Here is a 56,211-nt window from a genome sequence, read left to right as displayed (position 1 = left end):
CAGGCGCTGGCCGGCGACGGCGGTCAGCAGCCCGGCGACCGCCGCGGCCAGGGTGCTCCAGGGCGTCGCGAGCCGCCACGCGTCCGCGAGGCCGCCGCCGAGCAGGACCGCGTCGGGGTCGCCGAACGGCAGCGTGCCGGAACCGGCTGCCAGCGCGGTCGCCCCGCCGGCCACCAGCAGCAGCGCGACGATCGTCCACAGCAGGCGGTGCGCGGCATCGGTCATGCCGGCCGCCGGCGGGGCAGCAGCCGGACGTCGACGCGGTCGGCGCGTGGCGAGGCGAGCTGACGCAGCTCCTGGCGCACGGCGAACTCGACCTCGGCACGGGCCGCCGGGTCGCCGGTGGCGCGCAACCGGGGTCGCCACCGGTCGCCGTGACGCCGGACCCGCACCCGGGTTCCGCGTACGCCCGGCACGGTGTCCGCGGCGTCGGTCAGCCGGCGTTCCACGCACCGTCGGTGCAGGTGCCAACCGTCGCGCGGGTCGACCCGCAGTCGGACCGGCGTCCACCGGCGTAGCTGGGCGACCAGGACGAGCAGACCCAGCAGTACGGCGGCCACGGCCGCTGCCCGTACGCCGGGATCGTGCCACCGGGTGGTGGTCAGCGCGTCGTACCAGCCGGGGCGGATGAGCAGCGGCGCCGGGCGACCCAGCGTGGCCAGCAGCGCCTGCGCGGCCAGCAGGACGCCGCCAGCGAGCAGGGCGACGGCCAGCAGCGCGGACGCCGCCCGGTTGGCGGTCGCCGTGGTCAGCTCGGGGCGTGCGACCGGTGGGCGCGGCTCGGCGTCGTCGTCCGAGCCGGTCACCACCAGGTCCCGCACCGTGATCGTCACCGCGGCCACCGCGCGGCCGGTGCCGGTGAGCACCTGTTCGGCGACCGCCCGGCGGACCGCGTCGGCGACGGCGGGCACGCTGTGGCCGTACTCGATGGTGAGGTTCAGGTCGAGGCCCACGGACCGGTCGCCTCCGCGGACGGTGGCCGGGCGGACGTCGGACACGCCCGGCACCCGTCCGGCCGCGTCGGCCGCGATCCGCCCGACCGCCGCCGCGCCGGTCTCGCCGGCGGGGCGCGGGTCGGCGCTCGGGGCGAAACGGGTGGGGGTGGGGCGCGGGGGAAGTCGGTGGTGTCGTCCCGCCCGATCGACGTTCGGTCGGCGGCGGATGGTCGGATCACTCGCGGGGCGGGGTTGGCGAGGCCGACGCGGGCGCTCCCCGCGGGGTCGGCGAGGCCCCGGCCCGCGCGCGGCGAGGGTGCCGAACTGCTGACGCGACATGCTCTGACCTCCCAGCCGGTCCGCTGCGGGCGACCTCGCTGGATACACCCCGCCGGGTGTCCTGGAACGCGACGGTCATGTGATCCAGGTCACAGGTGTCGGTCGAGCGCTGGCGTCGCCCGCCGACCCTTGACAGGCTTCTACAACGTTGTAAGACATGCGTCGTCCGCCCGAGGAGGCCCCCGATGCGCGTACCCCCGGCTCAGTCAGCGGCACCCGCCACCCACCCCGCGGCCGACGACGACGTCCCGGTCGAGGCGCTCGGCGACCTCTACCGCGACGGCATCACGGCCTGCCGGGGCGCCTTCGACCCGGCCTGGGTGGAGCAGGTCGGCAGGGACGTCGCCGCCGCGTTCGAGGAGGCGCGGTCGCGTCCCGACGGTGCTGTCGGACGCGGCCCGCAGCGGTGGTACGTGGAGATCCATCCGGAGCAGCTGAGCGGTTTCGTGGAGCTGGTCACCCATCCGTGGGTGATGTCGGTCTGCCGGGCGGTCCTCGGCGACGAGTACGAGATCGTCGAGTTGGGCTTCGACATCCCCTTCCCCGGGGCGGCGATGCAGCCCTGGCACCGGGACTTCCCGATGCCCGCCGAGACCCGGCGGCAGCGGCGGCTCACCTCGCTGGCGTTCAACCTGACCACCGTCGACACGGTGGAGGAGATGGGGCCGTTCGAGATCGCCCCGGGCACCCAGTGGGACGACGGGGCCGACTTCGACCACGAGATGTTCCCCCCGAGGGAGCGCTACGCCCGCTACCAGCAGCGGGCGGTGCGCAAGTACCCGCAGCGCGGTGACATCTCGGCCCGGTCGGCACTGACCATCCACCGCGGCACCCCGAACGTCTCGGACTCGGCCCGCCCGGTCCTGGTGCTCGGCGTCGACGCCCCCGGCGCGGGCAACGCCGCCCACCATGACATGGCCGTCACCCGGGGGTACTGGGAGCAGCTGCCCCCGGCGGTTCGGGAGCATCTGCCCTGCCCGGTGGTCGAACGGCTGGAGCCGATCCGGCAGAAGCACACCATCGAGGGCCTGGTCATGGGCGCCGCGGAGTAGCTCCACGGGGAACGCCCGCCCGGCCCGGCCGTCCGGGCCGCACCGCCGAGGCGCACACCATGATCGACCGCCTAGACTCGGCGCGGTTCGACCGACCGGCGGATGGATCAGGCAGATGACGAGCAGCGAGGATCGCGGCTGGCTGCGGGCGATGCCCGCCGATGGTGGACGTGACGCGCTGTTCGACCGCGCCGGCCACCGGGTGTACGGGACGTGCCGGCTCAGCGAGCTGGTGCAGGGGCGTCCGCCCGGCGTCACCGGCAGCCAGTGGGGTTCGGCCAGCCGGGTGGCGTTCGACCTCGTGGTCAGCGCCGCCGACACCGGGCGGCCGGTCGTCGCCGTGACGATCGGTCCGGTCCCGCCTGCCGGGTCGGCCGAGCAGCGCGTCGAGCGCCTCACCGACGCCGTGAGCGCGGCCGTCGGACTGCCCGTGCTGCGCATCGGGTCACCGACGCTGCGGGCCGCCGAGCACGGCCGCCGCCTCGTCGAGTACGTGGTCGACGCGCGCGCGTACGCGGCGGGCACCGCCGGGGCTGGCGCCGAGGACGAGCCCGCTCCGGTGGGCTTCCGTGACATCCTCGGGCGGCTTCCGGATGGCCGGACCGGCCCGGTGAACGACCTCGGCGCGTTGACCCGCGCGGCGGCGGTCGAGGCGTACGTGGCCGGGCGCCTGGCCGACCCGATCGTGCGCGGGCTGCACGTGCACTGGGCCGACGGCCCGGCGCAGGGCTGGAGCTGGGTCCAGGTGCGCCCGGACGCGTGCCTGGTCGAGCGGGTCTCGGTGACCGCACAGCGCTTCTCGTGTGGCGTCGACGCGGCCCGGCTGGCCGAGGACCTGGCGACCGTCGCGGTCGGCGAACGGCTGCGCGCCGCGCGGCCGGACGGCCCGGACCTGCTGGCGCGCGCGGACCTCACCACGGAGATCGTCGCGCTGAGCCGGCGGCGGGACGAGCTGGTGGGCGGTTTCGCGTTCGACCACCTCTGCGCGGACTGACCGGCCACTTTCCCTGCTGAAACCCTGCTCCGCGGCCGATCCGCTCGGCGGCGGAGCAATTTTTCTGTGCGCCGGTTGAACCTTCCCCGTCGCCGTCCCGTACTCCTGCGCGAATGAAGAGGATCTCCCGAACCGCGTCGACCGGACGCGGGAGACGGTGCGGAAAGGGCATCGTCGGCCATCGACACGTTACCGGGTAGGTCGCGGTGGTCGCCGCCGTGGCGTGCCATCTCACATCCGTCGGTCCGCCGAGGGCAGGAATCCACTACCGGATCGAGAAGGAGAGCAATTCGATGCGCAGGTCCACTCGGGCGCGCCGGTCACCCGGCATCGCGCGGAGCAAGCGTCTGCTGGCCGTTGTCGGCACGCTCGTGGTCTTCGGCGGAGTAGTCGCCGTCACCCAGATCTCGTCGGCCCAGGACCGGCGGACGAACAAGCCCCGGCCAGCCGCCGGGCAGTGCGTGGAGCCGAGCCCGGGCTCGACCGCGCCGAGCGGCGCCTCGACCAGCCGCACTTGGCAGAACGGTCGGTGGGTGCGTAACCACTGGGGTGACGGTCAGGAGTCGGTGGCGGAGTGCGAGGACGGCAAGGACGGCACGGTGGGCACCGGCTCGGCCGTCGCCTGTCCCGATGTGGCGGCCAAGCTGCCGCAGGTGCCGGATCGGGCGCGAGCCGAGGTCGACCGTAATCTCGCACAGTTGCAGACCCAGATCGCCGAGGCCGATCGCCGGCTGGCCGCCGAGGGCAACAAGGGCGCCGATTTCATCCGCACTGCGATCCTGCAGCCGCTGGCCGGAAAGCGTAAGGCGGTGCTGGACCGGATCACGACCGCCATCGACCGGGTCGGACCGCGTCCGCAGGGTTTGGCGCAGCTCGCCGAGTGCCAGGTGCAGCCGACCGGTAACAACAACGGCGGCAGCACCGGGGGCGGCAACAACAACGGTGGGAACACCGGCGGTGGCAACAACAACGGCGGAAACACCGGCGGCGGAAACACCGGCGGCGGCAACACCGGCGGCGGCAACACCGGCGGCGGCAACACCGGCGGTGGCAACAACAACGGCGGGAACAATGGCGGCAACGCCCCCGGCGCGGGGCTCGGCGTGCTGGCCAACAACTGCGACGAGAGCCAGTTGCAGCCGCACAACGGTTTCCAGAACGGCAACCGGTGCGTGAGCACCGAGTTCGGTGAGGTCGGCGCCGCCGCCAACAACCCGTCGCTGCTGATCACCCAGTTCCCGCAGCAGGTCGGCCGCAACCAGCCCTTCACCCTGCGGGTCAGCACCAAGAACCTGGTCCGTGACCGCTTCCTCGCGGCCGGTCAGGGTGGGTACTACGTGGAGAGCTCGCTGCTCAACGCCCAGGGCCTGGTCCGGGGTCACTTCCACACCGCCTGCCGGATGCTGGACAGCCTGACCGCGCCGCCGGAGCCGCAGGAGGTGCCGGCGTTCTTCGTCGCCACCGAGGACGGTCGCGGTGGCGCCCAGCCGGACGACGTGACCATCCAGATTCCGGGCCTGCCCGAGTCGGGTACGGCGCAGTGCTCGGTCTGGGCCGGTGACGGTTCGCACCGTCTGCCGATGATGGAGCGGGCGAACCAGACCCCCGCCTTCGATTCGATCCGCATCAACGTGAACTGATTCGACAGTCGGCCGGCCAGTCAGGGCGAGAGCCCTGGGTGGCCGGCCGCGCACGCAGCGAAGGGGTCCCACCGTTTCCGGCGGGACCCCTTCGCTGTGTGCGTCTGTCAGCGGCTCTTGTACGCCTCGACGACCTCGACCGGGATCCGGCCCCGCTCGGAAATCTTGTAGCCGTTCTTGACGGCCCATTCCCGGATCGCCCGGTTCTGCTCGCGGTCCATTCCGGCGCCGCTGGGTCGCCCCGGCCGCCGAACTGTCCGCGCGTTCTCCGCCGGGCCCCGACCGATCCGCCGACCCGCATTGATGTACGGGTCCAGCGCCTTACGCAGGACGCCGGCATTCTCGTCCGAGACATCGATCGTGTAGGCCACGCCGTCGAGACTGAACTCGACCGTCCGGTCGGCCTTCCCGCCGTCGAGGTCGTCGGTCAGGACCGTGATTACTTTTCTCGCCATTGCCGATTACTCCCTGTGTGTGGCGGGATGTGTCCAAAGTCTGACCTATCACCCGGGGAATCCGCAACAATATGCGTCCCATTCATTTCGGCGCGTCGCGATTGAGTGGCGCACAAAACCGCGAACCGACGCGGAATCGCCGGCGTTGCCGCCGCGTCAATCGGTAAGCAGACCGGCGTGGCCGGCGATGGCCGCCGCCTCCGCGCGGTTGGAGACCCGCAGCTTGCGCAGCAGCGCGGCGGTCATCCGTTTCACCGTCCGTTCCGAGACGTGCAGTTCCTCGGCGACATCCACGGTGCTGCGGCCGGCGGCGATCGCCCGCAGCAGGCGGCGCTCCTCGGCATCCAGGTCGACCGACGCGCTTCGGGAGGGCCCGAGCAGTGCGCGCAGCAGCTCGGCCGGCAGCACCGCCCAGCCGTCGAGGATGGCCAGCAACGGGGGCAGCAGCTCCTCCGGTTCGCTGGTCTTGGGCAGGAACCCGTCGGCACCGGCCCGCAACGCCTCCAGCGCGGGTGTCGGATCAGCGGAACCGGACATGGCCACCACCCGTACCCGTGGCGTGGTCCGCCGGATGGCGGCCACCGCCCGGACGCCGCCGGGCGGTGGCATGTGCAGGTCGACCAGCGCCAGGTCGGGGTGGCAGCGGCTGACCAGGGTGGCCGCCGCGGCGGCGTCGCCGGTCGAGCCGACCACCTCGGCGCGTCCGTTGGTGGTCGCCGGAAGCAGCAGCTCAAGCCCGCGGACGAAGAGGGGGTGGTCGTCCACCACAGCGAGTCTGAGGGCGGGGGCGTCCGGCATGTCTGCGCCGTTCCCCAGCGGGTACCGATCATGCGGGTACGCACCGAACGGGGGGAGTCGGATGCATGCGGGCACGTCATGGCTGGCAGGGGTTGTTGCGAGGGTTGCGTCGGACCGGGCCGGGATCGGGCGCCGAGCTGGCAGCGGGTGTCGACGCGGACCTGCTGCTGCGCGTGTTGTGCCACGAGTTCCGTACCCCGGTCAGCGCGCTGACCTCGTTGACCCGGGCGTTGGCCGATGAGCGCCGGACGCTGACCGGCGCGGACCAGCGGGCGATCATCGAGCTGGCTCGTGATCAGGCCGTCCACCTGCAGGGCCTGCTGCGGGACGCGACGGCCGGCGCCGGAGCGTTGACGCCGTCGGCCCCACCGGAGGCCACCGTGCCGCTGGCGGGGATCCTGCGGGAGGCCGCCGCGCTGGTGCCGGCGGGCCGGCGACGGGCCCGCGTCACCCGGCGGGCGGGTTCCTGGCCGGTCCCGGCGGGCCGGACCCGGCAGGTGCTGGTGAACCTCGTGCAGAACGCGCTGCGCCACGGGCCGGCCGGGGGGCACGTCGGGATCTACGCGGCGCTGCGCGGGCCCGGCCTGAGCATCGTGGTCACCGACGAGGGGCGGGTGGACGAGTCGCTGCTGGTCGCGCTGCGTCGCCCGGCGCCGGTGGCCGGGATGTCCGGGCTGGGGCTGTGGATCGTGCGACACGTGGTGGCCGTCGATGGGGGAGTGCTGCGAGCGCACCGGCTGCGGCCCCGGGGCGTGGCGCTGGAGGTCCTGCTGCCGGTGGTCCGTCCGCTGCGCTGACCCCGGCGGGACACGGGTTGGCCCGGTCGGGTCAGCGGGACGGGAATCGTCCTTGGTGCCAGCAATCCGGCACCGAGGAGGGTCGAATGTTCAGCCACGTCAAGGACCTGCAGTTCGAGGCCAGGCCGGACGCCCCGGACGCCGCGTTCGCCCGCCGCCTGCAGGAGGTGCTGGGCGGCAAGTGGGGCGAGATGACCGTCGCCAACCAGTACCTGTTCCAGGGGTGGAACTGCCGGCTGCCCGGCAAGTACAAGGACCTGCTGCTCGACGTCGGCACCGAGGAGGTCGGCCACGTCGAGATGATCGTCACGATGATCACCCGGTTGCTGGACAACGCCCCGCTGTCGCTGTCGGAGGCTATCGCGGACAACCCGGGAGGTGCAGCGGTCTACGCCGGGTCGAACCCGGCGCATCTCATCCACAGCGGCGGCGGTGCGCTGCCCGCCGACAGCAATGGGGTGCCCTGGAACGGGGCGTTCATCACCGCCAGCGGCAACCTGCTGGCCGACTTCCAGCTCAACGTCACCGCCGAGGCGCAGGGCCGCCTGCAGGTCTCCCGGCTGTTCAACATGACCGACGACCCCGGCGTCAAGCAGATGCTGCGCTTCCTGCTGGCCCGCGACACCATGCACCAGAACATGTGGCTGGCCGCCATCGAGCAGCTCAGGGAGGACGGCCTGGAGGACATGCCGGTGCCGGACGCCTTCCCGGATACCGGGGAGTTCACCGACGAGTTCGGCTACACCTACCTGGGCTTCTCCTCGGGCACCGACGCCGCCCAGGGGCGCTGGGCGTCCGGGCCCGCGCCGGACGGCAGGGGCGAGTTCCGCTACGACGACAATCCGCGCGCGAACGCCCCCGAGCCGGTGCTGCCGCCGGGTGACCCGCGGCTGTACGGCACGAACCCGGGCGTGGCCGGCAGCGTCGTGGACACCGGTACGAGCACGCTCACCTGAGGTCGTCTCGTCGGGCCGCCCGTCCCGCACGGAACGGGACCGGCCCACCCAGGAAACGAGGAGGAGAAGCCCATGGCCGTCGTCGCGCCCGTCCGGGACACCGCCGTCGTTCCGCTGTCGCGTACCCGGGTGAAGCTGGTGGTCTGCACGGTGTTGACCGCGCTCGCCGTCGGCGTCGGGCTGCCCGCCCGAGTGGTGCTCGCCCTGTCGTTGACCAGCCTGGCCATTCCCGTCGCCGTGGCGCTGGCCGGCGGCGTCCGGGCGGTGCGCGAGCTGCTGCTGCCGGTGCGCCCGCCGGCGCCCGGCAGTGGTCTGGGTCACACCCCGGAACAAGGGGAACGCTTTGTTACTTGAGTGAGACACGCTCAACTCAACGCGATAGCAGGTGTTCGATGGCAACTCTTCCGGTACTTCCCCTGACCGACGCCGTGCTGCTGCCCGGCATGGTCATCCCGGTGACCCTCGACCCGACCACCCAGGCCGCCATCGACGCGGCCCGGACGACCGGCGACCGCAAGCTGCTGGCCGTGCCGCGTATCGACGGCGAGTACGGCCCGGTCGGCGTGGTCGCCACCATCGAGAAGGTCGGCCGCCTGCCCGACGGGGAGCCCGCCGCCGTGGTCCGTGGCCTGTCCCGGGCCCGGATCGGCTCCGGCGTGCCCGGCCCCGGCGCGGCCCTCTGGGTCGAGGCGACCGAACTCGACGAACCCGCTCCCGCCGGCCGTGCCCGGGAACTCGCCCGCGAGTACCGCGCCCTGGTGACCTCCGTGCTCCAGCAGCGAGGCGCCTGGCAGGTCATCGACGCGGTGGAGCGGATGACCGACCTGTCCGAGCTGGCCGACTCGGCCGGCTACGCGCCCTGGTTGACCCTGGACCAGAAGACCGAGCTGCTCGCCGCGCCGGACGTCACCGCCCGGCTGGAGCTGCTGGTCGGCTGGGTCAAGGCGTACCTGGCCGAGCAGGAGGTCACCGAGCAGATCAACAGCGACGTCCGCGAGGGCCTGGAGAAGTCGCAGCGGGAGTTCCTGCTGCGCCAGCAGCTCGCCGCGATCCGCAAGGAGCTGGGCGAGGACGAGCCGGACGGCTCAGCCGACTACCGCTCCCGGGTGGAGAGCGCCGACCTGCCGGACAAGGTCCGCGAGGCGGCGATGCGCGAGGTCGGCAAGCTGGAGCGGGCCAGTGACGCCTCCCCGGAGGCCGGCTGGATCCGTACCTGGCTGGACACCGTGCTGGAAATGCCGTGGGGTACGCGTACCCAGGACAACACCGACCTGGGCGCGGCCCGGGCGGTGCTCGACGCCGACCACGCCGGCCTGGCCGACGTCAAGGACCGCATCCTGGAGTACCTCGCGGTGCGTAACCGCCGGGCCGAGCGCAACCTCGGCGTGGTCGGCGGTCGCGGCTCCGGTGCGGTGCTCGCCCTCGCCGGCCCTCCCGGGGTCGGCAAGACCAGCCTCGGCGAGTCCGTGGCCCGGGCGCTCGGGCGCAACTTCGTCCGGGTGTCGCTCGGCGGCGTCCGCGACGAGGCGGAGATCCGCGGTCACCGGCGCACCTACGTGGGGGCGCTGCCCGGCCGGATCGTGCGCGCGCTGCGCGAGGCCGGCTCGATGAACCCGGTCGTGCTCCTCGACGAGGTGGACAAGCTGGCCGCCGGCTACGCCGGTGACCCGGCCGCCGCCCTGCTGGAGGTGCTCGACCCGGCGCAGAACCACACCTTCCGGGATCACTACCTGGAGGTCGACCTGGACCTGTCCGACGTGCTGTTCCTGGCCACCGCCAACGTGGTGGAGTCCATCCCCGGTCCGCTGCTGGACCGGATGGAGCTGGTCACCCTGGACGGCTACACCGAGGACGAGAAGGTCGCCATCGCCCGCGACCACCTGCTGCCCCGGCAGCGGGAGCGGGCCGGTCTGACCGTCGACGAGGTAAGCGTCGCCGACGAGGCGTTGGCGCTGATCGCGGGGGAGTACACCCGGGAGGCGGGCGTCCGGCAGCTCGAACGGGCGCTGGCCAAGATCCTGCGCAAGGTGGCGGTGACGCTGGCGACCGACCCGTCGCCGGTACGCGTCGACACCGACAACCTCACCGGCTACCTGGGGCGGCCGAAGTTCACCCCGGAGTCGGCCGAGCGCACCGCGGTGCCCGGCGTGGCCACCGGCCTCGCCGTCACGGGCGCCGGCGGGGACGTGCTCTTCATCGAGGCGACGAGCATGGAGGGCGAGCCGGGGCTGACCCTGACCGGCCAGCTCGGCGACGTCATGAAGGAGTCGGCGCACATCGCGCTGTCGTACCTGCGCTCCAACGGGCGTCGGCTCGGCATCGACCCGAACGCCCTGGCGGGACGCCGGATCCACGTCCACTTCCCGGCGGGCGCGGTGCCCAAGGACGGTCCGAGCGCCGGCATCACCATGGTCACGGCCCTGGCGTCGTTGGTCACCGGTCGCCCGGTCCGCCCCGAGTTCGGGATGACCGGCGAGGTGACGCTCTCCGGTCGGGTGCTGCCGATCGGCGGGGTGAAGCAGAAGCTGCTCGCCGCGCACCGGGCCGGCCTCACCGAGGTGATCATCCCGGCCCGCAACGAGCCGGACCTGGACGACCTGCCGACCGAGGTGCGCGAGGCGCTGACCGTGCACACCCTGGCCGACGTGGCCGACGTGCTCGCCCTGGCGCTGCGTCCGGCCGACGTCGAGGCGTTGGACGGTCCGGCGCTCTTCAAGGTCTGACGCTCCGAACCAATGGCCCCCGCCGTCTTCTGACGGCGGGGGCCATTGATGTACGCGCATAGGGGTCTACTGTCTCGCCTGAACGCTCAACTACCTCTCCGCCGCGAGGCGGTGCCCCCGGAGGAAACCCCGTGAACCTGGTGCTCTGGATCATCCAGATCCTGCTCGCCGTCGTCTTCGCCGGCGCCGGCCTGGCCAAGCTGACCCAACCCAAGGACAAGCTGCGCGACGTGATGCGGTGGGTGGACCCGGTCCCGCCGACGCAGGTGAAGGCCCTCGGCGCGGTCGAGGTGCTGGCCGCCGTCGGGCTGGTGCTGCCCGCCCTCACCGGCATCGCCACCGTACTCACCCCGCTGGCCGCCGTCGGGCTGGTCATCGTCATGGTCGGCGCCATCCTGGTACACCTGCGCGACCGGAAGAAGCGCGACACGGCGGCCGAGCGTCGCACGGAGATCCAGGGCGCGATCACCTGCGCGGTGCTGCTCGTCCTCGCCGCCGTGGTCGCCTGGGGCCGCTTCGGGCCGTACTCCTTCTGAGCCTGGCACGCCGGCGACCGTCGAATTCCGGCGGTCGCCGGCGGCTCGCTCAGCGCCCCTCGCCGCCGCGGTCGCGACGAACCGTGGCCTTGCGGCCCTTGATGGTGCTGGAGCGCAACCCGGAGATCACCTCGTCGGCCACGCCCTGCGGCACCTCCACCAGGGAAAAACGGTCGGCGATCTCGATCGAGCCGATGTCCCGGCCACGGATTCCGGTCTCGCCGGTGATCGCGCCAACCAGATCCTGCGGGCGCACCCCCGCGCGTCGGCCCAGCCCGACGAAGACCTGGACGGTGTTGCCGCCGCCCGCGCGCGGCCGCCCGCCGCCGCGCCGGTCGCCGCCCCGGCCACCGGCCTCCGGCCGACCCTCGCGCGGGCCGCGCACCGCCGCCTGCGGGATCTCCTCCTCGTCGTCCGAGCCCGGCGACGTCACCTCGTGCGCCAGCTTCACCGCGGCCAGGGCGACCTCCATCAGGTCGAACTCGTCGGTAAGCGTCTCCACGATCACCCGGAACGGGTCCAGGTCGTCCTCCAGCAGGCTCTCCCGCAGCGCCGCCTGGGTCAGCTCCAACCGGCGGGTCCGCATGTCGGCCACGGTGGGGATCTTGTCGATGGTGATCCGCTGGCCGGTCACCCGCTCGATCGTCTTGAGCATCCGATGCTCGCGCGGCTCGGCGAGGGTGATCGCCACACCCTCCCGACCGGCTCGGCCCACCCGACCGATCCGGTGCACGTACGACTCCGGCGCCGACGGCACGTCGTAGTTGACCACGTGGGTGAGCTGCTCGACGTCCAGCCCACGGGCAGCCACGTCGGTGGCGACCAGCAGGTCGGCGGTGCCGGCCCGCAGCCGGCCCATCACCCGGTCGCGCTGCTCCTGACTCATCCCGCCGTGCAGCGCCTCGGAGCGGTAACCCCGGCCGTTCATCGTCTCGGTCAGCCGGTCCACCTCCTCGCGGCTGCGGCAGAACACGATCGCCGCCGTGGGCGACTCCACGTCCAGGACCCGGCCCAGCGCGGCCGGCTTGTGCGCGCGCGTCACGATGTACGCGCTCTGCCGCACCCGGGGCGCCTCGCCGGCGACCGTCGGCTCCCGGCCGATCTCGATGCGGACCGGCTCGCGCAGGTGCTGGCGGGCCATCCCGTCGATCCGGGACGGCATGGTGGCCGAGAAGAGCACCGTCTGGCGCTGCGCGGGGGCGTGCTCCAGGATCGCCTCGATGTCCTCGGCGAAGCCCATGTCGAGCATCTCGTCGGCCTCGTCGAGCACCACCGTGGCCAGGCCACCGAGGCGCAGGGTGCCCCGCGCGATGTGGTCGAGGGCCCGACCCGGGGTGGCCACCACCACGTCCACGCCGCTGTCGAGTGCCCGCAACTGCCGCCCGATCGGCTGCCCGCCGTAGATCGGCAGCACCCGCGCGCCCAGGTCCTTGCCGTAGCGGTGGAACGCCTCGGACACCTGCACGGCCAGCTCCCGCGTCGGCACCAGCACCAGCGCCACCGGGTCCCCGCCGTCGCGGTGCGCCGGCATCCGGTGCAGCAGCGGCAGCGCGAACGCCGCCGTCTTGCCGGTGCCGGTGGCGGCCTGACCCAGCAGATCCCGACCGTCGAGCAGCGGCGGGATGGCCTCCCGCTGGATCGGGGTCGGCTCCTCGTAGCCGAGGGCGGACAGCGCGCCCAGCAGTTCGGCGCGGAGCCCCAACTCCGTGAAGGCGTTCACCTCGTCGGCGTCGTCCGGGGTGGTGTCGTTCGGTGCGTCGTGCTGTGCAGGTGCGGAACTCATGGGTCAAGCTTTTCATCACGACCCAGCGGGCGCTGAGCCGACCGGCACAAGAGCGCGTGCGCCCCTCAAGATCCGCGCAACTTCGGGGAAATTGCTGCCTCCGCGACGCCCGAAGCAGCACTTTCCCCGAACCTGTGTGGATCACGAGCGGCGTGGGCGTGTCAGGCATCGGTGGTGAGGATCGCGAGGATCATGATGCCGGCCAGTGCCGTGTCCAGGACCCCTCAGAACTCCGCGTAGCCGCGGGGCACCACCCGGCCGCTGCGGTGGTGCACCACGTCCCAGCCGGCGTGCGCCAGCCAACCGAACGCCACCAGCCACGCGGCCGTCCGCCCACCGGCCAAGATCGCGATCACCGTCAGGGCGACCCAGACGGCCAGACCGGCCAGCTGGCTGGCGAGCACGCCCGGCCCGCGCAGCGTGCGCCGCACCACACCGATCAGCAGGTATCCGCCGGGCAGCACCAGCAACGTCCACGGGCTGAGCATCGTCGGGTCGACCCACATGTCCACGGTCACCAGCAGCGCCAGCCCGCTCGGCCAGCGGCGGGCCAGCGCCAGCGCCGCCGGGTGTCGGCGTACCGCCGCCGGTGTCTCGTGCCGGTGTCGCACCGCTACCAGCACCATGGCCGGCACCATCAGCAGGTGCCCGCCGACCATCAGCGCGTCGCCGTCCAGCAGGCCGGCCCAGAACGGCAGGAGCAGCAGCAGGAACGGGACGTACATCGCGGCGGCCATCTCGACGACCCCGCCCCAGCGGTGTGCCCGGTAACGCATCCACGCCGTCATGCCGAGGGTCATGTTGGTGGCCATCACCAGCGCCGCCACCTCGGGGCGGCCCAGCGCCCGGCCGGCCCCGAACAGGGTGCCGGCCGTGTGCCACAGCGGGCCGAGCAGCACCATCCCGGCGAGCATCGCGAGCGCCATCTCGCCCAGATGCCACAGCAGCCGTCGTGTGCCGCCGACCCGCGCCGCGTCCGAGGGCGTCGCGCCGGCGGGTGCCGGGCAGTCGCCCGGCAGCGACCCGGGCTGCGGTACGGAGGGAGCGTGGTCCGGGTACATCCGTGTCTTCTCCATGCCGTTGACCCTGCCGGCGCTCCGGCGCGGTGGGCAGGTTCGTCCATCACGGGAAATCCGTGCGAAGCGCGCGGTCCGACCGTGACATCTCGCAGGGGTGGAGCGTGCGTGCGGCGGTCCTAGGATCGACGCGTGGCGAGCGAGGCGGTGACTCCCCGGGCGGACCGCCGGCTGCGCCGGGCCCGGCAGGCGACGCTGCTGTCGCTCGCCACCGGTGTGTGGGCGAGCGTGCTGCTGCCGGCGGTCGGGCTGACCCGCGAGCCCGATCCGGGCCGGGTGGCGCTCGGCGCGGTCGGCATCCTCGCCTTCGTGATCGCCCAGACCGCCGTGCTGTACGCGGCCGTGACGCCGTGGCTCGACCCGCGCTGGCGTCGCCGCGCCCACCTGGGTCTGGCCGGGGCGGCGGTGCTGACCGTTCCGCTGGTGGGGCCGGTGGCGGCCGGCGCCTGGCCGACCTGGGCCTGGCTCGGGGCGGCGCTGATCGGCATGGCGCCGCTGCTCGTCCGGCCACCGGCCGCGCTCGCGGTGGCGGCCGCGGTCCTGCTGGTGTCGGTGGCGGTCGCCGGGTGGACCGGTGGTTCGGTCGCCCGCTATCTGGCGGTGACCGGTGGGATCGGGGTGGCCGTTGCGGCCGTCAACGGCTTGCAGGTCTGGTTCTGGGACCTCCTGGTGGACGCCCGGCAGGGCCAGGCGGCGCAGGCCCGGCTGGCCGCCGCCGAGGAGCGGCTGCGCTTCGCCCGCGACGTGCACGACGTGCTGGGTCACCGTCTCACGGTGATCGCCCTGAAGGCCGAACTCGCCGCCCGGCTCGCCCCGGTCGACCCACAGCGGGCCGGTCGGGAGGCCGCCGAGGTGCAGCGACTCGCCGCGTCCGCGCTGAACGAGGTACGCGAGACCGTGCACGGCTACCGCGTTGTCGACCTCGACGAACAGCTCACCGCGATCGTGGGGGTGCTGCGGTCCTGCGGCGTACGGTGCACGGTCGGTCCGCCGCCGGCGGACCTGCCGCAGTCCGCCGCCACCGAACTGGCGGCGGTGTTGCGTGAGGCCGGCACGAACGTGTTGCGGCACAGCCGGGCCGACTGGTGCCGGATCCACATCGACCGGGAGGACGACGTGGCCAGGATGACGGTGGCCAACGACGGAGCCGACGACCGGGGCCCGGACGCGCACAGCCACGGCCTGCGCGGCCTGGCCGACCGGCTCGCCGCCGCCGGCGGTGAGCTGCGGGTACGCCGGGAGGACGCCGTGTTCACGCTCGTCGCCACCGTGCCGGTGGCGACGTGATCCGCGTCCTGCTCGCCGACGACGAGGACCTGATCCGCGTCGCCGTCGGCGCGCTGCTCGGTCTGGAGCCGGACATCGAGGTGGTGGCACACGCCGCCGACGGGCCGACGGCGGTCACGGCGACGCTCGCGCACCGCCCGGACGTGGCCGTCGTGGACCTGGAGATGCCCGGCCTGGACGGCATCGCGGTCGCCGCCGAACTGGCCCGAGCGCGGCCCGAGTGTGCGGTGGTGGTCCTCACCGGACACGGCCGGCCGGGTCACCTGCGCCAGGCACTGACCGCCGGCGCCCGAGGCTTCCTGCCCAAGGGCTCGCCCGGTGGCGCGCTGGCCGACGTGATCCGCCGGGTCCATGCCGGCGGCCGGTACGTCGACCCGTCCCTGGCCGCCGACGCGTTGACGCTGCCGGCGTGCCCGCTGACACCCCGCGAACTGGAGACGCTGCGGCTGGCCGAGTTCGGCGCACCGGTCGCCGTGATCGCCCGCCGGGTGCACCTGTCCACCGGCACCGTACGCAACCATCTCTCCGCCGCCGTGCAGAAGCTCGGCGCGACCGACCGTGCCGAGGCGGTACGGACCGCCCGGGACAACGGCTGGCTCTGACCTGTCGTCACCCCTTTGCTCTGCTTCACCCCACGCAACACCGGGCCTTCGAAAGGCTCGGCTACCGGCAACGCGCCCAGGCGACGAACCGATCGTCGAGGTCTGGCGTGGACATGCCGGAATGATGCTCGGCGGCCTCGTCCCTCAGGGCTGTCAGGTGGACCAGCAGGGCCGCTCGGTTCTCGCGGTACTCGCCGAGGAGACTCAGCTTCGCCGCCGAGCAGGGCCAGGCGATCCCGCACGACTGGCACCGCCAGGTGGGACGGGTCGGCAGGTGGGGAAGGCCGCGCCGCCTCACCCGGACGCTCCCGTCCGCGCCGGCCCCCGAGCCGGGCGGCGCTCGGGCCCCACGGACAGCCACCGCAGCCCGTCGCGGAGGACGAACACCTCCCGCTTCGCCACGGCCAGGCCGCCGCGACCCAGCTCGTACCCCTCGACCCACGTCCACCCGTGATAGGTGTGGCGGTCGGTCAACTCGCGTACGACCCGCAGGGTCAGCGGGCGGACGAACTGCGGACTGGCGGCACGGGTCAGGTACAGAACGTCCCCGACCCTGATCGTGCGGGCACTCGCCGCGACATCCTCCGACACGTCGCGCTCCTTCCGAGGTGGAGGGAGCCGCCCCTGAGCGTCATCCCCAGGGACGGCTCCGTTGCGAACGCGTCCGCCAGGTCTCGGGTCCCTGCCGGCCGCGCCGTTCACCCAACACCCTGCCGACTGTTGCGGCTCAACTACACTGCGTTGCACTATGGCGGTAGGACGTTCGGGATATCCTGGGAGGACAGCGGATGAACCACGCGGTCGTGGAGGCCATGACCCAGTGCGGTGAGACGGCCGACTCCCTCGCCGCTCAGACTGGCGTCGACCCGAAGACTGCCGCCCGCTGGGCAAACCCCGGACGGATCCCGCAGACCCGACACCGCGCCCAGGTCGCGGCGATCCTCGGCCGAGAGGTAACAGAATTGTGGCCGGACGTCCTGAAGCGCCGCGAACCAGCCTGGTTCCGGCCATGGGCCGACATTGAACGTGAGGCCGTCGCTCTGCGCTGGTACGAGCTGGCCTGGGTGCCCGGCCTCTTGCAGACGGAGGCATACGCACGGGCGACTCTGGCCGGGGAATCGTTGTCCAACGAGGACGTCGATCATCTTGTGCAGGCCCGTCTCGGACGGCAGGGCATCCTCCACCGCGACCGGCCACCCCTGCTGATCGCGGTGCTGGACGAGGCCATTGTGCGGCGGTCGGCGTACGGTGACCGGGATCTGATGCGCGACCAGTGCGAGCATCTCGTGGCGTGCGCTCAGCTCCCGTCGGTGCAGGTCTATGTGGTGCCGACCGTGGTCGGCATGTACCCGGGCCTGGGTGGTCCGTTCATCCTCGCCGAATTGGAAGGCGGCGGACGCGTCGCCCACATCGACGGACAGGCGCAGGCGCAAATATCTGAGCAGCAGGCAGAAATTGCTACCCTTGACCGACGATGGGAACGCATTCGCGGGGAGGCTCTCTCGCGCGGACAGTCCCTAGACCTGCTCAGGGAAGCGGCATCCTCATGGACCTGATCGGTGCGCAGTGGCGTAAGAGCACCAAGAGCGGCAACAACGGCGGGGCCTGTGTGGAGGTCGCCGACAATCTGCCGGGGGTCGTTCTGGTTCGGGATACGAAGGACCGTGACGGTGGGACGTTGACCTTCGAGCCCCAGGCGTGGCAGGGCTTCATCGCCTTCGCGCGGGCCCAGCGCTGACCGATGGGACAAGTCAGGCTTTTGTGTCCGAATTGGATGCAATGATGGCTTGATGCGCAGGAAGGTGGCGGCGGGTCCGGTCAACCCGGTGCGCGCGAGCGCCGTCGAACTGTTCTTCGACCTCGTCTTCATCTTCACCCTCGGCCGCCTGTCGGCGACCCTGGCCGAGGAGCCGAGCTGGATTGCCGGCGCGCAGGCCGTGATCTTCCTGCTCGCCTTCTGGTGGATCTGGTACAACACCAACCTCGCCACCGACAGCCTCGACTGCGAACGCCCCACGGTGCAGGTCCTGATCATCTGCGTGATGCTCGGCAGCCTGCTGATGTCCATCAACGTCCCGGACGCGTTCGGCAAACAGGGCTTCGTCTTCGCGGCCGCGTACCTCGGGATCCACCTGGGCCGTACCCTGGTCATGGCCTTCTACCTGCGCGGCACCCCTGCCTGGCGCCGGCCGGTCCGGGGGGTGATCTGGTATCTGATCTCCGGGACGATCTGGTTCGTCGGGGCCGCGTCCAGCGGCCACACGCGCACGCTGTGGTGGGCATGCGCCCTGGCGATCGACTACTCGGCGCCGGCGTTGCGGTGGCGTCTCCCGCGGCTCGGCCGGGCCAGGGCTGCGGAGTGGCGCCTGTCGGGCGAACATCTGGCCGAGCGGTACCGCCAGTTCATCATCCTGGCTCTCGGCGAGACGATCCTGGCCACCGGCAACTTCTACCGGGAGTCGTCGCGGGACGTGGCGGACACCGCTGCCTTCCTGATCACCTTCTGGACTGTCGTCTTCCTCTGGTGGACCTACTTCTATCGAACGACGAGCAACCTCGCCGTGAAGATCAACGAGTCCACCGACCCGTACCGGGTCAACCTGCGGGCCGGTTACACCCACCTGCTGATGGTGGCGGGAATCCTGCTCACCGGCATCGGCGGGGAGCTGATGCTGAGGGCGCCCGGCGGGCAGAGGTCGGCCGGTGACGTGGTCGCGATCCTGGTCGGTCCGCTGCTCTTCCTCGTCGGGCGGCTGATCTTCGAGGCATGGGTATTCGGCCAGTTGACCAAGTACTGCCTCACGGCTGTGGTGGGCTGCCTGATCGTGAGCCCGGTGGCGGCACAACTCCCGCCACTGGCGGTGGGTCTGCTGGGCGCGGCGACCATCACCGCCGTCGCCGCGTTCGACCTGACGATCCGGGCGCGGGTCACGGGCGCGGTCAACGCGACGGCCGCCGGCGGGGCCAGTCACCTGTACGGCCGGGACCGGTGACGCGTTCGGGCTAGCGTGTCTGCGTGCGTACGGTGGAATTGGTCTGCTCGCCCGGGTTGGACGCCGCGATCCGGACGGCCTGGGGTCGGTTGGCGGCCGCCGGGCTGCCCAGCCTGGCCCGCAACATCCACCCGACGAATCGGCCGCATCTGACCATGGCGGCCGTGGACGATTTCCCGTCCGGTGTCGAGCACCGCCTGGCCGAGTTGTTCGACGCCGCGCTGCCGGTGCCGGTGACGCTCGACCGGGTCGTCGTCCTCGACGGCAGCGCCCCGCTGGTCTGGCTCGTACGGCCCACGCCGGCGTTGACTGCGCTGCACGCCGCCGTCTGGGACGTCCTCGACCAGGCCGACGGGCACCGTCCCTGGCACGCCCCGGGAGCGTGGGTGCCGCACCTCAGCCTGGCGCTGCGGTTCCGCGACGCGGACCTGCGGATGGCCCGCGCCGTGACCGGTGGGCAGCGCCCGACGGGCTCGTTCGTCGCCGCCCGCAGCTACGACGGTACGGACCGGACGGTGACATCGCTCGGATGAGCGCGATCGGTGGCAGCTGAGCAGTCCGACACGCCGAGGGTCGCACTGCTGAGCCGCCACCGATCGCCGCGGCTATGCCGCGTGCGGCCGACCAGGCCGTTGCGTCAGCGGTAGAAGCGCAGGTAGTCGAATTCGGCGGTGACCGCCGGCTCGGCGCCGCCGTGCGCGACCAGCCCGATCCGGGGGGTGGTGTCGGCCGGGAACGTCCACACCGCACCCCACGTCCAGGTACGCCCGTCCCGGCTGGAGCCGGCCCGGAACTCGTGCTCCCCGGTGGCCCGGTCGACGTGGTGCGCCAAACGTAGCCAGGTGGTGGTGGCCGGCGTGCCGACGATGCTGCCGCCGTACACCGGCTGGCCGGCGAAGGGCAGCTCGTAGCCGTACTCGACCTGCCGGGTGTTCCAGATCGCCACCTGGGTCAGCCGGGCGAACCGGTCGTCGTCGACGTAGGCGACCAGGCCGGCCTGCTGGTAGTTGCGGACCGTCTCCTCGCCCAGGTCCAATGTCACCTTCGTCTCGACGACGTAGTCACCCCTCGGAGCGCCGCGCAGCAGCACGCCGGCCGTGTTGCCGGTGCCGGTCAGGTCGGCGGACTGCACGGGCCAGCGCAGCGCCCCGTCGGCGACGGTGGCCGCCGGGTCCGCGCGTACCCACTGCCAGTCGCCGTCGAGCCCGCCGTCGAACTCGTCGGAGTACGCCGGCAGCGGCGCACCGACCCGGGGCTCGGGCACGGCCCGCCTGGCCGGCTGGTACAGCCGCGCCACGCTGACGTTGTCGAACTCGGCCGTGCCGCCGGCGGCCGTCAGCCCGGGGCGGCCGGTGACCGGGCGGTCCAGCCGCAGGGACACCACGGCGAGCTGGTCACCGAGGCGGGCGGGGCTCAGCTCGGCGACGAGCTGCTGTCCGCGTACCTCGATGGCCAGGTTGTGTCGATCGCCCAGGTCGAGCCCGGCGGGCAGCGGCGCGCTGGCCTGGCGGCGGCCGTCGCGGGCGACCAGCCGGCCGGCGGCGGCGTCCACCCGGACCTCGACCTGATCGCCGAGGGTGACCCCGGCGCTGGTCGCGCCGGTGAGCCGCAGGTCGGCCTCCGCGCGCACGTCCCCGCCGACGGTGGTACGGCTGGTGAGCGCGCCGCTGCCGCTGAGCCGGCCGTCGGTGACCTGCCACTGGCCGGCGCGCTGCCAGCCGGCGAGGCTCGCGGTGTCGAAGCGTTCGTCGACACGGCCGGTGGTGATCGGTGCGGGTCGGGTGCCCTCGGACGGGCCCGCGCCGGCGTTGACCGTCGGCCAGCCGTCGATCCAGTCCAGCCGGTCGAGCAGCATCGGGCGCTCGTTGATGCCGAAGGGCTCGTCGAGGTACGGGTCGGCCCGGTCGATCGCGTGGTAGACGATCCAGTCCTGGCCGGACAGGTCGGTGAGGAACCCGTTGTGCCCGGTGCCGATCCAGCGGTTGCCGTTCTGGGTGAGCACCGGCGTGCCCCCGGCCCGGGACGCGGTCAGGGCGACGCCGTCGCGGTCGGTGAACGGGCCGCGTGGGCTGCGCGCGCGTCCGACCTGGACGGAGTAGCCGGTGGCCGGGCCGGCGCAGCAGTTCGCGGTGGAGGCGAACAGGTAGTACCAGCCGTCGTGGCGCAGCACGTAGCTGCCCTCGAACTTGTTGTCGATCGCCACCAGCGTCGGGGCGCCGACCGCGCGCAGGCCGTCCGGGCTGAGTTCGGTGACCGAGATGCCGCCGTAGTAGCTGCCGTAGTAGAGGTAGCTGCGGCCGTCGACGTCGGTGAACTGGCTCGGGTCGATGGTCCACAGCCAGCCGCCACCGCCGCCGGGGCGCGGGGCGACGACCGGCTCGTCGGCGAACGTCCACGGCCCGGCGGGGGTGGGGGCGGTGGCCGCCCCGATCGCGTAGTCGCTGCCCTCGGTGGAGACGGTGGTGTCGGTGACCGTCACGTACATGACCCAGCGGTCGCCCAGGCGACGGACGTCCGGCGCCCAGTACGCCGCGCCGGGCGCCGCGTAGGACGGGCGCTGGTCGGGGCCGAACGCGTCGCCGACGTACGTCCAGTCGACCAGGTCGGCCGAGCGGGCGGTGGGCACCCGGTGGAACACGCCCTCGCCCTCGCGCAGCGGGTCGGTGGTGCCGTAGGCGTACCAGAAGCCGTCGTCGCCGCGGACGATGACGGGGTCGGCGAAGGTGTCGCCCACGTCGGCGGAGATCGGATTGCGGTAGCGGGACGGGCCGTCGGATCCGGCGGCCGACGCGGACGGGGGCACGGCTAGGAGCAGACCGAGCACGGCGGCGAACGCGCCGCCGCGGCGGAGATGTCGCATGTGGACCTGCCTCGGGGGAGTGGGCGGTGTGCCCTCCGTTCTTACAACGTTGGATACAACGTTGTAAAGAGTTTGGGATGACACCTCCCTAGACTGGGTCGATGAGTGCTGGTACCGACGGCCGGGGCATGGCCGAGTTGGCCGCCCTGCTGGCCGACGGCACCCGCGCGGGCATCTGCGTGGCGCTGCTCGACGGCCGGGCCTGGACGGCCGGCGAGCTGGCCCGACGTGCCGGCGTCGCCCCGTCGACAGCCAGCGACCACCTCACCCGCCTGGTCCGGGGTGGGCTGCTCGTCGAGGAACGGCAGGGCCGGCACCGCTACCTGCGCCTGGCCGGACCGTCGGTGGCCCAGCTGATCGAGGACCTGGCCGGGCACGCGCCGACCCCGCCCGCGCCGACCACGTCACTGCGCGCGGCGCGTGCCACCGCCGCCCTGGCGTACGCCCGGACCTGCTACGACCACCTCGCCGGTCGGCTGGGCGTGCTGATGTACGACGCACTGCTGGCCGCCGGCCGGCTGGACCGATCCAGTGGGTTGGCGCTGACGCGTGACGGGTGGGCCTGGGTGACCGAGTTGGGCGTACCGGTGGACGTGCTGCGCGCCGCCCGCCGACCGGTGGTCCGCGACTGCCTGGACTGGACCGAACGCCGCTCGCACCTCGCCGGAGCGCTCGGCGCGGCACTCCGTCACCAGTTCTCCGAGCTGGGCTGGATCACCCCGGGCGCCGGCCGGGCGGTACGCCTCACCCCGATGGGCCGCGCAGCCCTCGCCGAGAGCCTGGGCGTGCCCGTCAGCACCCTCATTCCCGGCACGCCCTCGCCGCCGTCCAGCGGCCGAGCCTGACCCGCCGGCCGCCGCGCTCCGGCACGGCAGCACATCCCGGATCGCGCACGATGCTGTCCGGTGCGGGCGCATGCTGTCCGGTGCGACGCGGTGCGGGACTGTTCGGTGGGGAGCGAACGGTTCGGGTTCTACGGTCGGGCGATGATCGACAGCTGGCCTGACATCGCGCCCGTTGCGGGAACGCCGGCGTGCGGCCCGCCCACCTTCGACCCGGGCAGCGGGTGGTGGGTGACCCGGCACGCCGACGTCCGGGCGGCGCTGACCGACCCGGCGTTCCGGGTGCCGGCCGTCGACAGCGGTCCGCCCGGCACGCTCGCCTGGCTGCGCGCCTCGGTGAGCAGGTTCAGCCCGCCCCAGCGGCACGCCGAGCGCCGCGCGATCGGGGTGACCGCGCTGGCCGGGCTGGACCCGGACGAGCTGCGGCACGAGGCGGCCCGGCTGACCGTCGCCCTCCTCGACCGAGCCGGTGACCACCTTGACGTGATGCGTGAACTGGCCCGGCCGGTGCCGCTGCGGGTGCTGGCCGGCCAGCTCGGTCTCGTCGATCCGGCAGCCGCTGGGACGGCGGTCGCGGTCGTCGCCGCGGCGTACCACCCGGGGGTTGATCCGGCGCTGGCCGAGCGGGCCGACCGGGCGGTGGCGGCGCTGCTGGCGCTCTGCCCGCCGACCCCGCTGGAGGTACGGGCGAACCTCATCGGTCTGCTGGTCCAGGCGTGCGACGCGACCGCCGGCCTGATCGGCGCCGCCGCCCACCACCTGCTGAGCCCGGCGGTCCCGATCACGGCGGCGACCGCCGACCTGCTGACCGAGGTGCTGCGCCTCGACCCCCCGGTCCGGGCCACCCGACGGGTCACCGTCGACGCGGTACGACTGGGCGGACGCGACCTGCCGGCCGGCAGCCCGTTGCTGCTGCGCTTCGACGCGGCCAACCGTGACCCGCGGGCGTTCGCCGAGCCGGAGACGTTCCAACCCGGCCGGCCGGGCGCCGGTCTGCTCACCTTCGGCGCGGGGGAGCGCGGCTGCCCCGGTGACCGGCATGCCCTCGCGCTGGCCAGCGGGGTGCTCGACGTCCTGCGGAAACGCTGTCGGCGCACCCCGACTCCGCTGCGCCACGAGCCGCACCCGACCCTGCGCGTCCCGACCACCGTGGAGGTGAGCGTCCGATGAACGAGCGCCGTGCCGCGTTCCATGCCCTGCACCACACCGGCCGTCCCCTGCTGTTGCCCAACGCCTGGGACCACGCCTCGGCGGCGGCGCTCGCCGCGCGTGGCCATCCGGCGGTCGGCACCACCAGCCTCGGGGTCGCCGCGACCGCGGGCCTGCCCGACGGCGTGGCGGCCACCGCCGAGGAGACCCTGGCCCTGGCCCGCCGGCTGGCCCGGTTGCCGGTGCTGCTCAGCGTCGACGTGGAGGCCGGTTTCAGCGACGACCCGGCCCAGGTCGCCGGGTACGTGGCGGAGTTGGCCGGCCTCGGTGTGGTCGGGATCAACCTGGAGGACGGGCGCTCCGACGGCACGCTTGCCGATCCCGAGTGCGTCGCGCGGAAGATCGCGTCGGTGAAGGCGTTGGTGCCGGACCTGTTCGTGAACGCGCGTACCGACCCGTGGTGGCTGGACCTGGCTGACCCGATGCCGCAGGCCCTCGCCCGCGCCCGCGCCTACCGGGCGGCCGGCGCGGACGGCATCTTCGTGCCGGGCGTCGTCGACGAGGCGACGCTGCGCCTGCTCACCGAGCGACTCGACGCACCGGTCAACGCGCTGTACCAGCCGGGCGGGCCCGGGCTGACCGAGCTTGGCCGGGCCGGTGTGGCCCGGGTCAGCACCGGCTCCCTGCTGTTCCGAGCCGCGCTCGGTGCCGCGATCGACGCCGCCGACGCCGTCCGGGCGGGAGGGCTCACCCCATCGCCGGGACTGCCGTCGTACGCCGAGGTGCAGGACCTGGTGCCGGGCGACTGACGGGTCCCGCCGGCCCTGCGGTGGTGGTCGCGTCCATTCGGTGGTAAATCGGAGGATTGTTCGGTCCCTGCCGGTCCCGATGATTACGGTGTGTTTCAGGGTGATTTACCCAGCGCCGTGGCCGGAGAAGGGACCCCCGTCATGCGAGTGCCCAGCCGTAGTCCGGGGCAGCAGCCCGGACCGCCCGCGTCGCCCTCCGCCCCCGCCCGCCGCCGGCCACCCAGCGCCGCCGCCCGCCGGCTGCCCGCCGCCGCGCCCGACCTCGCCGCCTACCGGGCGGCCGTGGCCGACCTGCTGGTCGAGGTGGGCGCCCTGGCCGACGCCACCAGCACCCGGGCCCGCCAGGTGCTCATCGACGAGCGGCTGCGCGAGCCGGCCCTGGCAGCCGTGCTCGACGCCACCCCGCAGGGTCTGCTCGGCGCGCGCGAGACGTTGCTGCTGGAGATGGCCCGCTACCAGCCGAACGAACGCACCTCGGCGCGGGACCTCACCGCGCTGGTCCGGATCTACCTGCTCTCCCGCATCGACGTGCTGTGGTGGCAGGACGCCCCGATCTTCGTCACCGACGAACAGGTCAATGGCAGCGCCGACCTCGTCGACCTGGAGTGGCTGCGCCGCCGGGACCTGCTGCGCTTCCGGTACCAGGAGCAACCCTCCACCGTCCTGGGCCGCGCCGCGCGCGGACTGCGTCGGCGACTGCTACCCCACGCGAGCCCGCGCACCGCCGGGCTGCTGTTCCGTCGGGCCCGCCGGGAGGTGGTGGCCCTGCTCAACGAACTCGGCCGGGAGTTCGCCGCCGCCACGCCACCGGCCACCCCGCCGCTGTGGGTGACCAGCCTCGTGCGCAGCACCGAGCACCAGTACCGGCTGCGTCGCCTGGGCTACGCCGCCATGCTGCCCAGCGGGCACTGCCTCGGCTACTCGGCCGACGTCGAGCTGGCCTGGTTCGAACGGTTCGGCGCACGCGACACCCTCGCGGAGCTGCTGTTGGCCCGCCAGGATGCCGGCGAGCTGAACGTGATCGACGAGGGACAGGCCTGGCACCTGTGTCTCGCACCCTCCGCCCGGCGTCGTCTGCGCCGGGCCTACGAGGCCGAGATGGGGGTCTGAGACCGTGTGTGGCATCGCGTTGAGCCTCGGCCCCGAGGCCGACCCGGCGACCTTCCGGCGGATGCTCGCCGTCCTCGCCCCGCGCGGCGAGGTCACCGAGACCCGCTTGGAACAAGGGCTGCTCGCCGGCACCCGCCGACTGCGCGTCGTCGACCGCGACCGGGCCGTGCAGCCCTGGACGTCGACCGACGAGCGCTGGCTGCTCTGCTTCAACGGCGAGATCTTCAACCACCGGGAGTTGCGCGCGCAGCTCACCCGGCTCGGGCAGGTGTTCCGCACCGACAGCGACACCGAGGTGCTGCTGGCCGCGTTCCAACAGTGGGGCGAGTCGGCGGTGACGCGGCTGCGCGGCGAGTACGCCTTCGCGGTCGTCGAACGCGCCAGCGGCCGGGCGTACCTGGCCCGCGACCCGCTCGGGGTGAAACCGCTGTACTGGTCCCGGCGACCCGGCTGCCTGCACCTCGCCTCCGAGGTGAAGGCGCTCGTCGGGCACCACGCCCCGGTCGCCGAGGTGCCGCCCGGACACCACGGCTGGGCCGAGCCGGACGGGCCCGTGCGACTGCGCCCGTACGTCGACCTGCTCACCATCGGCGCGGGTCTGCCGGTCATCGACGACCCGGACGAGGCCACCCTGCTCGTCCGGGCTGCCCTGACCGACGCCATCCGGATGCGGGTGGAGACCGATCTGACCGTCGGGGTGGTGCTCTCCGGCGGGCTGGACAGCTCGTTGACGCTGCGGCAGGTACGGGACATCCACCCGGACTGCGTGGCGGTGACGGTCGGCGTGCCGGACAGCCCCGACGTGGCGTACGCCCGGCGGCTCGCCGCCGACCTCGACGTGCCGCACGTGGTGGTCGAGCTGCGCCCACGCGACATCCGGCTGGCCGACGTCCGCGAGGCCATCCGGATCTCCGAGCTGACCGAGTACGGCGACATCATCAACGCCGTCGTCTCGGTGCCGATCTTCCGGCGGCTGCGCGAGCTCGGCGTGAAGGTGGTGCTCACCGGCGACGGCTCCGACGAGCTGTTCGGCGGGTACCCGATGTACCGCCAGGTCGACCCGATCGCGTCGCGTCGGCTCTTCCTGCACCGCATCCGCAACCTGTGCCGTACCGAGTTGCAGCGGGTCGACCGGACCGCCATGGGGCACGCGGTGGAGGCGCGGGTGCCGTTCCTCGACCTCAGCGTGGTGGAGTTGGCGATGCGTCTGCCCCTGGACCTGAAGGTGCGCGACGGCCAGGAGAAGTGGATCGTGCGGCGGGCGTTCGCCGACGTGCTGCCCGACTACGTCCTGCGGCGGCCGAAGAACCCCATGTCGTACTCCTCCGGGCTGCACGAGCGGGTCCGGCTCTACAAGCCGCTGTTCGCCCGGATGCACCGGTCGTTCGGCTACGACCTGCTGGAACCGGTCCGCCGTGACTTCGACACCGTGCTCAGCCGCTGCGGCAACGACCTGGACCGGGCCATCGCCGACGGGATGAACCGGCCCGACTACACCGTCCTGGAACACGCCCGCGACCTGGTCGGGGCGGCGAGGTGGAACGCCGCGCCGATGGTCCGCCGACTGGTCGGGCCCCGCCCGCCCCGCCGCTCACCCGTCGGCTGAGCACCCACCCGACGCTTGACTCTGACACCGTGTCAGGGACGAGCGTGAGGGGACCATGTTCACCATCGGAGACTTCGCCCGACTGGGCCGCGTGTCGGTGCGGATGCTGCGCCACTACGACAGCATCGGCCTGCTCCGCCCGGCCAGCGTCGACGCGCACAGCGGCTACCGCTTCTACCGGGCGGACCAGATGCGTCGGCTCAACCGGGTGCTCGCCCTCAAGGACCTGGGTCTCACCCTGGAGCAGGTGCGGGCGATCCTGGACGACGCCGTCGACACCGCCGAACTGCGCGGCATGCTGCGGTTGCGTCGCAGCCAGCTGACGGCGCAGCTGGCCGCCGACACCGCCCGGCTCGCGGCCGTCGAGGCGAGGCTCCGGATGATCGAATCGGAGGGTCGGATGACCGCCCAGGATGTCGTACTCAAGGAAATCGCCCCGGTTCGCCTCGCGGAGCTGACCGCCGTCGCGCCCAGCTATGAGAGCCAGGACATCGGTCCGGTGATCCAGCCGCTCTACCCGGAGCTGTTCCGCCGGCTGGCCGAGGCCGGGATCACGCCGACGGGCCCGGCCATCGCCTGGTACGAACCCGCCCGCGACGACGACGGCGACGCGGTCGTCGTGCACGCCGGGATTACCATCGGCGCCGGCGTGTCGGCAGGTCCTGACCTGGCGGTACGTGATCTGCCCGCGGTGGGCACGGCCGCGACGATCGTCCACCACGGCGCCATGGACGACGTCGAGCAGAGCGTCCAGGTGCTTGCCCGGTGGATCGACGACAACGGCTACCGCACCGACGGATTCGCCCGTGAGGTGTACCTGGACTATTGCCAGGACTCCCCGGAGCAGGGCGTCACCGAGCTTCAGCTCGCCGTCTACCGCGCCTGACGGTCGCGCTGCCGTCCCGACGGCGGCGCGCCGGCGGCCGGAGCCCGGACCGTCCCAGCGCCAGGTCCGATCGCCGCCAGCACCCGCGCCGCCGCCGGGCCAGGCTGGACGCATGACCACCACCACCACCTTCCGCGTCCAGGCCGTGCCGGCCGCGGCGCTCGACCTCGTCCGTCGGACCGGCCGCGACGCCGCCGGCCATCTCGTCGAAGGGTGCCTGGCCGGCGGCGGGGAGCCGCTGCGCTGTTGCCTGCGCGACGCCGAGGCGGGGGAGGCGCTGCTGCTCTTCGGCTACGCCCCACCGATCGCCGCCGTCGCATACCGGGAGATCGGGCCGGTCTTCGCGCACACCGCCGCCTGCCCCGGCCCGGATCACGGCGGCGGCCATCCGCCGGCCTGGCGGGGACGTCCCCAGGTCCTGCGGGCGTACGACCGGCAGGGACGGATCTGCGGCGGCCGGCTGCACGACGGCACGGACCCGGAGGCGGTGATCGCGGAGCTGTTCGCCGACCCGCAGGTGCACCAGCTGCACAGCCGCAACGTGGTCTACGGCTGCTTCATGTTCGTGGTGGAGCGGGCCGCCGGGTGACGGCCCTCAGCTGACCAGCAGCAGCGCGCCGACCGCCGCGAGCGTGCCCACGACGGCGAGCAGGGTGCTGGTCAGCACGAACCGCTTCACCGGCACCGCCACCCCGGCCGCCCGACACCGTTCGAACCACAGCAGGGTGGCCAGCGATGCCCACGGCGCGGCCAGCGGGCCGACGTTCGTGCCGATCAGCAGGGCCAGCAGGCGGGTGTGGTCGGCGGTCGGCAGCACCGACTCGCCGGCCAGGTACGCCGGCAGGTTGTTCACCGCGTTGGCCAGCAGCGCCCCGGTGCCGCCGGCACGCAGCGCGCCGGCCGCCCCACCGTCGGCCCCGACCAGCCCGGCCACCAGGTCGTCCAGCCCGTGCCGGCCGAGGGTCTGCACCACCAGGAACAGGCCGACGACAAAGAGCAGCAGCCGTACGGGCACCAGCCCGGGGCGCAGCGTCGCCGGGGAGCGGACCACGAAGCCCACCAGCACCAGCGCGAGCGCGACGCTGGAGGCGAGCCCGATCTCCACCCCGGCGAGGATGCCGGCGACGAAGAGCAGGCAACCGGCGAGCGCGGTGCGGTGCAGCACCGGGTCGGGCGGCACGTGCCGCTGCGGCGGGACGAAGCGTCCGCCGGCCGGCCGTTCGCGCCGCCACCAGCCGTACCAGAGCAGCACCATCGTGACCGCCACGGCGGCGAGCTGTGGCAGCGCCATCCGCTCGGCGTACGCCAGTGGCGTGAGGCCGACCCGGTCGGCGGCCAGCAGGTTCGTCAGGTTGGACACCGGCAGCAGCAGGCTGGCGGTGTTCGCCAGCCAGACCGTGGTGACCGCGAGCGGCCCGGCCGGGACCCGCAGGGTGCGCGCCAGCGCCAGCAGCACCGGAGTGAGCAGCACGGCGGTGGTGTCGAGGTTGAGCACGAGCGTGGTCACCGTGGCGAGGCCACCGCAGAGCAGGAACAGCGCCGCCCAGCGGCCGCGGGCGGCGATGGCCAACCGGCTGGCCAGCACGTCGAAGACGCCGGCCACGGCGGTCAGCTCGGCCAGCACGATCACGGTGCCGAGGAAGAGCAGCAGCGGCAGGATGCGGTGCAGGGTCGCCGTGGTCTCGGCGCGGGGCAGCAGCCCGCTCAGCGCGCAGGCCGCACCGGCCACCGCGAGGACGACCGCCACCAGGTCCAGCGGGTGGGGGCGCCAGCGCGCGGTCGGCTCGGGCGGGGCCGGCGGGGCGCCAGCGGCAGACTTCACAGCTGACCACGTTGGCACATCACCCGCCGGCCCGGCCGGCCGCCCCCGCCCAGGTGACGGGCCCCACCGGGCTGCCCCCGATCGGGGCGCCGGCCCGCCGGGCAGGGCCTGATCCACGCGGCTGACGTGACCGGGCCCGGCCCCTGGAAAAGAGGCCGGGCCCGGGTCGCGCGGTTGGTGCTACCAGCTCAGGTAACCGGGCTGGGTCTGCACGTTCAGCTCCTGGAACCGGGTCAGGTTGGCCGTCCAGGTCCGCCAGTCGTTCAGCTCCAGGACGTCCAGGCCCTTCTGGATGTCGTTGGAGTAGATGTTGCCGTTGTAGTAGTACGTCGACCAGGCGCCGCCGGTGACGGCCTGGGTGGCGGACAGCGGGCCCCGCTCCCAGTACGCGATCTCCTTGGGGTGGCGCGAGTCGGTGAAGTCCCAGACGGAGATGCCGCCCTGGTACCACGCCTGCACCATGATGTCCCGCCCGAGCACCGGGATCAGCGAGCCGTTGTGCGCCACGCAGTTCTCGGTCTCGGCGTTCGTCCGGGGGATCTTGTAGTAGCTGCGGAACGCCAGCGTCCGAGCGTCACCGCGGCCGGTGATGTCGTAGATGGCGTCCGCTCCCCGGTTGGGGCCGACGGTCTCGTTGCAGGTGGCCGCCCCGCCGCCGCCCAGCTCGTCGGTGAAGACGACCTTGGTGCCGGCGTTGTTGAAGGTGGCCGAGTGCCAGAACGCGAAGTTGACCGTGTCGCGGACCTGGGTGATCACCCGAGGCGCTTCGCGGTTCTTGATGTCGAGCAGGACGCCGTCACCCATGCAGGCGCCGGCGGCGATGTCCTTCGACGGGTACGCGGTGATGTCGTGGCAGCCGGAGGTCGCCGAGCCGGTCTCGCTGCCCGGGAAACCGCCGTCCGGGAAGAGGTTCGGCGTCGAGATGACGGCCGCCTGGGTCGGCTTCTTCACCGGCACCTTGACGATGGAGATGGAGTCGTGCGGCGGCTGGCAGTCGGGGAATTCGGCCCGCGGGCTGTACGACGACACGTACAGGTAGACGTTCTTGCGGTCCTTGCCCGGCACCAGCGTGTGGGTGTGCGACCCGCAGGCGGTCTCCACGGACTTGATGTAGCGCGGGTTGGCCTTGTCGCTGATGTCGAAGACCTTGATGCCCTCCCACGACTCCTTCACGGAGGCGGGCTGGGCGACGCTCGCGCACGAGTCGTCGCTGCGCGACGAGTCGGTGGAGACGAAGAGCAGGTCACCGTAGACGGAGATGTCGTTCTGCGAGCCCGGGCAGGACACCTGCGCGGTGATCTTGGGCGCGCTGGGCCGGGAGATGTCGTAGACGACGAACCCGTTGTAGTTGCCGGCGAAGGCGTACTTGCCCTGGAACGCCATGTCGCTGTTGAGCGCGGCCGTCGTGTCGAACGGCGCCTGCTTGGGGATGTTGGCGATCTGCCGCAGGTTGGGGCTGCTGCGGATCTCGTCCACGCCGGGGATGTCGCTGGCGGCGGCCTGTGGTGCCGCCGCTGGCGCGGCCTCCTGGGCGCTGCTCGGCGTCGCCACGGCGACGCTGGTCAGCAGCAGGCCTGTTGCGGCCAGGCTGACGATGCGGAGTTGTCGGAGCCGTGCGGTGGCCAACTTGATCATCGGCGGCGCCCTTCGAAAGGGGGGATGACGTTGTCGGTACCTTACCGAGCCACAGAGATCATCGATGTGACCTGGGTCACATCTGCGTCGACTCGTCAATGGATAGGATCGCTGCGACCTCGACCTGTGGGGGTGTGGCATGACCGTCCGACGTGCTCGGTTACTGGCCGTCGTCATATCGGCGGCCATCATTGTGGTGCTGGCGGTGCTGGCCGTCCGCGCCACCGGCGACCCCCGCCGTCCGGCCGCGGCCGGTGCGACCTCACCCGCTGCCACGGCGGCCAGCCCGACCGGCCCGCCGCCCCCGCCGGTGCTCGTGCCGGGCCGCCCCGGCGAGCCGGCGGTCGCCCGGTCCGCCCAGGAACTGCGCGACGACAGCCCGCCCCGCTACAACGGCCTGGACACCGTCTTCGTCCAGATGATGATCCCGCACCACGAGCAGGCGCTGGAGATGAGCACGCTGGCCCAGGAGCGGGCGGGCGATCCCCGGATCCGCGCCTACGCCGACCGGATCCGCGCCGGCCAGGGCCCGGAGATCAAGGTCCTGCGCGGCTGGCTCGCCACCCGCGGGCTGCCCGAGACGGCGCCCGGCCACGACCACGCCGGCATGCGGGGGATGCAGTCACCCGAGGCGATGAAGCGGCTGACCGCCGCCCGGGGCGTCGAGTTCGACCGGCTCTTCATCGCGATGATGACCGACCACCACCAGGGCGCCGTCACCATGGCCACCGACCTGCTGTCGGTCGGCGTCGATGCGACCCTCAATGAGCTAGCCACCTCACTCGCCACCGAGCAGGCCATCGAGATCGCCCGCCTGCGCGAGCTGACCCCGCCCTGACCGGCTGCCGGCCGGCCGCCACCAGGCACGACACGTACGCTGGGTGACCGTGAGACGCACGCTGTTCGGCCGCCCCCTGCGCGGCGTCGCCTTCGACGTGGCCGTCTCCGCCGTGGTGGCGTTCGTCGGCCTCGCCTCGGCGGTGGCCCAGCCCGGCGGTTGGGCCGCCACCGGCGTCGGCGTGGGCATGGCGGTGGCGCTGCTGTTCCGCCGCACCCACCCGAGCGCGGTGACCGTCGTCGTGGCGGCGCTCGCCCTGGTCCAGGTGATCGCCCGGTGGGGTCCGCTCGCCTTCGACGTCGCCGTCCTCATCGCGCTCTACAGCGTCGTGAAGTACGGCAAGCGCCTGCGCGACGGCGTGCTGGCCGGCGCGGTCGCCGCCGTGGGCGTGCTGCTCGCCGCCGCGCAGACCCCCGGCGTCATCGACTGGTGGGTGACCGCGCTGTGGTACGCGCTGGTCACCGGCGCGGTCTGGCTCGTCGCGCTGAACGTGCGGACCCGCCGCCTCTACGTGCTCAGCCTCGAGGAACGGGCCGCCACCCTGGAACGCGAGCGGGAGGCCGAGTCCCGCGTGGCGGTCGCCGAGGAGCGCACCCGGATCGCCCGCGAGTTGCACGACGTGGTGGCGCACAGCATGGCGGTGATGATCGTTCAGGCGGACGGGGCCCGGTTCATGCTCGACCGTGACCCCGAGCAGGCCCGCACGGCCGTGAAGGTGGTCGCCGACACCGGCCGGTCGGCGCTGGAGGAGATGCGCCGGCTGGTCGGGGTTCTGCGCGACGCGGGCCCGTCCGGAGCGGGCGGGTCGGTGGTGGCCGCCGACCCGGAGCACCGCCGGCTGGCCCTGGCCGAGCTGCCCGACCTGCTGGCCCGCTTCCGCGACGCCGGGCTGCGCGTCCACGACGCTGCCACCGGTCAGCCGCCGGCCCTGCCTCCGGGCCTGGAACTGACCGTCTACCGCGTGGTGCAGGAGGCGCTGACCAATGCGCTCAAACACGCCGGCGTCGGGGCCGCCGTCGACGTCACCCTGACGTACACCGCCGACGCCGTCGTGGTCCGGGTCGTCGACGACGGCCGGGGCCGCCCGGCGGTCAGCCCGGCGCCGTCCGGCGGTCACGGTCTGCTCGGCATGCGCGAGCGGGTGGCGGTGTACGACGGCAGCCTCACCGCCGGCGCCCAGCCGACCGGGGGTTGGCAGGTCCAGGTCCGGCTACCGCTACCGTCGGAACCCTCAGCGGAGGTGATCGCGGCATGACGGTCCGGGTGGTGATCGTGGACGACCAGGCGTTGGTGCGCGCCGGTTTCCGGATGGTGCTGAGCTCCCAGCCCGACCTGGAGGTGGTCGGGGAGGCCATCGACGGCGCGGACGCCCTGCGGGTGCTGGCCCGCACCGAGGCCGACGTGGTGGTGATGGACATCCGGATGCCCACCATGGACGGGGTGGAGGCGACCCGCCGGCTCTGCGCCGACCGGCCGTCGGGCCCGCCCCGGGTGCTGGTGCTGACCACCTTCGACACCGAGGCGGACGCGTTCGCCGCGCTGCAGGCCGGCGCGAGCGGCTTCCTGCTCAAGAACGTCCCGCCGGAGGAACTGCTGGACGCGATCCGGGTGGTGGCGCGGGGCGACTCGGTGGTCGCCCCGTCGATCACGCGGCGGCTGCTGGACCGCTTCGCCGGCCAGCTCGGCGCCGGCCCGACCGCCGACCCCCGGCTGGCCCAGCTCACCGAGCGGGAGCGGGAGGTGCTGCTGCTGGTCGCGCAGGGCCTGTCCAACGCCGAGATCGCCGCCAAGGTGCACGTGGCCGAGGCCACGGTGAAGACCCACGTCGGGCGGATCCTGGCGAAGCTGCACCTGCGCGACCGGGTCCAGGCGGTCGTGCTGGCGTACGAGAGCGGCCTGGTCACGCCCGGGCGGTGACCCGCCGTACGACCCGGGTCGTACGGCCGGCGGGCCGAGCGCTACCTCGGGCGTACGCGGGTCGAGCGCGCAGGTGGAGATCGATCGGATCGGACCGGCCATAGCGTCGGAGGGGTCCGATCCGCGCCTGCACCGGGAGCCCGCACATGATCCGATTGACCCTGCGCTCGCTGCGCGCCGAGGCGCTGCGCATGCTGCTCTCCGCGCTGGCCGTCGTGCTCGGCGTCGCGTTCATCGCCGGCACGCTGATCTTCGTCGACGGGATGCGCGCCGGCGCGTACGAGCGGGCCGGGACCTTCGACCGGCACACCGACCTCGGCGTCTACCCGAGCGGCGACAAGGCGCTGCCGGCGAGCCTGGTCGACCGGGTCCGCGCCGTCGACGGCGTGGCCGCCGCGGCCGGGGAGCTGACCGGGGCCGGAGGACTTCTCGGCGCCGACGGCCGGCCGGTGCTGGGCTACGCCGTGCTCGCCGCCATCCCCACCGAGGCCGCCCTGCGCTCGTACGACGTGGTGTCCGGCCGCCTGCCCGACCGCGCGGGCGAGGTGGTGCTCGACGCGCCCACCGTGGCCGAGGAGGGCTTCACCCTCGGCGCACCGGTCCAGATCGGCGGCACCGGCGGCGCGGCCCGCCCGTACACCCTGGTCGGCACGGTCGACGTGGCGGGCAGCGTGCGTGACGTCGGCGGGCCGTTCATCGGCCTGGTCGGCCCGGACGCGCTCGCGGTCAGCGGTGCGCGCGGCTACGGCCGGATCATGGTGGCGGCGCGGCCGGGAACGTCCGAGACGGTGTTGGCCGACCGGCTGCGCGCGGTCGTCGCGGGCGCCGACGCCAGCGTGAAGGGCCGTCAGCAGATCCTCGACGAGGCCGTCGACGACGCGGTTCGGGACCTGAACCAGTTCATGATGCTGCTGCTCATCTTCGTCGGGGTCGCGGTGGTGGTGGCCGGCTTCGTGATCGCCAACACCTTCGCGATCGTGCTGGCGCAGCGCACCCGGCGGACCGCGCTGCTGCGCCTGGTGGGCGCGACCCGGGGGCAGGTCTTCCGGGCCGCCCTGCTGGAGTCGGCACTGGTCGGCTTCGTCGCGTCCGTGCTCGGGGTGCTGCTCGGGGTGGCTCTCGCCGGCGGTATGCGGCTGCTGTTGACCCGGCTGGACGTGCCGTTCTCCGGTGGGCTGACCGTCGCCGGCTCGACCGTGCTGACCAGCCTGCTGCTCGGCACCGCGCTCACCGTGGCGTCCGCCCTGCTGCCCGCCTGGCGGGGGACCACTGTCGCACCGGTGGCCGCGCTCACCGACGCCGCGGTGCAGCCGAGTCGGGGCGCGGGTCGGCTGCGCCTGATCTTCGGCGCGGTGGTGCTCGGTGCCGGCGTCGCGGCGCTGGCCGGCGCCGCCAGCGCCGGTCAGGTGCTGCTCGTGGCCGTCGGCGGCGTGTTGGCGTTCTTCGGGATCGTCCTGTTCGGGCCGGTGCTCGTGCCGGCGCTGGTCCGGGTGATCGGCTGGCCGGCCCGGCGGCTGTTCGGAATGACCGTGGGCCTCGCGGTGGCCAACGCCGTGCGCAATCCGCGCCGGATCGCCGCCACGGCGACCGCCCTGGTGATCGGGATCGGACTGGTGTCGGCGTTCGTGGTCGGTGCGCGCAGCACCAAGGACGGCATCGAACGCAGCGTCGACGCCGAGATCGGAACGGACTTCGTGGTCAGCGGCATCGGCCAGAACCTGCCCGCCGCGCTCGCCGGTGAGCTGGCCGCGCGCCCCGAGCTGGGCGTGGTGCACGAGCAGCGCAGCACCGTCACCGGTGACATCGAGGTCCGCGCCGCCCACCCGGCGCTGGTGGGCCGCACGCTGACCGCAGTGCTGGCCGGCGACGTCGGGCGGCTCGGGCCGGGTCAGGTCCTGGTGCACCGGGAGTTGGCGCAGGCGCGCGGCTGGCAGGTCGGCTCCCCGGTCACGATCGCGGGACGGCCGTTCCGGGTGGCGGCGGTGGTCGCCGACGACGCGTCGGCCATGGTCGCCAGCGCGGCGCCCGCGGGGCACGTCATCGAGGTGGACGACGCGGACTTCGCCGCGCTCTTTCCCCGCGAGCGGGGCTTCCTGGCCGAGATCGACCCCGCCAGCGGCGTGAGCGCCGCCGAGGCCCGCGGCGCGATCGAGGCGGTGCTGGCCCGCTATCCGACGGTGAACCTGATGGACCAGGGCGCGTACAAGAAGATGCTCACCGGCACGGTGGACATGCTGTTGGCCTTCGTCACCGCGCTGCTCGGCCTGGCCGTGGTGATCGCGCTGGTCGGTGTGGCGAACACGCTGAGCCTGTCGGTGGTCGAGCGCACCCGGGAGAACGGGGTGCTGCGGGCGGTCGGGCTGACCCGGGCCCGGATGCGGGCGATGCTCGCGGCGGAGGCGGTCCTGATGGCGCTGGTCGGCGCGGTGCTCGGCATCGGCCTGGGCACCGGCGTCAGCGCCGCCGCGATGGCGCTGCTGGCCCGTCTCGGCGGCGACTTCCACGTGGTGCTGCCGCTCGGTCAGCTCGGGCTGATCCTCGGCGTGGCCGTGCTGGCCGCCCTGCTCGCGTCGGTGCTGCCGGCCCGTCGGGCGCTGTCGCGGCCCGTCGTCGAGGCGCTCGCCGACCAGTGATCTCGGCCGTCTCCGTCTCGCGGCCCTCGGGCGGACATCCGCCGGCCGGCCCCGCCGTCTTCCCCGGCGGCGGGACCGGCCAGCGGTGCCGGGTCTAAAGGCGCTCGACCATCTCGCCGACGCACCGGTTGCGGGTGTCGAAGACGTAGCGGGCGTGCCGGACCACCAGGTCGTAGTCGAAGCTGTCGTGGTCGGTGACCACCACCACCGCGTCCGCGGCCCGCACCTCCCGCTCGGTGAGGTCGACGATGGTGACCCCGGCGGGAATGTGGTGGGTCTCCGCGTACGGCTCGACCGCGTGGACCTCGGCGCCGAGGGCCTGCAACCGGCGGGCCACGTCGACGGCGGGGGAGTCCCGCATGTCGCCGGTGTTCTTCTTGTACGCGAGCCCGAGCAGCAACAGTCGGGCGCCGCTCACCGCCCGGCCAGCCCGGTTCAGTCCCCCCATGATCCGCTGCGCGACGTGCTCGGGCATCTCGTGGTTGACGTCGTTGGCCAGCTCGATGAACCGGAACTGCCGGCCGAGGCGCCGTTTGACCTGCCAGGACAGGTAGCACGGGTCGATCGGCAGGCAGTGCCCGCCGACTCCGGGGCCGGGCCGGAACGGCAGGAACCCGAACGGCTTGGTCTCGGCGGCGTCGATCGCCTGCCAGACGTCGATGTCCAGGTGGTGCGAGAGCATGGTCAGCTCGTTGATCAGCGCGATGTTGACCTGGCGGAACGTGTTCTCGATCAGCTTGGTCAGCTCGGCGACCCTCGTGGAGTCCACCGCGACGGTGCGCTCCACGAGGCGCTGGTAGAACCCCTGCACCCGGGCCAGCGACACCGCGTCGACACCGGAGACCACCTTCGGGGTGTTCTCCAGTCGCCAGGTCGGGTTGCCCGGGTCGATCCGCTCGGGGCTGTAGCCGAGGTGGAAGTCGCCGGGGCTGGTCAGCCCGCTGGCCGACTCCAGCAGCGGTCGGAGCAGCTCCTCGGTGGTGCCCGGATAGGTGGTGGACTCCAGGATCACCGTGCAGCCCGGCCGCACGTACGGGCCGATGCCGACGCCGGCCTGCTCGACGAAGCTCAGGTCCGGGGTGCCGTCGCGCAGCGGGGTGGGCACGGTGATCACGCAGATGTCGAAGCCCTCGGCGTCGGTGTACTCCGTGCTGGGGCGGTACCGGCCACTGCCCAGCGCGCGGCCCAGCCGGTCGGTGGGGATGTCCTCGACGAAGGATTCACCGGACGCGAGTCGCTTCACCCGGTCGGCGTCGACGTCGAGGCCGACGACGTCCAGGCCCGCCTCGACGGCGCGCATGGCCAGCGGCAGTCCGACGTACCCCTGGCCGATCACGACCAGCTTCTCAGCGCTCACCCGGGCTCCCGCGGCAGATGGTGGAAATGGCCTGCGGAGAGCCTAGAGTGGTTTTCGGCGCTGTAAGTCCGTTTTGGGGATATCGGTGCTGGTGGGACGGCTGGTCAGTTGCCCATCGGGTCGTCCGGACCGGTCGGCGCGTCCGTGGTGGGGACCGGCTCGCTCGGGGGCGGGTTGCTCGGCGGCGGGTCGGACTTCGGCGGATCGCTGGGCGGCGGCGCGGTGGTCGCGCTCGGCGTCGCCGACGGCGGGTTGGACGACTGCGAGGGCCGCACGCTCGGCGTCGCGGTGACCGACGCCGACGTGGTGGCGTCCGGGACGGTCGGCCGGTTCGGGCGCTCCGGGTCGTCGGTGCTCTGCTCGTTCGCCGCAGGCAGCTCCGCCTGCTGGGTCGCCCCCGGCGTCACGGAGGTCGTCGGCAGGTTGACGGCCGGCTCGTCATCGCCGGTGTTGCGCGCCGCACCCAGTGCCGCCCCGAGGCCGATCAGGGCGACCAGCATCGCGGCTGCGGCGCCGACCAGTGGCCCACGACGTCGCTGACGCCCGGCATCCGCCGTGCCCGCCACCGCCGCGCCGACCGGCACGTCGGTGCGGGTGCCCGGTCCCGCGTCGCGCAGCGGGACCGACGCCGCCATCGCCGTCGGCGGCTCGCCGCCGGTGACCGCGGTGCGGGCGGCCTCGGCCATGGCCGAGCCGCTGGTGAAGCGGTCGAGCGGATCCTTGGCGAGGGCCCGCGACACCAGGGCGCGGACCGCCTCCGGGATGTCGTGCGGAAGCTCCGGCGGCTCGTCGTCCAGGTGCCGGACGGCGACCTGGAGGGGGTTGTCCCCGGTGAACGGTGGACCCCCGGTGAGGCAGCAGTAGGCGACCGCGCCGAGCGCGTAGATGTCGGTGGCGCCGCTGACCGGACGACCGGCGGCCTGCTCGGGCGCCATGTAGAGAGCGGTGCCGGGCACCGCGTTGGTGCTGGTGATGCTGGTCACGTTTGTGGAACGGGCGACGCCGAAGTCGACGAGGACGACCGTGCCGTCCTCCTGGACCAGCAGGTTGCTGGGCTTGACGTCGCGGTGCACGATGCCGCCCCGGTGCGCCGCGCTCAGCGCGTGCGCCGCCTGGGCCACGATCGACATCGTCTCGGCCACGTCGAGCCGGCCGGCCGCCTCGATCCGCTTGGACAGCGGCTCACCCTCGACGAACTCCATGACCAGGTAGTCCGCCCGACCGCCGTCGGGCAGGTCGTCCTCGCCGCAGTCGTACACCTGCACGATGCCGGGGTGCCGCAGAGCCGCCATGATCCGTGCCTCGGCCCGGAAACGGGCGATGAAGTCCGGATCGGAGACCAGCGCCGGCAGCAGGACCTTGACCGCGACCTGTCGGCCGAGGACCAGGTCCGAGGCACGCCAGACGTCGCCCATGCCGCCGGTGGCGACACGTTCGTCCAGGCGGTACCGCCCGCTGAGCACGACCTCCGATGACAACACAGCATTACCGTACCCAGAGTGGCGGGCAACGGCGCGCTGCGGTTGATCGGCCACGTGGTCGTACCCGCCGGTCCGTCCGGCCTGACCTCCGTGGACGTGGCCGAATCTGTGACGGCTTGACAACGCCGTGTGACAAAACTTGACACATTCCGGCGTACGCTTGCCGGATCACCGCCACGGGCCGCCTCCCGGCCCGTGGAGCGTCCTGCGGTTCCCCGTTGTTACGGCGGCACGCCGGTTGGGCGGCTTGATAATTGTCACTCTTCCGTGACGCGATCCCGACTTGTCGCTTGGATGGTCCCCTCCTACCGTTAGCCCGGCTCGGGGCCGCCCGCCGGCCGTGCGTCGAAAGCCGAGAGCCATCGCGCCGGTGCGGACGCCCCGGCCGGCCCGGACGCGGGCACGAAGCGGATTCGGGGGAGGGCGGTGCGCGTGCGGAAGCCGGTGGGGTCGACGGTTCGCGCGCGGACGCAGGCGTGGGGCGTCGGGCCGTGCCGCCGTCTCGAGCGACCCGTGAGCCGAGGATGACCGGCGAGCTGTCCGAGGCGGTCACCGCCGCGCAGGCCGGGGACGAGGACGCCTTCCGCTTCCTGTACCGCAGCCTGCAGCCGGGTCTGTTGCGCTACCTGACCGCCCTGGTCGGCGCGGACGCCGAGGACGTGGCGTCGGAGACGTGGTTGCAGATCTCCCGTGACCTGCCCAACTTCACCGGCGGCGAGTTCCGCGCCTGGACGGTCACCATCGCCCGCAACCGAGCCATGGACCATCTGCGCCGGCTGCGTCGACGACCGTCGCTGCCGGTCCCGGTGCAGGCGCTCACCGAGTTGGCCGGCGACGGCGACACCGCCGAGCGGGCCGGCGAGACGATCAGCACCGAGGCCGCCCTGGCGCTGATCGCCACGCTGCCGCCCCGGGAGGCCGAGGCGGTGCTGTTACGGGCCGTGATCGGGTTGGACGCGGAGTCGGCCGGTCGGGTGCTGGGACGTCGGGCCGGGGCCGTCCGGACCGCCGCCCACCGTGGGCTGCGGCGGCTGGCCACCCTGCTGGACCGGCAGACGGTGACCGCACCGCCACCCGACGGTGCCGTCACGACCGGGGCCTCCGGCGCGCCGGGCCGGGTGCCCGCGCCGGACGCTCCGACCACGCGGCCTGCGCCTGCCGTGCCGCGCGGGGTGTCCGCGCCGAACTCGTCGGACCCGGTGTCCGCGCCGAACGCGCCGGGCGGGGTGTCCGCCCCGAACGCGCAGAGCGCGACTGCGGCGCCGGCCATGGACGCCGACGGCGTCGCACCGTCGGTCGGCGCCGAGGTGGTCCCGCCGCCGCGCGGACGGACCGGCCGATCCCGGCGGGCGTCACACGCCGAGCAGGCGGACGGCTGACGTGAGGGGATTCCGGATGAACCCGTACCGGCCGGACCGGCACGCCGGCCGTGCCGAGACCGAACGGCTACTCGACGCCACCCGCATCGACGCGGCCGTCTACCCCGAGGCGTCCCGCCGCCCTGACACGTCTCCGGACGTCGACACGGCCGTCGGCTCCGACATGGCCCTCCACGTCGACTCCGCCACGGCCGTCGACCCTGACGTGGCCCTCGACCGCGACGTGCCGGGGCGGTCCCACGCGTCCGCGCCCTCGCACGCGGCGGCCGACCCGCTGGCGCGGCTGCTCGCCGCTGCCGCCGGCCCGGCCCGGCCGGGGGAGCTGGCGGGCGAGGAGGCCGCGCTGGCCGCGTTCCGGGCCGCCCGGGCCGCCGCCCCGGAGCCCGCCGCGGCCCGACGACCACGCAGCCGTCGGCTCACCACCGGCGCGTTGGCCTGGATCGGGGCGCTGGCCGCCACCGCCACCGCGGGCGCCGCGTTCGCCGCGGCCGGCCTGGACCGGGCACCCGACCCGGTGCCACCCGCGCCGAGCAGCGCGCCACCGACCGCCAGCGATCCCGCGACGACCACGTCGACCGCGCCGAGCCGATCGGCGTCACCTCGCCCGCCGTCCCCGGCCGGCACTCCGTCAGTCGGCTCGACGCCCAACGGTCAGCTGCACGGGCTGTGCCGCGCGTGGCGGGCCAAGAAACCCAAGCAGCGGGAGAAGGCGCTGCGCACGCCTGCCTTCCAACGGCTGGTCGCGGCCGCCGGTGGCGTCGCCGCGGTCGAGGAGTACTGCCAGCGACTGGTGCCCGAGGCGAAGCCGTCGGCTCCGGGAGGGCCGTCTGCCCCCGCCGAACCGTCCGCCGCGGCGACGCCTCCCGGATCGGCGAAGGTCAAGCCCTCCCACCCGGCCGGGCCGGCCGCGAACTGAGCGTCCGGCCGGCGCGTTCGTTCTGCCGTGCACGGGGAAATTCGTCTGTTAGACAGGGATTGGTGGCACCGGCGACGCCGGCGACAGTGTCGGTGGCCTGGTTTACGGTGGCACAGTGTTCCGGAGTTGGCGCACGACGAAGGAGGCTGCACCGATGGTGACGTCGCCCGAGCTGGATCGCAGCGCGATCTTGCGTGAGTCCGCGGCGGCAGGCCGACATCTCGCGGGCATCTGCTTCAAGACCGGCCCCCCGACATACACCGGCGTCGAACTGGAATGGACCGTGCACGACGCCGCCGACCCTGCCCGACCGGTCGACCCGGTGCGGCTGCGGGCGGCGCTGGGGCGCCACAGCCCCGTCACGCTGGACCCGACGAGCCCCGCCGAGCCGCTGCGACACGGCGGCACGGTGACCCTCGAACCGGGCGGCCAGCTGGAGATATCCACCCCGCCGCGCTCTTCGACAGGCGCGCTGATCCAGGCCACCGAGGCCGACATCGCCCAGGTCACCGGCCTGCTGGCCGCCGCCGGGCTGACTCTCGGCCGCAGCGGAATCGACCCGCACCGTCGGCCCCGCCCAGTGGTGGACACTCCCCGCTACCGCGCCATGCGTCGCGCCTTCGACCGGCGGGGTCCGGCCGGCCGGACGATGATGTACAGCACCGCCGGTCTGCAGGTCTGCCTCGACATCGGCGAGCCGGACCAGGTCGCGGCGCGCTGGGCGGCGGCCCACGCGGTCGGGCCGCCGTTGCTCGCGGCGTTCGCCTCGGCCAGCCGGCACGCCGGGCGGCGCACCGGTTGGGCGTCCGCGCGCATGGCCGCCTGGCTCGCCATCGACCCGGCCCGCACCCGCCCGGTGTGGGTGCCCGGCAATGCCGACGAGGATCCGACGACCACCTGGATCCGGTACGTGCTTGCCGCGCCGCTGCTCTGCCTGCGCCGACGCGGCCCGGACTGGGCCCCGCCGCCGGGTGTCACCTTCGCCGACTGGCTCGACGGCGCGCTGCCCCGTCCGCCCACCACCGACGATCTTGATTACCACGTCAGCACCCTTTTTCCACCCGTGCGCCCGCGCGGCTATCTGGAACTGCGCTATCTGGACGCCCAGCCCGACCGGGACTGGCGTCTCCCGCTGGCGGTGCTGAGCGCGCTGTTCACCGACGCGGGCACCGTGCGCGCGGCGTACACGATCGGCGCGCCGGTGGCGCACCGCTGGTCGGCGGCCGCGCGGCACGGCCTGTCCGACCCGACGCTGGCCGCCGCCGCGGCCGCGCTGCTCGACCTGGCCCTGGCCGCCCTGCCCCGGCTGGAGCTGCCGGCCGGCATCCACGACGAGGTCCAACGAGGCGTACGACGGCGGCTGGCCGCCGCGCAGAGGGGAGACCGGTGAGCGCGAGGAGTGAGCCGGGGTTGCGAGCCCCGCAGTCGCGAACGGAGGGGAGACCGGTGAGCGCGAGGAGTGAGCCGGGGTTGCGAGCCCCGCAGTCGCGAACGGAGGGGAGACCGGTGAACGGCGAGACGGTGAGTGTGGGCACGACGGACCATCCCGAGGGGGAGCGGTTGCGGGGGCGGATCGCGGCGGAGTTGGCGCGCGCCCGGTCCCGCACCGCCCTGCTGACCGAGGCGGTCGACGACGCCGACCTGATGCGCCAGCACTCTCCGTTGATGTCGCCGTTGGTCTGGGATCTGGCGCACGTCGGCAACCAGGAGGAACTCTGGCTGGTCCGTGATGTGGGTGGCCGCGAGCCGGTCCGCTGCGACATCGACGAGCTGTACGACGCGTTCAAGCAGCCCCGCCGCGACCGGCCCGCGCTGCCGCTGCTGCCACCGGCGGAGGCGCGGGCCTACCTGGGCACGGTCCGGGACAAGGTGCACGACCTGCTCGACGCCGTGAGCTTCACCGACCGGCCGCTGGTCGCCGACGGGTTCGCCTTCGGCATGATCGTCCAGCACGAGCAGCAGCACGACGAGACGATGCTCGCGACCCACCAGCTGCGCGCGGGCGCGGCGGTTCTGCACGCCCCGCCACCACCCGAGCCGACCGCCCGCGTCGGCGGTGAGGTGCTGGTGCCGGCCGGGGAGTTCACGATGGGCACCGACACCGACCCCTGGGCCCTGGACAACGAACGTCCCGCGCACCGCGTCGACCTGCCCGCGTACGTCATCGACGCCGCGCCGGTCACCAACGGCGAGTACGAGGCGTTCATCGCCGACGGCGGCTACGACGACCCCCGCTGGTGGAGCGCGGCGGGTTGGGAGCACCGGGTTTCCGAGCAGCTCGTCGCGCCGATGCACTGGCGCCGCGACGGCGACGGCTGGGCGTACCGGCGTTTCGGCCGGTGGGATCCGGTGCGCGCCGACGAGCCGGTGGTGCACGCGTGCTTCTACGAGGCGCAGGCGTACGCCGCGTGGGCCGGTAAGCGTCTGCCGACCGAGGCGGAGTGGGAGAAGGCCGCCCGGTGGGACCCGGCGACCGGGCGGTCGCGCCGCTACCCGTGGGGCGACGGGGACCCGACCGAGGCGCACGCGAACCTCGACCAACGTCACCTGCGGCCGGCGCCGGTGGGCGCGTACCCGGCCGGCGCGTCGCCGCTGGGCGTGCACCAGCTCATCGGGGACGTCTGGGAGTGGACGTCGACCACCTTCCGCGGGCATCCCGGGTTCACCGCGTTCCCCTACCGCGAATACTCGGAGGTCTTCTTCGGCGACGACTACCGGGTGCTGCGCGGCGGCTCGTTCGGCACGGACCGGTCGGCCTGCCGGGGGACGTTCCGCAACTGGGACTATCCGATCCGGCGGCAGATCTTCAGCGGCTTCCGCTGCGCCCGGGACGCCGCACCGGACGAGTCGCACCGGTGACGCCGCACCGGGCCGGCGCGGCGGCGGCCGGATCGCGCTGATGTGCCGTCACCTGGCCTATCTGGGGCCGCCGGTCACGCTTGCCGAGTTGCTCTTCGAGCCGGCGCACGCGCTCGTACGCCAGTCCTGGGCGCCTCGCGACATGCGCGGCGGCGGCACGATCAACGCCGACGGGTTCGGCGTCGGCTGGTATCCGAGCGACGGCGAGCCGGTGCGGTACCGGCGTGCCCAGCCGATCTGGAGCGACCCGACGATCGCCGAGCTGGCGGCGGTGACCCGCGCCGGCGCGGTGCTGGCCGCGGTTCGCTCGGCCACCGTCGGGATGGCGGTGCTCGACGGCGCCGCCGCGCCGTTCGCCGAGGGCCGGTGGCTGTTCAGCCACAACGGTGTGGTCCGGGGCTGGCCGGACGCGGTGGTGCCGCTCGCCGCCGGCCTGCCGGTGCGTGACCTGCTGACCCTGGACGCGGCCACCGACTCGGCGCTGCTGTGGGCGCTGGTGCGGCACCGGCTGCGCGCCGGTGACGACGCGGCGGAGGCGGTGGCCCGGACGGTGGCCGAGGTCGCCGTGGCCGCCCCGGGGTCGCGGCTGAACGTGCTGCTCACCGACGGGCGGCGGGTGGTGGCCACCACGTTCGGCCACGCGCTGTCGGTGCGTGCGGCGGCGGGCTCGGTGCTGCTGGCCTCCGAGCCACACGACGACGACCCGCGGTGGCGGCCGGTGCCGGAGGGGCACCTGGTCACCGCCACCGTGGACGAGGTGCGGATGTGCCCACTGCCGACCGGTGAGCCGCACCGGTCGGGCAACGCGAGGTGTGTGACTGAGCAGAGAGGCAGGACCGATGACCGCGGAACCGTTGGAGATCTACCTTGAGCCGCAGGAGCTGGAGCGTGGTCTACGTCAGGACGTCCGGGCCGGGTTGACCGCCGAGCCGAAGTGGCTGCCGCCGAAGTGGTTCTACGACTCGCGGGGCAGCGAGCTGTTCGAGGAGATCACCCGGCTGCCCGAGTACTACCCGACCCGGGCGGAGCGGGCGGTGCTGGCCGAGCACGCACCGGACGTGGCGGCGCTGACCGGCGCCAAGACCCTGATCGAGCTGGGCTCCGGCTCATCGGAGAAGACTCTGCTGCTGCTGGACGCGTTCACCCGTCAGGGCGGCCTGGGCACGTTCGTCCCGCTGGACGTGTCGGTCAGCGCCCTGATGGGGTCGACCGCGCAGATCGCCGCCGACTATCCGGGGCTGCGGGTCCGGGGCATCGTGGGGGACTTCACCCGTCAGCTCGACCGGCTGCCCACCGGCGGTCGGCGGTTGGTGGTGTTCCTGGGCGGCACGATCGGCAACCTGCTGCCGGCCGAGCGGGCCGACTTCCTGGCCGCGATGCGCGCCGCGCTGGAGGTCGGCGACTGGCTGCTGCTCGGCACCGACCTCGTGAAGGACCCGTCGGTGATCGTGCCCGCGTACGACGACGCGGCCGGGGTCACGGCCGAGTTCAACCGCAACGTGCTGTACGTGATCAACCGGGAGCTGGGCGCCGACTTCGACCCGGAGGCGTTCGAGCACGTCGCCCGCTGGGATGCCGACCACGAGTGGATCGAGATGCGGCTGCGGGCGACGCGCCCGATGCAGGTCCGCGTGCTGGACCTGACGGTCCAGTTCGCCGCGGGGGAGGAGCTGCGGACGGAGGTATCGGCGAAGTTCCGCCCGGAGGGGGTGGCCGCCGAGCTGCGCGACGCGGGCTTCGCGGCGACGAACTTCTGGACCGACCCGGACGGGCTCTTCGGGGTGACGTTGGCCCGGGCGCGATGAGGCTGTTCACCCACGACGTCCGGGCCGCTCGGTGATCGGTTAGGCTGGTCGCGCGAAGGGGAGTAGCCCTCAATGTCGTGGTCGACATACTGGTGCGTTCCGCACCCGGCCACGCGGCCCCGGTCTCCGGGGCGGGCGAGACCTTCGACTCAGGCTGTTGCAGCCGGGTCGAGGGCGCCCCCGTACCTCCTCCCGGCGTGAACGGGAAGGATGTCATGGAGGGATTCCTCGCCGCGCTGGTCATCAGCTTCGGTGTCATTTTCGTGGCCGAGCTGGGAGACAAGTCCCAGCTGATGGCGCTGACGTTCGCCACGCGGTTCAAACCGATTCCGGTGCTGATCGGCATCACCGTCGCCACGGCCGTGGTGCACCTGGCGTCGGTCGCCATCGGTTCGGGCCTCGGCGCCGTGCTACCCACCGAGTGGATCTCCCTGGTGGCCGGTGTGGCGTTCCTCGGCTTCGGCGCGTGGACCCTGCGCGGTGACACGCTCACCGAGGAGGAGAAGCGCAAGGCCGAGAAGACCAGCAAGACCGCGATCGTGGCGGTGTCGGTGGCGTTCTTCCTGGCCGAGCTGGGCGACAAGACGATGCTCGCGACGATCACCCTGGCCACCAAGTACGGCTGGTTCGGCACCTGGCTCGGCTCCACGATCGGCATGGTCGCCGCGGACGCGCTGGCCATCCTGGTTGGTCGGATGCTCGGTCGTCGCCTGCCGGAGAAGACCATCAAGTACGGCGCCGCGGTGCTCTTCGCCATCAGTGGCCTCTGGCTGATCCTGGAGGCCGTCAACGAGCTGACCTGAGCTTCGACTAGCCGCCCCGCTGGCGGGTAACGGCTCCGGGTGGAGCCGGCGGAGCTGCTGCGCCACGGCGACGAGGTGCTGGTCGCCGTGGTGGAGGTGGCCGGAGCCCTGGTGATCTTCGTGGGTGCCGTGTGGGCGGCGGTGCGGTTCGCTGTCGAAGGGCTGCGACACCGCACCGCCGCCGTCTTCACTCCGATCCGACTGTCCCTGGGCCGGTTTCTGACCCTCGGTCTGGAGTTCCAGCTGGCCGCCGACGTCCTGCGCACCGCGGTGTCACCGTCGTTCACCCAGATCGGCCAGCTGGCGGCGATCGCCACGATCCGGACGGCGCTGAACTACTTCCTGGGCCGGGAGATCCGGCAGGAGCAGCGGCAGGTCACCGACGGGCAGCGGCGGCCGTGATCGATGCGCTGGTCGAGGTGGTGACCGCCCTGGCCCTGGTCGCCGGTGTGGTCACGGCTCTGTGCACCGGTGCCGTCCGGGTCGCGGTCCGGGTGCTGCTGGACCTGCTCACGGCGGCCGGCCTGCTCCGCCTGGCCGGTGATCCGCAGTGGGGTGGCCTGGCCGCCGCGGCGGCGATCGTCGCGCTGCGCCAACTGCTCGCGGCGGCGTTGAGTCTCGCGCCGCCGTGGTCGCGCCGACAATCCCCGCCGCGCTGCGCCGAGGACGATCACCACTTACCGTGGGCAGTAGCAGCGAAACAGGGAAAAGCGGGAGGATAACCACATGAGCCGGCACGACGAACCGAACGAGTACGGCTACGCCGGCGGCGCCACCGCTCCCGAGCCCCAGCCCGGCGGCAAGCCTGACGAGCAGGACCTCGCGGAGGAGGTGGCGGTGCCCGGCGACGATCTCACCGCGCCGGAGACCGACGCGCTGGCCGACGAGACCGAGAAGCGTCGTCCCAGCGAGCGCCGCCGCTGACGCGTCACGCACAACGGCGGTCGCCCGCACGGGGCGACCGCCGGCGCCGTTCCGGTCACGACCGACCTGAGTGAAGGCAGCTCGTCCGTGACCACCCCCGCCGGCCGCTGCCAGGTGTGAGTTGACCACCGTGCGCGCGGCCAGCATGCGGGCAATGTCGGTGGCAATCGGGATAGCCCGACCGCGCAACCCCTCCCCGCCCGCTGTCCGGACCACCGCCGCGTAGATCGGCGCGGGCAGCGCCATCCCGCCGAGGGCGACCACCACCGCAAGCGCCGCGCGGCTCCCGCGAGTCCCGCCGACGACGAACTCGCGCTTGAGTTCCAGGCTCGCCACGAGAACGAAGACGGCCAGCAGCCCGATTGGCGCGGCCCAGGTCGAGGCACCAGCGCTCGCCGTCGGGCCAGGGCGCCCCGGGTGTACGACTCGACCCCCACGGCGCCCTCGCCCAGATCAGCGCGAGGGGCAGCAGTGCGCCTCCGAAGGTGGCATGCGGGCGATCACGCGGCGGCCGGGAGGGGCGGCCAGAGATCGGCCGTGGACTTTTCCCGGATGTCGCCGCTGCCGAATGACCCTTTGTCGGGTTGGTCATGCGGGCGCACTTGTTCGCCTCGAAAATGCATAACTCCGGACATAAGCCCTATGAGGGGCTTTAATGGTTTCACGAGTTGGCAGACGACCTTGGGGGTTTTCGTGAAGTTCTTTGGCGTAACCGGACCCGCACGGAGGCACTCCTGATGGACCTGCTCCGCCAATTGCGCCACGTGCGTCGGCACTGGTGGGTCGTGCTGGTCACCGTCATGGTGGCCCTGGGCGTCTCGGCGTTTCTGACCGTACGGGCCCAGCCCCGGTACGTCGCTTCGGTGACCTTCTTCGTCACCACCCCCAACCAGGGCGTCACCGACGCCTACCAGGGTGGTCTGTTCCTTCAGCAGCGGGTCAAGTCGTACGCCGACCTGCTCAGCAGCGACCGCCTGGCGCAGAGCGTGGTGGCCGAGACCCCGGTCGGGCTCACCGCGGACGAGGTGCAGCGCCGGGTGACCACCTCCACGGAGACGGGCACCGTGCTGCTGCGCGCCTCCGTCACCGACACCGACCAGGCGCGGGCGCTGCGGGTGACCGAAACCCTCGCCGCGAAGTTCGTCGAGCTCGTGCAGAAGGTCGAGACGCCGCCCGAGGGCAAGGCGCCGATCAAGATCGAGGTGGTCAGCGGCCCACGGGTCAGCGCCAGCCCTGTCTCGCCACAGCCCGTCCGCAACCTCACGCTCGGCGGTCTGCTCGGTCTGGCGCTCGGTGTCGGCCTCGCGATCCTGCGCGGCGTCGCCGACGTCCGCCTGCGCGACGCCGCGGGCCTGCAACGCGCCACCGGAAGCCCACTGCTCGGTGAGATCCCGTTCGAGAACGCCGCCCGCAGCGCTCCGCTGATCGTCGGCGAAGCCGCGACGTCGGCCCGCGCGGAGGCGGTCCGCAAGCTGCGGACCAACCTGCGCTTCGTGGACGTGCACGAGCCGGCCCGGGTCATCGCCGTGACCAGCGCCCTGCAGGGCGAGGGCAAGACGACCCTCTCCTGCAACCTGGCCATCGCCCTGGCCGAGGCGGGCTGGCGGGTGCTGCTGGTCGATGCGGACCTGCGCCGCCCGAAGGTCGACGAGTACCTGGGCCTGGACGCGGGCGTCGGTCTCACCGACGTGCTGGTCGGCGACGTCCAGGTCGGTGACGTGGTGCAGCGCTGGGGCGACAAGTCCCTGCTGGTGCTGCCCAGCGGCTCCGCGCCGCCGAACCCGAGCGAGCTGCTCGGCTCCAAGGCGATGGCGGACCTGCTGCTCGCGCTGCGCGAGAGCGCGGACATCGTGATCATCGACACCGCGCCGCTGCTCGCAGTGACCGACGGTGTCGTGGTGGCCGTGCAGGCCGACGGCGCGCTGCTGGTGAGTCAGCAGGGCCGTACGTCGCGAACCCAGGTGGCCGCGGCGGCCCGCTCGCTGCACTCGGTCTCGGTGCGGTTGCTCGGCTGCGTGCTGAACATGGCCAAGGTGGCCAAGGCCGAGGCGTACCAGTACGAGGCCTACCGGGTGGTCACCTCGACGGCCACGCCGTCGGTGCCGACCGACCGGGCCACCGCCGCCCGGCACAGCGAGGGCGCCGGCGTCAACGGCGTCAGCGACCGCACCCAGGAACTCACCCGGTTGCCCCGATGAGCGCGGCGAGGGGTCGTAGCGAGCGTTCGATCTCCTCAGCGCAGCGACGGAAGTCGGCGGGGGTCCCGCCGATCGGGTCCCGCAGGTCGTCCGCGTCCGGGGCGGCGGGTTGCAACCGCCCCCGGGCGTGGGCGGCGGCGGCGATGGCGGCCCGCAGCGGGTCGTCGCGCGACTCGGCGGGCGGCTCGGCCGCCGCCGCCAGTCGGCCGAACTGGCGCAGGGTGAACGTCCGGTGCAGCGCGCCGGGCGCCAGCGACGTGCAGATCGACCGCTGCCGCCGCGTCGCGGTCAGCACGAGTGTCGCCTCGGCGAGGTGTTCGGGACGCAGCGTCCGGCTGGCGAAGGCCGCCGGGTCGCCGCTGCCCTCGGCCGCGACCTGGGCCGCGTACGGGTGCATCGCCATCCCGTCCATCGCGTCGGTGCCGGCACTGGACACCAGCACGGGCCGGTCGGCCAGCAACCGGCGGGCCAGGAACTCTGCCATCGGCGAGCGGCACAGGTTGGCGTGGCAGACGAACAACACGCGATCGGCCATCGGGAGCCCTCTCGTGGGTGCGGACGCGGGTCGCCACACCCCGAGGGTGGTGCGTCGACGCCGCTGGCCGCGCGGGGAGGGGTTGTCGGCATCGTACGCGGGCCAACCACCCGCCGGACGTGCTGCCGCGCCGGCCGAGGCCGATCCGTGGTCCTCGGCGGTGCCCCGGTGAAGATCGGCATCCTGTCGTACCACTTTCCACCCGAGCCCGCCTTCATCCCCGGCAGTCTCGCGGAGGAGCTGGCCGCGCGCGGGCACGAGGTCCGTGTGCTCACCGGCTTCCCGGACTACCCCGGCGGCCACGTCTATCCAGGGTGGCGGCAGCGCTGGCACCACGAGACGCACAGTCAACGGCTGGCGGTCCGGCGGGTGCCGCGCTACTCCGGCGGGGCCACCTCCACGGGCGGGCGGATGGTCAGCTACCTGTCGTTCGCGGGCAGCGCGTCGCTGGCGGCGCGTCGGTTCCTCGGCGACGTGGACGCGCTCTACGTCTTTCAGCTGCCGGCCACCACGTTCGCCACCGCCGCTCTGTTCCGGCTGCTTCCGAAGGTGCCGGCCGTGCTGCACGTACAGGATGTCTGGGCACGCGACGGCGCGGACGCGGACGGCGACGGCCGCTGGTCGGCGCGGATGGGCGCCGCGATGACCCGCATCTACCGGACGGCCGCGCGGGTCGCGGTGGCCGCACCGTCGATGCGGGACCTGGTGGTCGCCGCCGGGGCCGACCCGGCCCGGGTCCAGCTGGTGCTGAACTGGACCGACGAGCGCATCTTCTACCCGGCGACACCCGGCGCGGCGGCCCGGCAGATGGTCCGCCGGGATCGCCGGTGCGTGGTCATGCACGCCGGGACCATCGGCGCCCGCCAGGGGCTGGAGACGGCGGTACGGGCCGCCGCGGCGTTGGACCGCACCATGGATCTGGTCCTGGTCGGTTCGGGTGCGGATGAGCAGCGGGTGCGAGGGCTCGCCGCCGAGTTGCAGGCGGAGAACGTCCGCTTCCTTCAGCGGCGGTCACCGGTCGACATGCCCGAGCTGTACGCCGCCGCCGACTACCAGCTGATCATGCTGCGCGATCTGCCGGAGCTTCGGGGCATGGTGCCCGGCAAGCTGCAGGCCGCGCTCTCCTGCGCCGCGCCGGTGGTGGCGTCGGCCGGCGGGGACACCGCCGAGCTGGTCGAGCGCGCCCGGGCCGGGCTGTCCTGCCCTCCCGAGGACTGGGCCGCGCTGGCCGACCGGTTCTGGTTGGCCGCCACCATCCCGCCGCCGGCGCGCACCGAGATGGGCCGTCGGGGCCGACAGACGTACCTGCGGGAGATGTCGTTGCCGGCCGGGGTGGATCGCATCGAGCGGTTGCTGCACGAGGCCGCCGGCCGGGTTCCGCAGGGTGCAGGAGAGCCGCGAGGAAACCTCGCGTAAAGGACGAGAAGTCCCATAACCGTACGAGATTCCTCGCAACGTGCTAAGAACGTCAGGGAATCAGGCGGACTGTCCGATTCTGGCAAACGGGAGTGTGGTGTGACGGAGAGCGAACGGCCGCGTCGACGGCGAAGCCGAGCCCGGCGTCGCCGGCGCGCGCGGCTGCGACGGGCCCTGCTCGGCGCCCTAGTGGTCGGATCGCTGCTGCTGGCCAGTGGCGGGTGGATCGGCTTCCGGGGCTGGCAGGCGCGCGCGCACCTGCTCAACGCCGCCGGCCTGGCCCGGGAGTTGAGCGCACAGGTGGTCGGCGGGGACACCGACCGTGCTCTGCGGACTCTCTCCGCCCTGCAGGAGCAGTCCAGCGCGGCCCGAGCCGCCACGTCCGACCCGAGCTGGAAGGTCGGTCGGCGTACCCCGATCGCCGGCGACGACCTCGACGCGGTCCGGCTGATCGCCATCGCCATCGACGACCTGGCCCGGCGGGCGTTCCCGACCCTGCTGCGGACGGACCTGACCAGCCTGGTGCCGACCGGGGGTCGGTTGGACCTGGCCCGGCTCAGCTCCGTCTCCGCGGAGCTGAACCGAGCGAACGACGCGGTGCAGGGCACCCGCCGTGACCTGAGCGCGGTGCCCGCCGACCGGCTGGTCAACCAGGTGCGCCAGGCGCTGACCGATCTACGTGGCGAGATCGACCGGTTGGCCAGTCTCACCGCTGCGGCCGACCAGGGCGCACGGCTGCTGCCGCCGCTGCTCGGTGCGAGTGGCTCGCGGCGCTACCTGCTCGTCTCGCAGAACCTGGCCGAGCTGCGCGCCACCGGCGGCATGTTCGGCGCGTACGCGATGATCGAGGCCGAGAACGGTCGGGTCCGGATGGGCCAGCAGGGCAGCAGCGCTTCCCTCGGCCAGTTCACCCCGGCACTGAAGCTGCCCGCCGAGACCCGGGCGGTCTGGACCGACCTGCCGGGCATCTATCCCGCCGACGTGAACCTCACGCCGCACTTCCCGACCGCCGCCGCCCTGTACCGGGAGATGTTCCGGCGCAAGACCGGAATCACTGTCGACGGCGTGCTCGCCGTCGACCCGGTGGTCCTGTCCTATCTGCTCAAGGCGACCGGCCCGGTGCTGGTGCCCGGTGGTGTGCCGCTGGCCAGCGAGAAGGTCGTGCAGACCCTGCTCAACGAGACCTACCAGCGGCTGGACACCAGGCAGCAGGACCAGTACTTCGCGTCCTCGGCGGCTGCGGTGTTTGATGCCTTCTTCAAGAAGAATGTCAACCCTAGGGTGTTGTTGTCCGCATTCGACCGTGCTATCACGGAACGCCGGATATTGTTCTGGAGTGCTCACCCGGAAGAACAGCGGTCCTTCGGCGACAGCCGGATGGCCGGGACGCTCCCGGAACAGGACACCGTGCCGACGGTCGGCGTGTTTCTCAACGACGGCAGCGGCGCGAAACTCGGCTACTACCTGCGGCCGACGGCGAGCCTCACGGTCGGCGAATGCCGGCCCGACGGCCGCCGCGAGCTCCGGCTGCGGGTGACCCTGCGCTCGACGGCGCCGAAGTCGGGGCTCAGCAAGTCGATCCTCGGCCTCGGTATGGCTGGCGATCCGTACACCGCTCGCACGTTGGTGTCGATCTTCAGTCCGGCTGGCGGATCCGTGCTCGACGCCCGGCTCGACGGGACCGAAACGGCAGTGGGCAGTGGCATCGAACGCCGCCGCCAGGTCGCGACGGCCAACGTCGACATCGGCCCCGGCGCCGAGAGGGCGCTGGAGGTCACCGTCCTGACGGCCAAGACCGGCGCCGGGCAGGCCGAGCTGTGGCTGACCCCCACCGCCAGCCCATGGACCACCCAAGTTCATTCCGCACCAAGCTGTGACCAGTAGGAGGGAACCAATCATGCGGCTATCCCGCATCATCATGGCGCTCACGGTCGGCCTGGCCGTGGTGGCCGTGCCGACGGCAGCGGGGGCGGCACAGCCGCAGCCGCAGCCGCAGCCCACCGCGACCACCGATCCGCCCCAGCCGCCGCCATACGCGCCGCAACCGCCCGCCCTGACCGTCAACCGGCCGACGATCTTCCTCGGCGAGACGGTCATCCTGACCGGGACGGGCTTCGGCCCCAACGAGACCGTCGACCACACGGTGACCGTGACCCCGTTCGCGGCCCCGGCCGCCGGCAAGGCGCCGGTCCGCCGCAGCGACGGCACCACAGTGGCCATGGCGCCGGTGGCGTACCAGGCGAGCGCGCCGCTGCAGTTCACGGCGTTCACCGACGCCCAGGGCCACTTCACCAAGAGCTACAAGCCGTCGGTGACCGGTCTGCTGACCTTCACCGCCACGGGCCGGGAGTCCGGCCGGACCGCCACGGCCCAGCTGCGGGTGCTGGACAAGAAGCAGCCGCTGCCCGTCACCGGTGACAGCATCGGTACGCCCATGAAGCTCGGCGGCGGCCTCGTCGGCGCCGGCGCGATCATGCTGCTGCTGACAATGGCCTGGCGTCGCCGCCAGCGCTTCGGCGGGGCCGCGCACTGATCGCCTTGACACCAACCGGGCAGTGCCCGGAGCGCACCTCAGGCTGGCGCCCGTCGGATCTTCCGACGGGCGCCAGCCCTGTGTCATCCCTCTCAAGGGCCCCCGGTAGCGACTCGTCACGCGGCCCCCGTCGGGGGGTTGATCGACTCGGGTTGTCGGAAACCGGGTTATCCGGACGGCCGGGACACCCTTCACGATCCCGAGTCGATCACACCCGCACCCTCCGCCCAGGTCGCGGTGCCCGGGGACGTCGGGCGGGCCTGGTCCCGGGTTGGGTGTGTTCGGGCGGGCCTGGTCGACGTGACCGGCGCTGTCGGGTTGCCCTGATCGGCACGGTGTCGGCGATGTGGGGGTGTCCGGCTGGCCGGATGCCGCGGTATCGCCGATCTGGAGTCGATCAGCCGGCGTGTTCGGTGTGACCGGTCGGGGTGGGGTCCGTTTGGGTGGGGTGTCCGTTTCTGAGGGCTGTTGGGCTGTGACCGGTCGCATCGGCGCCGCGGAATGGTGGCGGGCCGGGGGTCGTTACATACCCTGACGATCGCAGGACCACGGCCACCCCCGCCCGCTCGACCGGGGCGGGAATGGCTGGCCGGGCCGGGTCGTTGCAGACCCCCCGAACGACCGTGGGCTCGCCCCCCGGGTCCGCTATCTGGCCCCGGTGAGGGCCTCGGGAATGACCCCGGTTCGGTGGTCGTTACACACGGTCCCGGCGCCACGAGCCCCCCGCTCGCAGGCCGCCCCCGGCGCCACGAGCGATCAGCCGTAGGCCGCCCCCCACACTTTCCCCCCTTTGATAGTGCAGCGCCCGACGAGGTGCTCACACCCGCGTCACCGCTGCCCCCGGAACGGTGTCGCTGGTGTTCCTACCCCCGAAGGAGCTACCCCCATGAACACGATCTTGCGTAAGAGCATGCTGTCCGTTGCTGGTCTCG

At 73.1% G+C, this 56,211-nt stretch carries 51 protein-coding genes and 2 pseudogenes (1 of these 53 only partly in view); 39 read left to right on the top strand and 14 right to left on the bottom strand.

Annotated features, from left to right (window positions below; genetic code table 11):
- Positions 1-225, bottom strand: the start of a protein-coding gene (locus ACGGAQ_RS16615) for a hypothetical protein (RefSeq protein ID WP_393049795.1). Its footprint begins 336 nt before the window's first position; the window shows 225 of its 561 coding nt (coding positions 1-225); the start codon lies at positions 223-225; its stop codon lies off the left edge, out of view.
- On the bottom strand, positions 222-1,274 hold the full coding sequence (locus ACGGAQ_RS16610; protein ID WP_393049792.1) for an Asp23/Gls24 family envelope stress response protein: 1,053 nt from the start codon (positions 1,272-1,274) through the stop codon (positions 222-224). The genes ACGGAQ_RS16615 and ACGGAQ_RS16610 overlap by 4 nt, the downstream gene beginning before the upstream one ends.
- A gap of 185 nt (positions 1,275-1,459) precedes the next feature.
- Here ACGGAQ_RS16610 and ACGGAQ_RS16605 point away from each other — a divergent pair, with 185 nt between their 5' ends.
- The 3 genes from ACGGAQ_RS16605 (at position 1,460) to ACGGAQ_RS16595 (ending at position 4,960) form a co-directional block, all read left to right on the top strand.
- Positions 1,460-2,326: a phytanoyl-CoA dioxygenase family protein gene (locus ACGGAQ_RS16605; protein ID WP_393049790.1), complete on the top strand. Its 867-nt coding sequence runs from the start codon at positions 1,460-1,462 to the stop codon at positions 2,324-2,326.
- Positions 2,327-2,441: 115 nt separating this feature from the next.
- Entirely contained in the window at positions 2,442-3,320 is an 879-nt protein-coding gene (locus ACGGAQ_RS16600; RefSeq protein WP_393049787.1) for a hypothetical protein, read from the top strand.
- Between the two features lie 293 nt (positions 3,321-3,613).
- Positions 3,614-4,960, top strand: coding sequence for a hypothetical protein (locus tag ACGGAQ_RS16595; RefSeq protein ID WP_393049785.1), 1,347 nt, complete (start codon positions 3,614-3,616; stop codon positions 4,958-4,960).
- A 107-nt stretch (positions 4,961-5,067) separates the two neighbouring features.
- On the opposite strand, the gene ACGGAQ_RS16590 is transcribed toward ACGGAQ_RS16595, so the two are convergent.
- Both ACGGAQ_RS16590 and ACGGAQ_RS16585 read right to left on the bottom strand, forming a co-directional pair.
- A complete protein-coding gene (locus ACGGAQ_RS16590; protein WP_393049783.1) occupies positions 5,068-5,415 on the bottom strand; it encodes an Lsr2 family protein in 348 nt (115 codons plus the stop codon).
- A gap of 156 nt (positions 5,416-5,571) precedes the next feature.
- A complete protein-coding gene (locus tag ACGGAQ_RS16585) occupies positions 5,572-6,180 on the bottom strand; it encodes a response regulator (RefSeq protein ID WP_393049780.1) in 609 nt (202 codons plus the stop codon).
- A 98-nt stretch (positions 6,181-6,278) separates the two neighbouring features.
- Here ACGGAQ_RS16585 and ACGGAQ_RS16580 point away from each other — a divergent pair, with 98 nt between their 5' ends.
- From ACGGAQ_RS16580 to ACGGAQ_RS16560, 5 genes are all read left to right on the top strand, one after another.
- The gene (locus tag ACGGAQ_RS16580; RefSeq protein WP_393049778.1) at positions 6,279-7,010 is read left to right on the top strand and encodes a sensor histidine kinase; all 732 of its coding nucleotides are present in this window, start codon (positions 6,279-6,281) and stop codon (positions 7,008-7,010) included.
- 86 nt (positions 7,011-7,096) lie between these two features.
- Positions 7,097-7,966 (top strand): manganese catalase family protein, encoded by an 870-nt coding sequence (locus ACGGAQ_RS16575; protein ID WP_393049776.1) that lies wholly within the window; start codon positions 7,097-7,099, stop codon positions 7,964-7,966.
- Positions 7,967-8,038: 72 nt separating this feature from the next.
- Complete coding sequence (locus ACGGAQ_RS16570) at positions 8,039-8,320, top strand: hypothetical protein (protein ID WP_393049773.1); 282 nt, start codon at positions 8,039-8,041, stop codon at positions 8,318-8,320.
- Between the two features lie 38 nt (positions 8,321-8,358).
- The gene (gene lon / locus ACGGAQ_RS16565) at positions 8,359-10,689 is read left to right on the top strand and encodes an endopeptidase La (RefSeq protein WP_393049770.1); all 2,331 of its coding nucleotides are present in this window, start codon (positions 8,359-8,361) and stop codon (positions 10,687-10,689) included.
- A gap of 131 nt (positions 10,690-10,820) precedes the next feature.
- A complete protein-coding gene (locus ACGGAQ_RS16560) occupies positions 10,821-11,225 on the top strand; it encodes a DoxX family protein (RefSeq protein ID WP_393049767.1) in 405 nt (134 codons plus the stop codon).
- A gap of 49 nt (positions 11,226-11,274) precedes the next feature.
- Here ACGGAQ_RS16560 and ACGGAQ_RS16555 read toward each other — a convergent pair whose 3' ends face one another.
- Together ACGGAQ_RS16555 and ACGGAQ_RS16550 are read right to left on the bottom strand one after the other, a co-directional pair.
- Entirely contained in the window at positions 11,275-13,008 is a 1,734-nt protein-coding gene (locus ACGGAQ_RS16555) for a DEAD/DEAH box helicase (protein WP_393049764.1), read from the bottom strand.
- 224 nt (positions 13,009-13,232) lie between these two features.
- Positions 13,233-14,084, bottom strand: coding sequence for a hypothetical protein (locus ACGGAQ_RS16550; protein ID WP_393049761.1), 852 nt, complete (start codon positions 14,082-14,084; stop codon positions 13,233-13,235).
- 132 nt (positions 14,085-14,216) lie between these two features.
- On the opposite strand from ACGGAQ_RS16550, the gene ACGGAQ_RS16545 reads away from it, so the two are divergent.
- Positions 14,217-15,371, top strand: a complete 1,155-nt coding sequence (locus ACGGAQ_RS16545) for a sensor histidine kinase (protein ID WP_393049759.1) — start codon at positions 14,217-14,219, stop codon at positions 15,369-15,371.
- The gene (locus ACGGAQ_RS16540; protein ID WP_354858967.1) at positions 15,368-15,973 is read left to right on the top strand and encodes a response regulator transcription factor; all 606 of its coding nucleotides are present in this window, start codon (positions 15,368-15,370) and stop codon (positions 15,971-15,973) included. The genes ACGGAQ_RS16545 and ACGGAQ_RS16540 overlap by 4 nt, the downstream gene beginning before the upstream one ends.
- 294 nt (positions 15,974-16,267) lie before the next feature.
- Here ACGGAQ_RS16540 and ACGGAQ_RS16535 read toward each other — a convergent pair whose 3' ends face one another.
- Positions 16,268-16,564 carry a hypothetical protein gene (locus tag ACGGAQ_RS16535; RefSeq protein WP_393049756.1) on the bottom strand — a complete coding sequence of 99 codons (297 nt, stop codon included), beginning with the start codon at positions 16,562-16,564 and terminating at the stop codon, positions 16,268-16,270.
- 197 nt (positions 16,565-16,761) lie between these two features.
- Here ACGGAQ_RS16535 and ACGGAQ_RS16530 point away from each other — a divergent pair, with 197 nt between their 5' ends.
- The 4 genes from ACGGAQ_RS16530 to ACGGAQ_RS16515 are packed head-to-tail and all read left to right on the top strand — an operon-like array spanning position 16,762 to position 19,499.
- Entirely contained in the window at positions 16,762-17,529 is a 768-nt protein-coding gene (locus tag ACGGAQ_RS16530; RefSeq protein ID WP_393049753.1) for a DUF5753 domain-containing protein, read from the top strand.
- On the top strand, positions 17,526-17,711 hold the full coding sequence (locus ACGGAQ_RS16525; RefSeq protein ID WP_393050400.1) for a DUF397 domain-containing protein: 186 nt from the start codon (positions 17,526-17,528) through the stop codon (positions 17,709-17,711). The genes ACGGAQ_RS16530 and ACGGAQ_RS16525 overlap by 4 nt, the downstream gene beginning before the upstream one ends.
- A gap of 52 nt (positions 17,712-17,763) precedes the next feature.
- Positions 17,764-18,966, top strand: a complete 1,203-nt coding sequence (locus ACGGAQ_RS16520; protein ID WP_393049751.1) for a low temperature requirement protein A — start codon at positions 17,764-17,766, stop codon at positions 18,964-18,966.
- Between the two features lie 23 nt (positions 18,967-18,989).
- Positions 18,990-19,499: a 2'-5' RNA ligase family protein gene (locus tag ACGGAQ_RS16515; protein ID WP_393049749.1), complete on the top strand. Its 510-nt coding sequence runs from the start codon at positions 18,990-18,992 to the stop codon at positions 19,497-19,499.
- A 104-nt stretch (positions 19,500-19,603) separates the two neighbouring features.
- Here ACGGAQ_RS16515 and ACGGAQ_RS16510 read toward each other — a convergent pair whose 3' ends face one another.
- The gene (locus ACGGAQ_RS16510) at positions 19,604-21,826 is read right to left on the bottom strand and encodes a family 43 glycosylhydrolase (RefSeq protein WP_393049746.1); all 2,223 of its coding nucleotides are present in this window, start codon (positions 21,824-21,826) and stop codon (positions 19,604-19,606) included.
- 101 nt (positions 21,827-21,927) lie between these two features.
- Between ACGGAQ_RS16510 and ACGGAQ_RS16505 the strand changes: the two genes are divergently transcribed.
- The 7 genes from ACGGAQ_RS16505 to ACGGAQ_RS16475 all read left to right on the top strand — a co-directional run bounded on the left by ACGGAQ_RS16505 (position 21,928) and on the right by ACGGAQ_RS16475 (position 28,817).
- A complete protein-coding gene (locus ACGGAQ_RS16505; RefSeq protein ID WP_393049743.1) occupies positions 21,928-22,671 on the top strand; it encodes an ArsR/SmtB family transcription factor in 744 nt (247 codons plus the stop codon).
- A 141-nt stretch (positions 22,672-22,812) separates the two neighbouring features.
- Positions 22,813-23,838: a cytochrome P450 gene (locus ACGGAQ_RS16500; RefSeq protein WP_393049740.1), complete on the top strand. Its 1,026-nt coding sequence runs from the start codon at positions 22,813-22,815 to the stop codon at positions 23,836-23,838.
- Positions 23,835-24,626: an isocitrate lyase/phosphoenolpyruvate mutase family protein gene (locus ACGGAQ_RS16495; protein ID WP_393049738.1), complete on the top strand. Its 792-nt coding sequence runs from the start codon at positions 23,835-23,837 to the stop codon at positions 24,624-24,626. Before ACGGAQ_RS16500 ends, ACGGAQ_RS16495 begins: the two co-directional genes overlap by 4 nt.
- Positions 24,627-24,767: 141 nt before the next feature.
- Positions 24,768-25,736 carry a hypothetical protein gene (locus ACGGAQ_RS16490; RefSeq protein ID WP_393049736.1) on the top strand — a complete coding sequence of 323 codons (969 nt, stop codon included), beginning with the start codon at positions 24,768-24,770 and terminating at the stop codon, positions 25,734-25,736.
- A 4-nt stretch (positions 25,737-25,740) separates the two neighbouring features.
- A complete protein-coding gene (locus ACGGAQ_RS16485; protein ID WP_393049734.1) occupies positions 25,741-27,342 on the top strand; it encodes an asparagine synthetase B family protein in 1,602 nt (533 codons plus the stop codon).
- A gap of 55 nt (positions 27,343-27,397) precedes the next feature.
- Entirely contained in the window at positions 27,398-28,228 is an 831-nt protein-coding gene (locus ACGGAQ_RS16480; protein ID WP_393049731.1) for a MerR family transcriptional regulator, read from the top strand.
- 112 nt (positions 28,229-28,340) lie between these two features.
- Positions 28,341-28,817: a DUF1203 domain-containing protein gene (locus tag ACGGAQ_RS16475; protein ID WP_393049728.1), complete on the top strand. Its 477-nt coding sequence runs from the start codon at positions 28,341-28,343 to the stop codon at positions 28,815-28,817.
- A gap of 6 nt (positions 28,818-28,823) precedes the next feature.
- On the opposite strand, the gene ACGGAQ_RS16470 is transcribed toward ACGGAQ_RS16475, so the two are convergent.
- Both ACGGAQ_RS16470 and ACGGAQ_RS16465 read right to left on the bottom strand, forming a co-directional pair.
- Positions 28,824-30,050 (bottom strand): SLC13 family permease, encoded by a 1,227-nt coding sequence (locus tag ACGGAQ_RS16470; RefSeq protein ID WP_393049726.1) that lies wholly within the window; start codon positions 30,048-30,050, stop codon positions 28,824-28,826.
- 180 nt (positions 30,051-30,230) lie between these two features.
- Positions 30,231-31,685, bottom strand: coding sequence for an LVIVD repeat-containing protein (locus ACGGAQ_RS16465; RefSeq protein WP_393049724.1), 1,455 nt, complete (start codon positions 31,683-31,685; stop codon positions 30,231-30,233).
- A 139-nt stretch (positions 31,686-31,824) separates the two neighbouring features.
- Here ACGGAQ_RS16465 and ACGGAQ_RS16460 point away from each other — a divergent pair, with 139 nt between their 5' ends.
- From ACGGAQ_RS16460 to ACGGAQ_RS16445, 4 genes are all read left to right on the top strand, one after another.
- Positions 31,825-32,523, top strand: coding sequence for a DUF305 domain-containing protein (locus ACGGAQ_RS16460; protein WP_393049722.1), 699 nt, complete (start codon positions 31,825-31,827; stop codon positions 32,521-32,523).
- A 43-nt stretch (positions 32,524-32,566) separates the two neighbouring features.
- Positions 32,567-33,778 (top strand): sensor histidine kinase, encoded by a 1,212-nt coding sequence (locus tag ACGGAQ_RS16455; RefSeq protein WP_393049719.1) that lies wholly within the window; start codon positions 32,567-32,569, stop codon positions 33,776-33,778.
- Positions 33,775-34,440, top strand: coding sequence for a response regulator transcription factor (locus tag ACGGAQ_RS16450; RefSeq protein WP_234582825.1), 666 nt, complete (start codon positions 33,775-33,777; stop codon positions 34,438-34,440). Before ACGGAQ_RS16455 ends, ACGGAQ_RS16450 begins: the two co-directional genes overlap by 4 nt.
- Before the next feature lie 146 nt (positions 34,441-34,586).
- The gene (locus ACGGAQ_RS16445) at positions 34,587-37,073 is read left to right on the top strand and encodes an ABC transporter permease (RefSeq protein ID WP_393049717.1); all 2,487 of its coding nucleotides are present in this window, start codon (positions 34,587-34,589) and stop codon (positions 37,071-37,073) included.
- A 94-nt stretch (positions 37,074-37,167) separates the two neighbouring features.
- On the opposite strand, the gene ACGGAQ_RS16440 is transcribed toward ACGGAQ_RS16445, so the two are convergent.
- Complete coding sequence (locus tag ACGGAQ_RS16440) at positions 37,168-38,430, bottom strand: nucleotide sugar dehydrogenase (protein WP_393049714.1); 1,263 nt, start codon at positions 38,428-38,430, stop codon at positions 37,168-37,170.
- A 104-nt stretch (positions 38,431-38,534) separates the two neighbouring features.
- A complete protein-coding gene (locus ACGGAQ_RS16435; RefSeq protein WP_393049711.1) occupies positions 38,535-39,911 on the bottom strand; it encodes a protein kinase in 1,377 nt (458 codons plus the stop codon).
- Positions 39,912-40,435: 524 nt separating this feature from the next.
- On the opposite strand from ACGGAQ_RS16435, the pseudogene ACGGAQ_RS16430 reads away from it, so the two are divergent.
- The 10 genes and pseudogenes from ACGGAQ_RS16430 to ACGGAQ_RS16385 form a co-directional block, all read left to right on the top strand.
- Positions 40,436-40,958: pseudogene (locus ACGGAQ_RS16430) on the top strand (RNA polymerase sigma factor); the annotation flags it as partial.
- A 348-nt stretch (positions 40,959-41,306) separates the two neighbouring features.
- Positions 41,307-42,206, top strand: coding sequence for a hypothetical protein (locus tag ACGGAQ_RS16425; protein ID WP_393049708.1), 900 nt, complete (start codon positions 41,307-41,309; stop codon positions 42,204-42,206).
- Between the two features lie 154 nt (positions 42,207-42,360).
- Positions 42,361-43,596, top strand: coding sequence for an ergothioneine biosynthesis glutamate--cysteine ligase EgtA (egtA, locus tag ACGGAQ_RS16420; RefSeq protein ID WP_393049705.1), 1,236 nt, complete (start codon positions 42,361-42,363; stop codon positions 43,594-43,596).
- A 116-nt stretch (positions 43,597-43,712) separates the two neighbouring features.
- Entirely contained in the window at positions 43,713-45,065 is a 1,353-nt protein-coding gene (gene egtB, locus ACGGAQ_RS16415) for an ergothioneine biosynthesis protein EgtB (protein WP_393049702.1), read from the top strand.
- A gap of 40 nt (positions 45,066-45,105) precedes the next feature.
- On the top strand, positions 45,106-45,936 hold the full coding sequence (egtC, locus tag ACGGAQ_RS16410; RefSeq protein WP_393049700.1) for an ergothioneine biosynthesis protein EgtC: 831 nt from the start codon (positions 45,106-45,108) through the stop codon (positions 45,934-45,936).
- A complete protein-coding gene (gene egtD, locus ACGGAQ_RS16405) occupies positions 45,905-46,870 on the top strand; it encodes an L-histidine N(alpha)-methyltransferase (RefSeq protein ID WP_393049697.1) in 966 nt (321 codons plus the stop codon). Before egtC ends, egtD begins: the two co-directional genes overlap by 32 nt.
- Before the next feature lie 215 nt (positions 46,871-47,085).
- Positions 47,086-47,673, top strand: a complete 588-nt coding sequence (locus ACGGAQ_RS16400) for a TMEM165/GDT1 family protein (protein WP_355137162.1) — start codon at positions 47,086-47,088, stop codon at positions 47,671-47,673.
- 39 nt (positions 47,674-47,712) lie between these two features.
- Complete coding sequence (locus ACGGAQ_RS16395; protein WP_354862934.1) at positions 47,713-48,075, top strand: DUF1622 domain-containing protein; 363 nt, start codon at positions 47,713-47,715, stop codon at positions 48,073-48,075.
- Complete coding sequence (locus ACGGAQ_RS16390; protein ID WP_393049694.1) at positions 48,072-48,395, top strand: hypothetical protein; 324 nt, start codon at positions 48,072-48,074, stop codon at positions 48,393-48,395. Before ACGGAQ_RS16395 ends, ACGGAQ_RS16390 begins: the two co-directional genes overlap by 4 nt.
- Before the next feature lie 4 nt (positions 48,396-48,399).
- On the top strand, positions 48,400-48,597 hold the full coding sequence (locus tag ACGGAQ_RS16385; RefSeq protein WP_354862937.1) for a hypothetical protein: 198 nt from the start codon (positions 48,400-48,402) through the stop codon (positions 48,595-48,597).
- 168 nt (positions 48,598-48,765) lie between these two features.
- On the opposite strand, the pseudogene ACGGAQ_RS16380 reads toward ACGGAQ_RS16385, so the two are convergent.
- Positions 48,766-48,933 (bottom strand): annotated as a pseudogene (locus ACGGAQ_RS16380) (Na+/H+ antiporter NhaA); the annotation flags it as partial.
- Between the two features lie 401 nt (positions 48,934-49,334).
- On the opposite strand from ACGGAQ_RS16380, the gene ACGGAQ_RS16375 reads away from it, so the two are divergent.
- A complete protein-coding gene (locus tag ACGGAQ_RS16375) occupies positions 49,335-50,795 on the top strand; it encodes a polysaccharide biosynthesis tyrosine autokinase (protein WP_393049691.1) in 1,461 nt (486 codons plus the stop codon).
- Here the strand turns inward: ACGGAQ_RS16375 and ACGGAQ_RS16370 are convergent.
- Positions 50,776-51,330, bottom strand: a complete 555-nt coding sequence (locus ACGGAQ_RS16370; protein ID WP_393049689.1) for a low molecular weight phosphatase family protein — start codon at positions 51,328-51,330, stop codon at positions 50,776-50,778. The genes ACGGAQ_RS16375 and ACGGAQ_RS16370 overlap by 20 nt on opposite strands.
- A gap of 168 nt (positions 51,331-51,498) precedes the next feature.
- On the opposite strand from ACGGAQ_RS16370, the gene ACGGAQ_RS16365 reads away from it, so the two are divergent.
- From ACGGAQ_RS16365 to ACGGAQ_RS16355, 3 genes are all read left to right on the top strand, one after another.
- Positions 51,499-52,746: a glycosyltransferase family 4 protein gene (locus ACGGAQ_RS16365; protein WP_393049686.1), complete on the top strand. Its 1,248-nt coding sequence runs from the start codon at positions 51,499-51,501 to the stop codon at positions 52,744-52,746.
- A 99-nt stretch (positions 52,747-52,845) separates the two neighbouring features.
- Complete coding sequence (locus ACGGAQ_RS16360) at positions 52,846-54,630, top strand: DUF4012 domain-containing protein (protein WP_393049683.1); 1,785 nt, start codon at positions 52,846-52,848, stop codon at positions 54,628-54,630.
- A gap of 13 nt (positions 54,631-54,643) precedes the next feature.
- A complete protein-coding gene (locus ACGGAQ_RS16355) occupies positions 54,644-55,279 on the top strand; it encodes a hypothetical protein (RefSeq protein ID WP_393049681.1) in 636 nt (211 codons plus the stop codon).
- Positions 55,280-56,211 lie beyond the last annotated feature (932 nt).

The sequence above is a fragment of the Micromonospora sp. NPDC047557 genome (assembly GCF_043205095.1).
Classification (GTDB): domain Bacteria; phylum Actinomycetota; class Actinomycetes; order Mycobacteriales; family Micromonosporaceae; genus Micromonospora.
The sequence above is the reverse complement of the archived record's forward strand: the minus strand, read 5'-3'. Positions and strand labels throughout refer to the sequence as shown.

Bases quoted from the DNA above. Each gene is read 5' to 3' on its own strand.
- ACGGAQ_RS16590 (WP_393049783.1), bottom strand. From the start codon at position 5,415: ATGGCGAGAAAAGTAATCACGGTCCTGACCGACGACCTCGACGGCGGG.
- ACGGAQ_RS16605 (WP_393049790.1), top strand. From the start codon at position 1,460: ATGCGCGTACCCCCGGCTCAGTCAGCGGCACCCGCCACCCACCCCGCG.
- egtC (WP_393049700.1), top strand. From the start codon at position 45,106: ATGTGCCGTCACCTGGCCTATCTGGGGCCGCCGGTCACGCTTGCCGAG.
- ACGGAQ_RS16520 (WP_393049751.1), top strand. From the start codon at position 17,764: ATGCGCAGGAAGGTGGCGGCGGGTCCGGTCAACCCGGTGCGCGCGAGC.
- ACGGAQ_RS16460 (WP_393049722.1), top strand. From the start codon at position 31,825: ATGACCGTCCGACGTGCTCGGTTACTGGCCGTCGTCATATCGGCGGCC.
- ACGGAQ_RS16530 (WP_393049753.1), top strand. From the start codon at position 16,762: ATGAACCACGCGGTCGTGGAGGCCATGACCCAGTGCGGTGAGACGGCC.
- ACGGAQ_RS16510 (WP_393049746.1), bottom strand. From the start codon at position 21,826: ATGCGACATCTCCGCCGCGGCGGCGCGTTCGCCGCCGTGCTCGGTCTG.
- ACGGAQ_RS16500 (WP_393049740.1), top strand. From the start codon at position 22,813: ATGATCGACAGCTGGCCTGACATCGCGCCCGTTGCGGGAACGCCGGCG.
- lon (WP_393049770.1), top strand. From the start codon at position 8,359: ATGGCAACTCTTCCGGTACTTCCCCTGACCGACGCCGTGCTGCTGCCC.
- ACGGAQ_RS16375 (WP_393049691.1), top strand. From the start codon at position 49,335: ATGGACCTGCTCCGCCAATTGCGCCACGTGCGTCGGCACTGGTGGGTC.
- ACGGAQ_RS16580 (WP_393049778.1), top strand. From the start codon at position 6,279: ATGCGGGCACGTCATGGCTGGCAGGGGTTGTTGCGAGGGTTGCGTCGG.
- egtD (WP_393049697.1), top strand. From the start codon at position 45,905: ATGACCGCGGAACCGTTGGAGATCTACCTTGAGCCGCAGGAGCTGGAG.
- egtA (WP_393049705.1), top strand. From the start codon at position 42,361: ATGGTGACGTCGCCCGAGCTGGATCGCAGCGCGATCTTGCGTGAGTCC.
- ACGGAQ_RS16400 (WP_355137162.1), top strand. From the start codon at position 47,086: ATGGAGGGATTCCTCGCCGCGCTGGTCATCAGCTTCGGTGTCATTTTC.
- ACGGAQ_RS16595 (WP_393049785.1), top strand. From the start codon at position 3,614: ATGCGCAGGTCCACTCGGGCGCGCCGGTCACCCGGCATCGCGCGGAGC.
- ACGGAQ_RS16480 (WP_393049731.1), top strand. From the start codon at position 27,398: ATGTTCACCATCGGAGACTTCGCCCGACTGGGCCGCGTGTCGGTGCGG.
- ACGGAQ_RS16575 (WP_393049776.1), top strand. From the start codon at position 7,097: ATGTTCAGCCACGTCAAGGACCTGCAGTTCGAGGCCAGGCCGGACGCC.
- ACGGAQ_RS16465 (WP_393049724.1), bottom strand. From the start codon at position 31,685: ATGATCAAGTTGGCCACCGCACGGCTCCGACAACTCCGCATCGTCAGC.
- ACGGAQ_RS16600 (WP_393049787.1), top strand. From the start codon at position 2,442: ATGACGAGCAGCGAGGATCGCGGCTGGCTGCGGGCGATGCCCGCCGAT.
- ACGGAQ_RS16355 (WP_393049681.1), top strand. From the start codon at position 54,644: ATGCGGCTATCCCGCATCATCATGGCGCTCACGGTCGGCCTGGCCGTG.
- ACGGAQ_RS16495 (WP_393049738.1), top strand. From the start codon at position 23,835: ATGAACGAGCGCCGTGCCGCGTTCCATGCCCTGCACCACACCGGCCGT.
- ACGGAQ_RS16570 (WP_393049773.1), top strand. From the start codon at position 8,039: ATGGCCGTCGTCGCGCCCGTCCGGGACACCGCCGTCGTTCCGCTGTCG.
- ACGGAQ_RS16555 (WP_393049764.1), bottom strand. From the start codon at position 13,008: ATGAGTTCCGCACCTGCACAGCACGACGCACCGAACGACACCACCCCG.
- ACGGAQ_RS16550 (WP_393049761.1), bottom strand. From the start codon at position 14,084: ATGGAGAAGACACGGATGTACCCGGACCACGCTCCCTCCGTACCGCAG.
- ACGGAQ_RS16385 (WP_354862937.1), top strand. From the start codon at position 48,400: ATGAGCCGGCACGACGAACCGAACGAGTACGGCTACGCCGGCGGCGCC.
- ACGGAQ_RS16490 (WP_393049736.1), top strand. From the start codon at position 24,768: ATGCGAGTGCCCAGCCGTAGTCCGGGGCAGCAGCCCGGACCGCCCGCG.
- ACGGAQ_RS16505 (WP_393049743.1), top strand. From the start codon at position 21,928: ATGAGTGCTGGTACCGACGGCCGGGGCATGGCCGAGTTGGCCGCCCTG.
- ACGGAQ_RS16450 (WP_234582825.1), top strand. From the start codon at position 33,775: ATGACGGTCCGGGTGGTGATCGTGGACGACCAGGCGTTGGTGCGCGCC.
- ACGGAQ_RS16445 (WP_393049717.1), top strand. From the start codon at position 34,587: ATGATCCGATTGACCCTGCGCTCGCTGCGCGCCGAGGCGCTGCGCATG.
- ACGGAQ_RS16370 (WP_393049689.1), bottom strand. From the start codon at position 51,330: ATGGCCGATCGCGTGTTGTTCGTCTGCCACGCCAACCTGTGCCGCTCG.
- ACGGAQ_RS16610 (WP_393049792.1), bottom strand. From the start codon at position 1,274: ATGTCGCGTCAGCAGTTCGGCACCCTCGCCGCGCGCGGGCCGGGGCCT.
- ACGGAQ_RS16425 (WP_393049708.1), top strand. From the start codon at position 41,307: ATGAACCCGTACCGGCCGGACCGGCACGCCGGCCGTGCCGAGACCGAA.
- ACGGAQ_RS16475 (WP_393049728.1), top strand. From the start codon at position 28,341: ATGACCACCACCACCACCTTCCGCGTCCAGGCCGTGCCGGCCGCGGCG.